The 57,671-nt window shown below is 53.3% G+C and carries 47 protein-coding genes and 2 pseudogenes (1 of these 49 running past the window's edge); 28 read left to right on the top strand and 21 right to left on the bottom strand.

The genetic code is table 11. The features are described 5' to 3' along the window. Together HA51_RS17755 and pilM are read right to left on the bottom strand one after the other, a co-directional pair. Positions 1-149, bottom strand: partial view of a PilN domain-containing protein gene (locus tag HA51_RS17755; RefSeq protein ID WP_245840238.1) — the 5' portion only. It extends 397 nt beyond the left edge of the window; 149 of the gene's 546 nt are visible here — the first part of the coding sequence; its start codon is at positions 147-149; its stop codon lies beyond the left edge, outside the window. After that, complete coding sequence (gene pilM, locus HA51_RS17750; protein ID WP_084935925.1) at positions 146-955, bottom strand: pilus assembly protein PilM; 810 nt, start codon at positions 953-955, stop codon at positions 146-148. The genes HA51_RS17755 and pilM overlap by 4 nt, the downstream gene beginning before the upstream one ends. A gap of 177 nt (positions 956-1,132) precedes the next feature. Between pilM and mrcA the strand changes: the two genes are divergently transcribed. Further along, positions 1,133-3,682, top strand: a complete 2,550-nt coding sequence (mrcA, locus tag HA51_RS17745; protein WP_084935924.1) for a peptidoglycan glycosyltransferase/peptidoglycan DD-transpeptidase MrcA — start codon at positions 1,133-1,135, stop codon at positions 3,680-3,682. 48 nt (positions 3,683-3,730) lie between these two features. On the opposite strand, the gene nudE is transcribed toward mrcA, so the two are convergent. Further along, positions 3,731-4,297, bottom strand: a complete 567-nt coding sequence (gene nudE, locus HA51_RS17740; RefSeq protein ID WP_084935923.1) for an ADP compounds hydrolase NudE — start codon at positions 4,295-4,297, stop codon at positions 3,731-3,733. 397 nt (positions 4,298-4,694) lie between these two features. On the opposite strand from nudE, the pseudogene HA51_RS17735 reads away from it, so the two are divergent. From HA51_RS17735 to hslO, 4 genes and pseudogenes are all read left to right on the top strand, one after another. Further along, positions 4,695-6,837, top strand: a pseudogene (locus tag HA51_RS17735) (intracellular growth attenuator family protein). A 52-nt stretch (positions 6,838-6,889) separates the two neighbouring features. Next, a complete protein-coding gene (yrfG, locus tag HA51_RS17730; protein ID WP_084935922.1) occupies positions 6,890-7,558 on the top strand; it encodes a GMP/IMP nucleotidase in 669 nt (222 codons plus the stop codon). 13 nt (positions 7,559-7,571) lie between these two features. After that, positions 7,572-7,973 (top strand): ribosome-associated heat shock protein Hsp15, encoded by a 402-nt coding sequence (gene hslR, locus HA51_RS17725; protein ID WP_084935921.1) that lies wholly within the window; start codon positions 7,572-7,574, stop codon positions 7,971-7,973. 25 nt (positions 7,974-7,998) lie between these two features. Next, positions 7,999-8,871, top strand: a complete 873-nt coding sequence (hslO, locus tag HA51_RS17720; protein WP_084935920.1) for an Hsp33 family molecular chaperone HslO — start codon at positions 7,999-8,001, stop codon at positions 8,869-8,871. Positions 8,872-9,094: 223 nt separating this feature from the next. On the opposite strand, the gene envZ is transcribed toward hslO, so the two are convergent. Together envZ and ompR are read right to left on the bottom strand one after the other, a co-directional pair. Beyond that, on the bottom strand, positions 9,095-10,462 hold the full coding sequence (gene envZ, locus HA51_RS17715; RefSeq protein WP_084935919.1) for a two-component system sensor histidine kinase EnvZ: 1,368 nt from the start codon (positions 10,460-10,462) through the stop codon (positions 9,095-9,097). Next, a complete protein-coding gene (gene ompR / locus HA51_RS17710) occupies positions 10,459-11,178 on the bottom strand; it encodes an osmolarity response regulator transcription factor OmpR (protein ID WP_001157751.1) in 720 nt (239 codons plus the stop codon). The genes envZ and ompR overlap by 4 nt, the downstream gene beginning before the upstream one ends. Positions 11,179-11,689: 511 nt before the next feature. On the opposite strand from ompR, the gene yjbE reads away from it, so the two are divergent. Then, complete coding sequence (gene yjbE / locus HA51_RS17705) at positions 11,690-11,932, top strand: exopolysaccharide production protein YjbE (protein WP_084935918.1); 243 nt, start codon at positions 11,690-11,692, stop codon at positions 11,930-11,932. Between the two features lie 124 nt (positions 11,933-12,056). On the opposite strand, the gene greB is transcribed toward yjbE, so the two are convergent. Beyond that, positions 12,057-12,545: a transcription elongation factor GreB gene (greB, locus tag HA51_RS17700; RefSeq protein ID WP_084935917.1), complete on the bottom strand. Its 489-nt coding sequence runs from the start codon at positions 12,543-12,545 to the stop codon at positions 12,057-12,059. 206 nt (positions 12,546-12,751) lie between these two features. On the opposite strand from greB, the gene HA51_RS17695 reads away from it, so the two are divergent. Both HA51_RS17695 and HA51_RS17690 read left to right on the top strand, forming a co-directional pair. Continuing rightward, positions 12,752-15,082, top strand: coding sequence for a Tex family protein (locus tag HA51_RS17695; RefSeq protein ID WP_084935968.1), 2,331 nt, complete (start codon positions 12,752-12,754; stop codon positions 15,080-15,082). A 136-nt stretch (positions 15,083-15,218) separates the two neighbouring features. Next, positions 15,219-16,907 (top strand): alpha-amylase family glycosyl hydrolase, encoded by a 1,689-nt coding sequence (locus HA51_RS17690; RefSeq protein WP_084935916.1) that lies wholly within the window; start codon positions 15,219-15,221, stop codon positions 16,905-16,907. Here HA51_RS17690 and HA51_RS17685 read toward each other — a convergent pair whose 3' ends face one another. Together HA51_RS17685 and bioH are read right to left on the bottom strand one after the other, a co-directional pair. Continuing rightward, entirely contained in the window at positions 16,908-17,177 is a 270-nt protein-coding gene (locus tag HA51_RS17685; protein WP_084935915.1) for a YdgH/BhsA/McbA family protein, read from the bottom strand. A gap of 163 nt (positions 17,178-17,340) precedes the next feature. Then, a complete protein-coding gene (bioH, locus tag HA51_RS17680) occupies positions 17,341-18,105 on the bottom strand; it encodes a pimeloyl-ACP methyl ester esterase BioH (RefSeq protein WP_084935914.1) in 765 nt (254 codons plus the stop codon). A 35-nt stretch (positions 18,106-18,140) separates the two neighbouring features. Between bioH and gntX the strand changes: the two genes are divergently transcribed. After that, entirely contained in the window at positions 18,141-18,818 is a 678-nt protein-coding gene (gntX, locus tag HA51_RS17675; RefSeq protein WP_084935913.1) for a DNA utilization protein GntX, read from the top strand. A 58-nt stretch (positions 18,819-18,876) separates the two neighbouring features. Beyond that, a complete protein-coding gene (gene nfuA, locus HA51_RS17670) occupies positions 18,877-19,452 on the top strand; it encodes a Fe-S biogenesis protein NfuA (protein ID WP_084935912.1) in 576 nt (191 codons plus the stop codon). Positions 19,453-19,489: 37 nt separating this feature from the next. On the opposite strand, the gene malQ is transcribed toward nfuA, so the two are convergent. The 5 genes from malQ to glpE form a co-directional block, all read right to left on the bottom strand. Next, complete coding sequence (gene malQ, locus HA51_RS17665; protein WP_084935911.1) at positions 19,490-21,535, bottom strand: 4-alpha-glucanotransferase; 2,046 nt, start codon at positions 21,533-21,535, stop codon at positions 19,490-19,492. A gap of 322 nt (positions 21,536-21,857) precedes the next feature. Beyond that, positions 21,858-24,263 carry a maltodextrin phosphorylase gene (gene malP / locus HA51_RS17660; protein WP_084935910.1) on the bottom strand — a complete coding sequence of 802 codons (2,406 nt, stop codon included), beginning with the start codon at positions 24,261-24,263 and terminating at the stop codon, positions 21,858-21,860. Positions 24,264-24,453: 190 nt separating this feature from the next. Continuing rightward, positions 24,454-25,212, bottom strand: coding sequence for a DeoR/GlpR family transcriptional regulator (locus HA51_RS17655; RefSeq protein ID WP_084935909.1), 759 nt, complete (start codon positions 25,210-25,212; stop codon positions 24,454-24,456). A 39-nt stretch (positions 25,213-25,251) separates the two neighbouring features. Then, entirely contained in the window at positions 25,252-26,076 is an 825-nt protein-coding gene (gene glpG, locus HA51_RS17650; RefSeq protein ID WP_084935908.1) for a rhomboid family intramembrane serine protease GlpG, read from the bottom strand. Positions 26,077-26,108: 32 nt separating this feature from the next. Further along, complete coding sequence (glpE, locus tag HA51_RS17645) at positions 26,109-26,435, bottom strand: thiosulfate sulfurtransferase GlpE (protein WP_084935967.1); 327 nt, start codon at positions 26,433-26,435, stop codon at positions 26,109-26,111. A gap of 227 nt (positions 26,436-26,662) precedes the next feature. Between glpE and glpD the strand changes: the two genes are divergently transcribed. Continuing rightward, a complete protein-coding gene (gene glpD, locus HA51_RS17640; RefSeq protein ID WP_084935907.1) occupies positions 26,663-28,171 on the top strand; it encodes a glycerol-3-phosphate dehydrogenase in 1,509 nt (502 codons plus the stop codon). 171 nt (positions 28,172-28,342) lie between these two features. Here the strand turns inward: glpD and iolE are convergent, their stop codons facing one another. From iolE to iolD, 3 genes are all read right to left on the bottom strand, one after another. Beyond that, complete coding sequence (gene iolE, locus HA51_RS17635; protein ID WP_084935906.1) at positions 28,343-29,239, bottom strand: myo-inosose-2 dehydratase; 897 nt, start codon at positions 29,237-29,239, stop codon at positions 28,343-28,345. Between the two features lie 44 nt (positions 29,240-29,283). Beyond that, on the bottom strand, positions 29,284-30,297 hold the full coding sequence (gene iolG, locus HA51_RS17630; protein WP_084935905.1) for a bifunctional inositol 2-dehydrogenase/D-chiro-inositol 1-dehydrogenase: 1,014 nt from the start codon (positions 30,295-30,297) through the stop codon (positions 29,284-29,286). Between the two features lie 149 nt (positions 30,298-30,446). Further along, complete coding sequence (gene iolD / locus HA51_RS17625; protein WP_084935904.1) at positions 30,447-32,381, bottom strand: 3D-(3,5/4)-trihydroxycyclohexane-1,2-dione acylhydrolase (decyclizing); 1,935 nt, start codon at positions 32,379-32,381, stop codon at positions 30,447-30,449. A 550-nt stretch (positions 32,382-32,931) separates the two neighbouring features. On the opposite strand from iolD, the gene HA51_RS17620 reads away from it, so the two are divergent. The 3 genes from HA51_RS17620 (at position 32,932) to HA51_RS17610 (ending at position 36,925) form a co-directional block, all read left to right on the top strand. Continuing rightward, positions 32,932-34,845: a bifunctional 5-dehydro-2-deoxygluconokinase/5-dehydro-2-deoxyphosphogluconate aldolase gene (locus tag HA51_RS17620; RefSeq protein WP_084935903.1), complete on the top strand. Its 1,914-nt coding sequence runs from the start codon at positions 32,932-32,934 to the stop codon at positions 34,843-34,845. Positions 34,846-35,074: 229 nt separating this feature from the next. Continuing rightward, positions 35,075-35,923, top strand: a complete 849-nt coding sequence (locus HA51_RS17615) for a MurR/RpiR family transcriptional regulator (RefSeq protein WP_084935902.1) — start codon at positions 35,075-35,077, stop codon at positions 35,921-35,923. A 90-nt stretch (positions 35,924-36,013) separates the two neighbouring features. Next, positions 36,014-36,925 (top strand): LysR substrate-binding domain-containing protein, encoded by a 912-nt coding sequence (locus HA51_RS17610; RefSeq protein ID WP_084935901.1) that lies wholly within the window; start codon positions 36,014-36,016, stop codon positions 36,923-36,925. A 133-nt stretch (positions 36,926-37,058) separates the two neighbouring features. On the opposite strand, the gene HA51_RS17605 is transcribed toward HA51_RS17610, so the two are convergent. Next, a complete protein-coding gene (locus HA51_RS17605; protein ID WP_084935900.1) occupies positions 37,059-37,340 on the bottom strand; it encodes a CBU_0592 family membrane protein in 282 nt (93 codons plus the stop codon). Between the two features lie 196 nt (positions 37,341-37,536). Between HA51_RS17605 and HA51_RS17600 the strand changes: the two genes are divergently transcribed. The 5 genes and pseudogenes from HA51_RS17600 (at position 37,537) to HA51_RS17580 (ending at position 44,543) form a co-directional block, all read left to right on the top strand. Next, on the top strand, positions 37,537-39,126 hold the full coding sequence (locus HA51_RS17600) for an ABC transporter substrate-binding protein (protein WP_084935899.1): 1,590 nt from the start codon (positions 37,537-37,539) through the stop codon (positions 39,124-39,126). Next, positions 39,126-40,072 (top strand): annotated as a pseudogene (locus tag HA51_RS17595) (ABC transporter permease). Before HA51_RS17600 ends, HA51_RS17595 begins: the two are co-directional and overlap by 1 nt. A gap of 3 nt (positions 40,073-40,075) precedes the next feature. Beyond that, positions 40,076-40,906, top strand: coding sequence for an ABC transporter permease (locus HA51_RS17590; RefSeq protein WP_084935966.1), 831 nt, complete (start codon positions 40,076-40,078; stop codon positions 40,904-40,906). Next, on the top strand, positions 40,903-42,525 hold the full coding sequence (locus HA51_RS17585; protein ID WP_084935898.1) for an ABC transporter ATP-binding protein: 1,623 nt from the start codon (positions 40,903-40,905) through the stop codon (positions 42,523-42,525). The genes HA51_RS17590 and HA51_RS17585 overlap by 4 nt, the downstream gene beginning before the upstream one ends. Next, positions 42,522-44,543 (top strand): CocE/NonD family hydrolase, encoded by a 2,022-nt coding sequence (locus HA51_RS17580; protein ID WP_084935897.1) that lies wholly within the window; start codon positions 42,522-42,524, stop codon positions 44,541-44,543. Before HA51_RS17585 ends, HA51_RS17580 begins: the two co-directional genes overlap by 4 nt. A 54-nt stretch (positions 44,544-44,597) precedes the next feature. On the opposite strand, the gene iolB is transcribed toward HA51_RS17580, so the two are convergent. After that, positions 44,598-45,416: a 5-deoxy-glucuronate isomerase gene (gene iolB / locus HA51_RS17575; protein WP_084935896.1), complete on the bottom strand. Its 819-nt coding sequence runs from the start codon at positions 45,414-45,416 to the stop codon at positions 44,598-44,600. 25 nt (positions 45,417-45,441) lie between these two features. Continuing rightward, the gene (locus HA51_RS17570) at positions 45,442-46,947 is read right to left on the bottom strand and encodes a CoA-acylating methylmalonate-semialdehyde dehydrogenase (RefSeq protein WP_084935895.1); all 1,506 of its coding nucleotides are present in this window, start codon (positions 46,945-46,947) and stop codon (positions 45,442-45,444) included. A gap of 413 nt (positions 46,948-47,360) precedes the next feature. Between HA51_RS17570 and HA51_RS17565 the strand changes: the two genes are divergently transcribed. The 3 genes from HA51_RS17565 to HA51_RS17555 all read left to right on the top strand — a co-directional run bounded on the left by HA51_RS17565 (position 47,361) and on the right by HA51_RS17555 (position 48,928). Beyond that, on the top strand, positions 47,361-48,176 hold the full coding sequence (locus HA51_RS17565; protein WP_084935894.1) for a TIM barrel protein: 816 nt from the start codon (positions 47,361-47,363) through the stop codon (positions 48,174-48,176). 177 nt (positions 48,177-48,353) lie between these two features. Then, on the top strand, positions 48,354-48,599 hold the full coding sequence (locus tag HA51_RS17560) for a hypothetical protein (RefSeq protein WP_084935893.1): 246 nt from the start codon (positions 48,354-48,356) through the stop codon (positions 48,597-48,599). Further along, a complete protein-coding gene (locus tag HA51_RS17555) occupies positions 48,596-48,928 on the top strand; it encodes a hypothetical protein (RefSeq protein WP_084935892.1) in 333 nt (110 codons plus the stop codon). Before HA51_RS17560 ends, HA51_RS17555 begins: the two co-directional genes overlap by 4 nt. Here the strand turns inward: HA51_RS17555 and HA51_RS17550 are convergent. Continuing rightward, positions 48,915-49,709, bottom strand: coding sequence for a DUF4225 domain-containing protein (locus HA51_RS17550; protein ID WP_084935891.1), 795 nt, complete (start codon positions 49,707-49,709; stop codon positions 48,915-48,917). The two genes, HA51_RS17555 and HA51_RS17550, sit on opposite strands and share 14 nt — an antisense overlap. A gap of 75 nt (positions 49,710-49,784) precedes the next feature. Between HA51_RS17550 and HA51_RS17545 the strand changes: the two genes are divergently transcribed. Continuing rightward, positions 49,785-50,267, top strand: coding sequence for an Hcp family type VI secretion system effector (locus HA51_RS17545; protein ID WP_084935890.1), 483 nt, complete (start codon positions 49,785-49,787; stop codon positions 50,265-50,267). A gap of 216 nt (positions 50,268-50,483) precedes the next feature. Here the strand turns inward: HA51_RS17545 and HA51_RS17540 are convergent, their stop codons facing one another. After that, on the bottom strand, positions 50,484-51,707 hold the full coding sequence (locus HA51_RS17540) for an MFS transporter (RefSeq protein ID WP_084935889.1): 1,224 nt from the start codon (positions 51,705-51,707) through the stop codon (positions 50,484-50,486). 355 nt (positions 51,708-52,062) lie between these two features. Between HA51_RS17540 and HA51_RS17535 the strand changes: the two genes are divergently transcribed. The 5 genes from HA51_RS17535 to HA51_RS17515 form a co-directional block, all read left to right on the top strand. Next, positions 52,063-52,773 carry an ABC transporter ATP-binding protein gene (locus HA51_RS17535; RefSeq protein ID WP_084935888.1) on the top strand — a complete coding sequence of 237 codons (711 nt, stop codon included), beginning with the start codon at positions 52,063-52,065 and terminating at the stop codon, positions 52,771-52,773. Beyond that, positions 52,751-53,722, top strand: coding sequence for an ABC transporter substrate-binding protein (locus tag HA51_RS17530; protein ID WP_211282961.1), 972 nt, complete (start codon positions 52,751-52,753; stop codon positions 53,720-53,722). Before HA51_RS17535 ends, HA51_RS17530 begins: the two co-directional genes overlap by 23 nt. Further along, entirely contained in the window at positions 53,723-55,375 is a 1,653-nt protein-coding gene (locus HA51_RS17525; protein ID WP_245840236.1) for an ABC transporter permease, read from the top strand. A gap of 255 nt (positions 55,376-55,630) precedes the next feature. Then, positions 55,631-56,677: an AI-2E family transporter gene (locus HA51_RS17520; protein ID WP_084935886.1), complete on the top strand. Its 1,047-nt coding sequence runs from the start codon at positions 55,631-55,633 to the stop codon at positions 56,675-56,677. A 305-nt stretch (positions 56,678-56,982) separates the two neighbouring features. Continuing rightward, on the top strand, positions 56,983-57,671 hold a 689-nt coding region (locus HA51_RS17515), incomplete at its 3' end, for a CSS-motif domain-containing protein (RefSeq protein ID WP_211282960.1).

The following is a 57,671-nucleotide window of genomic DNA, read 5'->3' as shown; positions in this document are numbered from 1 at the left end:
TGAAGATATTGCTCATCACCGCGCCACCACAGCACCATGATAATTAACCCAGTTGTCGCGAGGGTGCCTCCCAATAGCGAGAAACTCTGCTGACGGCGCCGCTGCCACTGTTGCGTGCGCCAGGGCAATAAATTGACGGCGAGCATCATGCATCCTCTGGGCGCAGAGCCAGACCAAGCGCGATGGAAAACTCACCTTCTTCGGCAGGGAGCGGCGGTTGTCGATACTGCAATAATGACAGAGGGAGGCAGTGCATCACGCCAGGCCCTGATAGCCTTTGCGGTGCGGTACAAAAAATAGAGGACGCCTGCGGAAAGGTTTCGCGCAGTTGTGTATGCGTCAACGGCTCGGTTCCCGCGCCCGAGGTGGTTTGCTCCCCAGTCAACGCCCAAAGCCAATGGTCACACAGCGGATGAATCAATAGGCGGTTGTGTTGCCGTGGCATACGCATAGCAATCTGCGTCAGCGCCAGGCTGCTTAATTCAAATACGTCGGGTCGAAGGCCGGACGCTTGCAGCGGTGCCAGCCACTGCGCGATGACTTCGCGCCGCGCTGCGGTAATGCAAAGCTGTGAAGCATCACCCGCTGCACGGTAGTCAATCGAGAGTGAGGCAGGTTCAACCGGAAATAAGCGCGGTGCCGATGAGGCAACATAGCGGCTCATGGCCGGTTCGCTGAGTGAAGATTCCGGTAACGGTAACGTGCGCTGCAATACCAGTTGCGGCGGCAATCCAACGCGCAGTGAATATCGTTTCGGCAGGTGACGTTGCCAGTGCGTTAACATCTCCTGTAACAGTGGCGTGGTTTGCAACACACCGTTGCGTAACGTATCGTGCGGCAGCGGTTGCTGCCACCAATGTCGTAACTGCCAACCATGACGTCGGCGTTCAATGCCCAGGGCACAGAGTTGCCCATTTTGGATATCCAATCCGATTTGCCAGCGTTGAAAAGCCATATGCGCGATCTCCTTATCTCTAAAGGGAAAAAGGACGTTTGCCCGAGATAATTCGAGGGGCTATCAGCACAGCGGCCACTTGAAGTATGACGGGTATATCAAAGCGTCAGGCTTGCCTTTATACTACCGCGCGATTGTTTATAAACTGCCCAAACGACAACAGATGGGAATTCTCAGGTGAAGTTCGTAAAGTATTTATTGATTCTTGCAGTGTGTTGCATCTTGCTGGGAACCGGCACGGTCTATGGCTTGTACAAATACATTGAGCCACAGCTGCCTGATGTGAACACATTGAAAGACGTGCGTCTGCAAACTCCAATGCAGGTTTACAGCGCTGAGGGTGAATTGATTGCCCAGTTTGGTGAGAAGCGCCGCGTGCCCCTCACTCTGCAACAGATGCCGCCTGAGCTGATTAAAGCGTTCATTGCGACCGAAGACAGCCGTTTCTACGAGCACCATGGTGTTGACCCTGTGGGGATCTTCCGTGCCGCCAGTATTGCTCTGGTGTCCGGCCATGCCTCACAGGGTGCGAGTACCATCACTCAACAACTGGCACGTAACTTCTTCCTCAGTCCTGAACGCACCCTCATGCGTAAAATTAAGGAAGCCTTCCTTGCCATTCGCATTGAACAGCTTCTGACTAAAGATGAAATTCTTGAGCTGTATCTCAACAAAATCTATCTCGGCTATCGCGCTTATGGCGTGGGAGCAGCGGCACAGGTCTACTTTGGTAAACCCATTGATCAGCTCTCGCTGAGTGAAATGGCGATGATTGCTGGCCTGCCTAAAGCGCCGTCAACGTTCAACCCGCTTTATTCTCATTCACGTGCCCTGGCGCGTCGTAATGTGGTACTGGCGCGTATGCTCGACCAGAACTACATCACGCAGCAGCAATACGATGAAGCACGCAACACACCGTTGGTGGCTGCCTATCACGGCCCAGAAATTGCTTTCTCTGCCCCGTATCTGACTGAAATGGTGCGCCAGGAGATGGTGAAACGTTACGGTGATGGCGCTTATGAAGATGGCTATAAGGTGTACACCACAGTCACGCGTCGTCTGCAAGAAGCGGCACAGCAGGCAGTGCGTAACAATGTGATGGCTTACGACATGCGCCATGGCTATCGCGGCCCAACCAACGTGTTGTGGAAAGTGGGCGAAGCCAGCTGGGACAAGAGCCGTATTCAGAATGCGTTAAAAGACTTGCCAACCTACGGTCCGCTTAATGCTGCCGTGGTAACCAGCGCCAGCGCCGATGAAGCCACTGCCATGATGAAAGATGGGAGCAGCGTATCGCTGAGCCTGGCGAGTGTACGCTGGGCACGTCCGTATAAATCTGACACCCTGCAAGGCCCAACCCCGCGCAGCGTGACGCAAGTCCTGCAAGCGGGTCAGCAGATTTGGGTACGCAAGGTGAACAATGACTGGTGGTTAGGTCAGGTACCGCTGGTGAACTCAGCGTTGGTATCACTGAATCCGGAAGACGGTGCGGTGCGTGCTTTGGTGGGAGGTTTCGACTTCAATCAGAGTATGTTTAACCGTGCGACTCAGGCGCTGCGCCAGGTCGGTTCAAACATCAAACCCTTCCTGTATACCGCTGCCATGGACCGTGGTTTGACGCTGGCTTCTATCCTCAACGATGTACCGATTTCACGCTGGGATGCGGGTGCCGGTGCTGACTGGCGTCCGAAGAACTCCCCACCGACCTACGCGGGTCCTATCCGTTTGCGTCAGGGCTTAGGTGAGTCGAAAAACGTCGTGATGGTGCGTGCCATGCGCGCGATGGGCGTGGATTACGCCGCAGAGTATCTGCAGCGCTTCGGCTTCCCAGCTCAGAACATTATCCATACCGAATCCCTCGCCTTGGGCGCGGCATCGTTCACGCCTCTGCAAATGGCTCGCGGTTATTCCGTTATGGCCAACGGCGGATTCTTGGTCGATCCTTACTTCATCTCCAAGATTGAGAACGAACAGGGTGGTGTCGTATTTGAAGAGAAGCCTAAGGTTGCCTGTCCGCAGTGTAATCTGCCAGTAATTTACGGTGAGACGAAGAAGTCCGTTGCATTGAACGAAGAGAGCGTTGAAAACGTTTCAACCTCCGATCAATCACAAAACCAGACAGTACCGCAGCCAGAGCTGGAACAAGTGCCCGCCCAACCGCAGCCCGCTGGCGATCAGCAGTACGCACCGCATGTGATCAACACACCGCTGTCGTTCCTGATCAAAAGTGCCCTGAACTCTAACGTCTTCGGTGAGCCGGGCTGGATGGGAACGGGCTGGCGTGCAGGCCGCGATTTGAAGCGTAACGATATCGGCGGCAAAACCGGTACGACTAATAGCTCGAAAGACGCGTGGTTCTCAGGATACGGTCCGGGTGTCGTTACCTCAGTGTGGATTGGTTTCGATGATTCACGTGCACTGGGCCGCTCGACCATGTCAGGTGTGATTCCGGATCAAATCTCAGGCTATGAGGGCGGAGCGAAGAGTGCGCAGCCTGCATGGGATGAGTACATGAAATCCGCGCTGGATGGCGTACCTGTTCAGCCACTGACCCCGCCTGATGGTGTGGTCACCGTGACCATTGATCGTGGTACCGGCAAACTGGCGAACGGAGGTGGCAACACCCGCCAGGAGTACTTCATCAATGGCACACAGCCTACGGAGTACTCGGTTCATGATGTCGGCACCACCCTCATGGACAATGGCCAAAGCCACGAGTTGTTCTAAACAAAAACGCCGGCAGATTTGCCGGCGTTTTTTATTGTCTTGTAAAAATCAGTAGCTTAAACGCCCTTGCTTCACTAGCCATTCGCGCACCAAAAACAACGCACTAACATTACGTGCTTCGCGGAAATCCGGCTCATCCAGCAACGCCAATAGATTGTTCAGCGGCCAACGATGCACAATCAGCGGCTCAGGCTCATCCCCCTCAAGCCTCTCCTCGTACAAGCCTTCTGCCACCACAATATTCATTTTGCTGGAAAAGTAAGACGGGGCCATAGTGAGTTTGCCTAACGCCTCCAGATGCCTTGCGCCAAAACCCGCTTCCTCTTTCAGCTCTCGGTCTGCTGCCTCAAAGGCACTTTCACCAGGGTCGATCAATCCTTTAGGGAAACCGAGTTCGTAGCTTTCTAAGCCAACAGCATATTCCTGAATCAGGATTACATCGTCACCGATAATTGGCACAATCATGACGGCTTCACGGTCGGAAGGCTTCATCCGTTCATAAACGCGGCGTGCACCGTTACTGAAAGCGAGATCAACCGCTTCAATGGTGAACAGACGGGAGCGGGCTACCGCTTCCACGTTGAGGATGTCAGGTTTTATCAGTGGATTCTTCATATCAGCCTCAAACTTTGCACAGCCTTGTGAAACGCGATGACGCCAGCATACCGAAGCATGAGGCAATGTGCGACACGCAGCAGAAGGAAAGCATGGTGACACATATTTGCTTACGGCTGCTAACAACTTCTTGTTATCTCTACACTTAAAATTTCACAATAAGTCAACGGTGGTTGGGTAAATTCAGAAAATACCGATATTTAATTGAGTACCATCGGGTTAACCTCCCATGAAGGAATAATCTAATAAATTATAATTCAATGATTTTGCGCGTTATTTTATCTGAGTTTTTTCTTGTCAGAATGACTTCTGCTCGCCAAAATTGACTTGTATTGATGGTTTTACCGGGAGTACATCGTAAACGTGAAGGCAGTTTTTTGGCTGGACTGAGCAAAGCATGAGCACTTTTATCATCATTCTGGCTGTCATGCTAACCTGCTCATTAGTAGCAGGAATAGGTTATTGGTACGCTATGCGGCATCGTCCGCCGTTGGCGAAACCACTGCCGTTCATTAGTCCACCCTGTCGAAAACTCACCGATGAAGAACGCCGCGCCGTTGAAAAATACATTGCGTCACTGGTCAAACAGCGACAGCACAGTGATACACGTTCTACAAAGAAGTCACGTGAGCCTGAAGCGCTGACACTGACTGCGCAAAGCAGCAATGTTTATCCCGTCACGCGATCCATCACGCGTTATGGTCTCTCTACCGATGATGCCCACCAATGGCGCTATTACCTCGATGAAGTGGAAGTCCACCTTCCCCCGTTGTGGGAACAATACATCGCTGAAGAGAATTATGTTGAGCTGATTCGTACCCAGACATTACCGCTGGTGATCTCACTCAACGGCCACTCGCTGGTCAACTATGCCATTGAGCAGCCAGCTCTGCCGCCACTGGTGCGGTCGATGTCAACCAACGCCTCCATCCGCAAAGAAGAAAGTGAAAATGTCGAGCTATTGCAGGTGCGCAAAGAGACGCCTGAAGAGTATCGACTCTCACGAACAGACGGCACGCGCGAAGCCGTCGCCATCTGCTTTGCCTTCCTGCTCTTTTTCTTAAGCCTGGTGTTGCCCGGTAGCTTGATGGTGTGGATAGCTCTGCCCGCCTGTTTAGTGATCGCCACCAGCCTGTGGTTCCTTTACCGTTTTCCCGGCGACAAAGGATTACGTGATGTGCACTGCCTGCGCGGTGCACCTAAACGCTGGGGCCTGTTTGGTGAATCCAACCAGGAACAGAGCAATATCTCACTCGGCATCATTGATTTAGTCTACCCAGCGCATTGGCAGCCCTATGTGGCACATGATTTAGGCCAGGTGACCGATGTCGATATTTACCTTAATCGGCAAGTGGTGCGTCAAGGCAGATTCCTCTCCTTGCATGACGAGGTACGTAACTTCCCAGTACAACGCTGGCGCAGAAATCTGGTGTTGGCGTGTGGCTCGCTGTTGGTGTTGGTGATGCTGTTTACCTGGATCCCACTCGGGATGCCGATCAAGCTCAGTCTTGCGTGGGTAAAAGGCACGGAAAGCATTGAAGTCAGCAGTGTTGATAAGCTCAGCGCACTGCCGCTGCACATTGGTGACAGCCTGAAAGTCAGTGGCACCGGCATGTGTTCCGTACCCGGCAATTATCAGAGCAACCGAAGTTATACCTATATGCCGTTCGACTGCTCAGCCATTTACTGGAACAACGCACCTCCCCTGCCGCAGCCCCAGTCGGACATTATCGATAAAGCCGCTGCGCTGCTGGATACCACCACACGTCAGCTGCATCCAGAAACCAATACCGATCCTAAACTCAACCCGCAGTTGGCCTCAGCAATTCAGAAGTCAGGCATGATTCTGCTGGATGATTTCTCGGATCTGGTACTGAAAACGCAGGATTTATGTAGTCAGCAACAGGATTGCGTGCGGTTGAAAAAACGCCCTGGTGAATCTTGGCAATGCCAAAGACTGGGATTCGCTGATCCACAGAGCCGATTCTGGCAAGCTCAACGGCATGAATGTTCTGTTACGCCCAGTGAGTGCGGAGGCGCTGGAGAATTTGGTCAACACGGCAACATCGACCTTCTTCTCACGTGAAACCCGTCGTGCAGCGGAAACCTTAAACAGCCCACCGCCAGGGGGTTTTCTGATCATCAGCGATGAAGGCCGCCAAATGGTGACGCAACCGCAACCTTCTGTGTCGCTATTCGATCTTGATGCCCCTTCCCAGTGGCGCGAGTTGCAACGCATCTCCGGCATGCTGCTGCATACTCCATTCGCTGCGAATGGCATCATCACCAGCATCACCACGGATGCGAACGGTACACGTCACATTGCGTTGCATAATGAACCGGATGCCATGGCACAGTGGCGCTATCTGGGCACGGCATTACTGATGCTGGTACTGATTCTCTGCGGCGTCATTAATGGCTTGCTGGCACTACGCCGAATCCACCGCAATCGCCTGCGGATGGTGGAGATTCAGCAGTATTACGATAAATGCTTCAACCATAATCTGAGCACTATGCAGAGCGTGCGCTCCCTGTTCTGAGCCTTTCCCTTCTGTGCTAACCTGTCGCCCTGTTTTTTAGGGTGGGGGGTTTATGCCGATTACGCTTAACTGGTCTGAGATCGATACTGTGCTGCTGGATATGGATGGCACCTTGCTCGATCTCGCCTTTGATCGCCATTTTTGGCTGGAGCACGTTCCAGAAACCCTGAGTCGCACGCGCAATATCACTCTGGCTGAAGCACACCAGTTGATACAGCAAAAATATCAAGCCGTAGCGCATACGCTAAACTGGTATTGTCTTGATTACTGGTCGCGGGAGCTGGCACTGGATATTCGCGTCATGACGTGGGAAAAGCGCCACCGCGCAGCAATGCGTGAAGATACGCTTCCTCTGTTGCAAGCGCTACGGGCTGCAGGCAAACGCACCATCTTGCTGACCAATGCACATCCGTACAATCTCGATGTGAAACTGGAGCAGACGGGATTGGCTGCCCACCTTGATTTATTACTTTCCACCCATACCTTTGGGTATCCGAAAGAGGATCCACGTCTCTGGCAGGCGGTTCAGCAGCAAACCGCATTCGATAGCGCACGCACGCTGTTCATTGATGACAGCGAACCGGTCCTCGATGCAGCCGCACGCTGGGGCATTCGCTGGTGTTTAGGCGTCAGCAATCCGGATTCCGGTCGGCCCGATCAATCTTTCCAGCGTCATGCTGCGGTGCGAGACTATCGCCAGTTGTGTGAGACGCTGCGTTAAAGCAGGAGCCGCAATGAAAGAGAAAATCAGTGAAAGCATCCGCCTCGACAAATGGCTGTGGGCCGCGCGTTTTTATAAAACCCGCGCACTGGCTCGCGAAATGATTGAAGGCGGAAAAGTGCACTACAACGGCCAACGCAGCAAACCGAGTAAAATCGTTGAACTGCAAGCCGAGCTGACCCTACGGCAAGGCAACGACGAGCGTACAGTGATTATCACTGCCATTGGTGAGCAACGTCGTCCTGCCAGTGAGGCACAGGAAATGTATGCGGAGACTGACGCCAGTATTGAGAAGCGTGAAAAAACCGCGCAGGCACGCAAGATGAATGCCCTTACGATGCCGCATCCCGATCGCCGTCCGGATAAAAAAGAGCGCCGCGATCTGATGAAATTTAAATTGTCGGGCGATAAATAATCTTCGCCCCCACGAGAGAAACACTATGTCTGTACATGATCAACTGCACCGTTATCTGTTTGAAAACGTCGCCGTACGCGGCGAGCTGGTTAACGTCTCTGAAACCTGGCGCGAGATTGTCAAAGATCACGACTATGCTGAGCCGGTTAAAATCCTGTTGGGCGAGCTGTTGGTTGCCACCAGCCTGTTGACCGCTACGCTGAAATTTGATGGCGATATCACTGTACAGCTTCAGGGCGATGGGCCGCTGACGCTGGCGGTGATTAACGGCAATAACAAGCAGGAGTTACGTGGCGTAGCGCGCGTGAAAGAGGACGCGGAAATTGCACCGGGTAGCAGTCTGAAAGAGATGGTTGGCAACGGTTATCTGGTGATCACTATCTCGCCAGAAAAAGGGGAGCGCTACCAGGGTGTCGTCGGTCTGGAGGCGGATACGCTGGCCGGTTGCCTGGAAGATTACTTTATGCGTTCTGAACAGTTGCCTACGCGCCTGTTTATCCGCACCAGCGACAAAGGTGCCGCCGGCATTCTGCTGCAAGTACTGCCTGCACAAGAACCAAGCCAAGATGATTTCAATCATCTGGCGACACTGACCGAAACCGTGAAAAGTGAAGAACTGATCGAATTACCTGCGACCGATGTGCTGTGGCGCCTCTACCACCAGGAAGAAGCTACCGTTTTTGATCCGACACCCGTTAGCTTTAAGTGCACGTGCTCTCGCGAGCGTTGTGGCGAAGTGCTGAACACCTTGCCAGTGGAAGAAGTGGACGAAATCCTCGAAGAGGACGGTAAAATCGATATGCATTGTGACTACTGCGGTTCTCACTATGTGTACGATGCAGTGGATATTGCTGCCATTCGTAGCGCACCCACCAGTAGCAGCGATCAAGTGCATTAATTCCCTTACGGGCGGCAATGTCGCCCGCATTCCTCATAAAAATGCTATGGGAGCAGCCACATGCGCGTTATCGATGCAGGCAAAGCGCTGATTCAGGCTGGCCCGCACTTGTGATGTGAATAAGCCGCCAAATGGCGGCTTATGAGTGACTTATGCAGTAGTGCGATTTATCGTGCAAACCTGAACAGCAAGGCTGCTAGCAGATGCGCAATAAATGACCCTGCTACGTTCTTTCACTATGATTGCTAATGATTAATGCCGTACCGTTATTCTCAGGGATCGGTAACCACGCGCGAATACGTAACCCGCCATGTTCACTGTCACCAATCTCAAGTGATCCTTCATGCGCATCAATAATTCGCTGCACAATCGCCAAGCCTAAACCGGTTCCGCTGGTACTGCGTGCGCTATCACCGCGGACAAAAGGCTGGAAAAGATGTTGAAGTTGGTCTGGCTTAATACCCGGACCATCATCTTCCACCTGGAACCAAGCGCGATTGAGCTCTTGGCCACTACTGACTTTGATCCAGCCATTGCCATAACGCGCCGCGTTCACCACCAGATTTGCCACCGCGCGTTTGATCGACAGCGGGTTGATGTCCAGGATTAACTCTTCTTCCATGACCGCATTTTCAATCTCGCGTTCATAGCCACTTTCCGCTGCCACTACCTCACCCAGCACGCTGTTGAGATCGGCGCGTTCGGTCTGCATCTCCTGGCCGGTTCGCAGATAATCGATAAACTGCTCGATAATCGCATTGCACTCTTCGATATCTTTGTTAATCGACTCAGCCAGATAGCCATCCTGTTCACTCATCATCTCAGTGGCAAGACGGATGCGTGTCAACGGCGTGCGCAAATCGTGGCTGACACCCGCCATCAACAGCGTACGGTCATCCGCTAGCTGTTTTACCCCCGCAGCCATCTGATTAAAAGCGCGTGTTACTGAACGCACTTCAGACGCGCCATATTCGCGCAATGGCGGAGGGATGATGCCTTTACCGACCTGTAGCGCTGCATGCTCCAGGTCGACCAGGGGTCGGTTCTGGATGCGGATAAATAGCCAAGCACCCCCTATCGCCAACAACATTATGGCCAGGGTATAGCGGAACAGCGGTGAGAAGTCGCCTTGATGAATCTCGGTCAGGGGTACGCGCACCCAGATGTCTGGCGACAACCAGGTTTTTAGCCATACCACGGGCGAATTCTTATTAACCTCGACCCGCACATCCGTCGGACCGCCAAGCTGTTGCGCCATCTGCTCGCTGAGAAATTCGTAATGCTGCGCCCAGCGTAATCCGCTCTCTTCTGCCGCGGCGTTGGTGTACAACGAAATACCCAACTCACGATAAATCTCGCGACGGAATGCCGGTGGAACTTCCAGCTGCGTTCCATCTTCCAGCTGCAGCCGATCAGTCATCAGCATACGCACTTCGTAAGCGAGAACTTTATTGAACTGCTGCAAGCTAGGAAGAATGGCGAAATTCAGCACCACCAGATAGGTCGTTACCAAGCTGACGAACAGCAAGGTAACGATCAACAACAAGGTGCGGGCAAACGAACTGCGAGGAGAGAAGCGCAATCGCCTCATGCTTTACTGCCGTCCGGAACGAACACATAGCCCAGACCCCATACGGTCTGAATGTAGCGTGGATGTGCAGGATCTTCTTCAACCATACGACGCAGACGAGAAATCTGCACGTCGATAGAACGCTCCATCGCACTGTACTCACGACCACGCGCCAGGTTCATCAGCTTATCGCGTGATAACGGCTCACGAGGATGGCTGACCAACGCTTTCAGCACCGCGAACTCACCACTGGTCAGTGGCATCGGTTCATCTTCACGGAACATCTCACGAGTACCGAGGTTCAGCTTGAACTTACCAAAAGCAATGACTGCTTCTTCCTGTGAAGGTGCACCCGGCAGTTCATTCGCCTGGCGACGCAACACAGCGCGAATACGCGCCAGCAATTCACGTGGGTTAAACGGCTTAGGAATGTAGTCATCGGCACCGATTTCCAGCCCAACGATACGATCCACTTCTTCACCCTTCGCGGTGACCATAATGATCGGCATCGGGTTGCTCTGGCTGCGTAAACGACGGCAAATGGACAAGCCATCTTCGCCCGGCAGCATTAAATCAAGCACCATTAAATGGAATGATTCACGAGTCAGCAGACGATCCATCTGCTCGGCGTTGGCGACACTGCGCACCTGAAAGCCCTGTTCGGTCAGATAGCGTTCGAGCAGTGCGCGCAGACGCATATCATCATCGACGACCAGAATTTTGTAGTTCTCTTGCATGTTCAACTCCCAAAGGCGCCATTGCCTGAGCCAATATTGTGTAAAAAAGATGCCCACATGTGACAGTCATTAATGGTTTATATTCTAGCCGAAATTGTTACAAAGCATATTAAACAGCAGCTTATATTTAATTTTAGACTTGAAATGCGCTCTGTCTCGCGCTTTTTGTCTGTGCTTTCCAGCCGCTTAGCGCTAATCCGAAAATTTCAGCGATTTTCTGTTTGGGTCTGGATCACATTGCATTGGGCCATCAAATAGTCTGTGATGCTGGGCCATTTGACTTAAGTCCGCAGCAAACTATCGCTAAATGACGCATGCGTTACAGCACAATATCTGGCTGTTTTTGCTTTCCGTTCCTGACTGCTCTCGGAACATTCCCCTGCCCGCGCCCAACAAGACCAACCTAAAATAAAGTTCTATTTATCAGCAAGTAAACATCTCTTTTCTCTTGGGACTGAATCTCAGAAACTGCACCAAATCTTGCTGTACTGACGTGTATTTGGAGAGAGAGATGAAAAAAACGATGGTCTTGCTGAGTGCGCTGGCTCTGGTCAGCTTTTCTCAAGCGCAAGCGGCCACCAGCGCGGGCGAAGCAGCAGGGGCACAAGCCTCAACGACCGCTAAAGGCAACTCAGATGCTATTGGTGTCGGTGCAGTAGGCGCACTGCTCGGAATCGCATTAGCGACCATGGGTGGCGGAGACAAAGGCACCAGCAGTACCTCTACAACCACAGCAACGACGCCCGGTAAATAAACTGTACGATTCAGGCGCGGCAAGGCTGCGGCGCTTACCCCTTTTACTGCCAGCCCATTTCGCCACCGGAGAATAAGTCGCACCCAAGGCTTTTTTACCCAAGCCATTATTCTCCGCCTCTTTTTTATTCTGCTTCTTTCACATACTCGATGCGATTTACAAACCAGGTTTTCTGCCCTTCCGGCGTATTGACGACAACCTCGTCATCCACTTCTTTTTTAATCAATGCACGCGCCATCGGTGAATCGATCGAAATGTACTCTTTTACCGCCTCGCCGTAGATTTCATCCGGCCCGACGATGCGAAAGCGTTTAGCATCGCCCTGCTCATTCTCCACTTCAACCCAAGCACCAAAGAACACTTTGCCTTCCTGTTGCGGTGCATAATCAATAATTTTGAGATCGGCAAGACACTTACGGAGATAGCGTACGCGCCGGTCAATCTGGCGCAGCAGACGCTTGTTGTAGGTGTAATCAGCGTTTTCTGAGCGGTCACCCAGGCTCGCGGCCCAGGAAACAATTTTGGTGATTTCCGGACGCTTTTCGTTCCACAAATGGTCGTGCTCTGCACGTAATTTGTTGTAGCCCTCACGGGTAATCAGTTGGGTTTTCATCGCGTCTACTCGTGCTCACAGCGTTTCAGTACGGTAAAGAAGCGCCAACAATAAGCGACTGCTCTTCCTTCAGCAAGGTGCGTCCCACAATGTGCGCGCTGCATTCAGAAAAAGACGGATTCGCCTGTCCCCGACTGGCAATTTGCCGCCCCAATCCGTATAACTGTCCCCTATTTTCCAACCCTGTGTAAGCATTGTTAATGATGATGAAAGATTCACTGAGCCAGATTATCGCAAGTGAGCTGAAGGCACGCGCCGACCAGGTTGACGCCGCCGTTCGCTTGCTAGATGAAGGGAACACCGTGCCATTTATCGCACGTTATCGTAAGGAAGTGACCGGTGGGCTGGATGATACCCAGTTACGTCAGTTGGAAAGCCGTCTTGGCTACCTGCGTGAGCTGGAAGATCGCCGCCAGTCGATTCTGAAATCCATCGACGAGCAGGGTAAACTCACTCCTGAACTCGCCACGGCCATCAATGGCACGCTGAATAAAACCGAGCTGGAAGACCTTTATCTGCCGTATAAGCAGAAACGTCGCACGCGTGGGCAAATCGCCATCGAAGCAGGCCTGGAGCCGCTGGCTGAGACGCTGTGGAGCGATCCTTCACAAGAGCCAGAGTCATTGGCCGCAGGCTATGTTGATGCGGATAAAGGCGTGGCCGATGTGCGCGCAGCGCTGGACGGCGCGCGCTATATCCTAATGGAACGCTTTGCCGAAGACGCCACGCTGCTGGCAAAAGTACGTGATTATCTCTGGAAGAATGCGCACCTGGTGGCTCGCGTGGTGGAAGGTAAAGAGGAAGAAGGCGCTAAATTCCGCGACTACTTCGACCACCACGAAGCACTCAGCACCGTTCCTTCCCACCGCGCTTTGGCGATGTTCCGTGGTCGCAATGAAGGCGTGCTGCAACTCTCTCTGAACGCCGATCCACAATTCGAAGAAGCGCCGCGCGAAAGCCACGGTGAAACACTGATCGCTGAACATCTTCAATTGCGTCTGAATAATGCTCCAGCCGATAGCTGGCGCAAAGCCGTTGTCAGTTGGACCTGGCGTATCAAGGTGTTGTTGCACCTTGAAACCGAGTTGATGGGCACCATTCGTGAACGCGCTGAAGATGAAGCTATCAATGTCTTTGCCCGCAACCTCAACGATCTGCTGATGGCAGCACCGGCGGGCATGCGTGCCACCATGGGCCTCGATCCCGGGCTGCGTACCGGCGTGAAAGTCGCGGTGGTGGATGCCACGGGGAAACTGGTTGCGTATGACACCATCTACCCTCACACCGGTCAGGCGGCAAAAGCCGCATCGGCTGTAGCGGCTCTGTGCATCAAACATCAGGTTGAGTTGGTCGCGATCGGTAACGGCACCGCTTCACGTGAAACCGAGCGTTTCTTCCTTGACGTGCAGAAGCAGTTCCCGCAAATCAACGCGCAGAAAGTGATTGTCAGTGAGGCCGGCGCATCGGTTTACTCTGCATCGGAACTGGCAGCACTGGAGTTCCCTGATCTGGATGTTTCCATTCGCGGCGCGGTCTCTATTGCACGTCGCTTGCAGGATCCGCTGGCAGAGCTGGTGAAAATTGATCCGAAATCCATTGGGGTTGGCCAGTATCAGCATGATGTTAGCCAAAGCCAGCTGGCGAAGAAGCTGGATGCGGTGGTTGAAGACTGTGTAAACGCCGTGGGTGTGGATCTGAATACTGCATCGGTGGCGTTACTGACGCGTGTAGCGGGCTTAACCCGCATGATGGCGCAGAACATTGTCTCCTGGCGTGATGAGAACGGCCGCTTCCAGAATCGTCAGCAGTTGTTGAAAGTCAGCCGACTGGGGCCAAAAGCTTACGAGCAGTGCGCCGGCTTCCTGCGCATCAATCACGGTGATAATCCACTGGATGCGTCAACCGTGCACCCAGAAGCCTATCCGCTGGTCGAACGCATTCTGGCCGCCACCGAGCAGGCACTGAGCGAGCTGATGGGCAACGCCGGTGGACTGCGTGACCTCAACGCGCGCGACTTCACCGATGAGCGTTTCGGTCTGCCTACCGTCACTGACATCATCAAAGAGCTGGAGAAACCGGGTCGAGATCCCCGCCCAGAATTCAAAACCGCGCAGTTTGCCGAAGGCGTGGAAACGCTGAACGATCTGCTGCCGGGTATGATTTTGGAAGGCGCGGTCACCAACGTCACCAATTTTGGTGCCTTTGTAGATATCGGCGTACATCAGGATGGCCTGGTCCATATCTCTTCTCTTTCCGATAAATTCGTTGAAGACCCACACCAAGTCGTGAAAGCGGGCGATATCGTCAAAGTGAAGGTGATGGAAGTGGATATGCAACGCAAACGTATTGCCCTCACTATGCGCCTCGATGAGCAGCCCGGTGAAAGCAATGCGCGCGGCGGCAACAACCGCAGCAGCGGCAAAGAGAGTGCACGTCCGGCAGCCAATAACAAAGCACGCGGCAAACCCGCCAGCGCCCCAGCAGGTAATAGCGCCATGGGCGACGCACTTGCAGCGGCGTTCGGTAAGAAACGCTAAGTGTAAGTCCTGAATGATGCGCGGAGGCCAGCCCGCCTCCGCGCATATAATCTAAATATTGGATAAATCCCCTCACCCGTCTACGCTGAAAAAATCCGTGTGAAAAAAATGACCTTCCGCGTGGCCCAGCGATCAAATGGACATTATCAACGCATTACTCGATGAAATTTACGAAGGCCTCTTTCCCGTCGCAGCACGTGAGCGCCTGCTTTCCCATATTCGCGCAGCGCGAGATACCGCCAAACTTCCACGCAAAGCACGCTGGGATGAAAAAGATGTGGTGCTTATCAGCTATGCCGACCAGTTTCGCGAGCCGGATCAACCCACCTTAGCCAGCTTCTCGCACTTTTATCAGCAGCACCTACAATCCACGTTTAACTTGGTGCATCTGCTCCCCTTCTTTCCTTACTCTTCAGACGATGGCTTCTCAGTCATTGATTATCACCAGGTCAACCCTGTCTGCGGCAACTGGCAGCACATTGCTGCACTGCACAGTGAAACCCGGCTGATGTTCGATTTTGTCTGTAATCACATGTCTGCCCACAGCCAGTGGTTTCAACACTTTCTGGCGCAGGATCCGGGCTGGGATGACTTTTTTATCAGCATGCCACCCGCCACTGATCTGAGCGCTGTAACGCGCCCGCGCACCTCGCCACTGCTGACCCCTTTCACCCTGGCAAACGGTGAGACACGTTTTATCTGGACCACGTTTAGCGCCGACCAAATTGACCTCAATTTCGCCAACCCGGAAGTGCTGATACGCATGGTGGATGTCTTGCTGGATTATCTGAATAAGGGGGCTGATTACGTCAGGCTCGACGCCGTCGGCTATATGTGGAAAACACCGGGTACAAACTGCATCCATCTGCCCAAAACGCACCAGCTTGTGAAGCTGTTCCGCGCTGTCGCTGATGAAGTCGCGCCCGGTACGGTGATCATCACGGAAACCAATGTGCCGCACAAAGACAACATCAGCTATTTCGGCAATGGTCAGGATGAAGCGCAGATGGTGTACCAATTCTCTTTGCCCCCATTGGTGCTGCACGCCATTCACTCTGGTTCAGCTCGCGCTTTACGCCAGTGGGCCAGTACACTGAACACCCGTCACGGCGGAACGACATTCTTCAACTTTCTCGCCTCGCATGATGGCATCGGCCTCAATCCTGCCCGTGGAATTTTATCGGAAGTGGAAATTGTGGCCCTGGTCCGTGAATTGGCGCTCGAGGGGGCGTTGGTTTCATACAAGAACAATCCCGACGGCACCACCAGTCCTTATGAAATCAACGTCACTTATCTCGATGCGCTTAACCAGCAGAACGACGACGATGATACGCGCCTGCGTCGCTTCCTACTGGCGCACGCTATCCTGCTCGCTTTTCCTGGCGTACCGGCCATCTATATCCAAAGCATCCTGGGTTCTCGTAATGATAACGAAGGGGTACGCGCGGCCGGACACAACCGCGCCATTAATCGAGAAAAATTCAGCCTGCATGAGATGGAAAAGTGGATCAGCGGCGATAACGCGCTACGCCAGCAGGTATTTGAACGCCTCAGTGCTTTGATTCAGCTGCGCACACGCCAGCCTGCATTTCACCCGGATAATCCGATGACGCTGCTGGAGAGTGAAAATGCACTGCTGATGCTGCGCCGATACTCACCTGACAGTGAGGCAGGGTTATTGTGCGTCTTTAATCTCAGTAGCCGCGACGTCAGTGCGCATTTACCCGAGGCTAAGTACTTTCAGGATGTCATCAGCGGGGAAAAAATAGATGGCAGCGAGCCATTGAGGCTCGCCGCCTGGCAGTTTATGTGGTTACGCAGCTAGTTACTCGTAGACATCCGCCGTGGCACTGAACTTGCCATGTTCACGGCCAGCAATCACCAGGAAGTATTTCCCACCTTTTTCATCGGCCGCTTTAGAGAGTTCGCGCTTGGCATCCATGGGCGAAGTGGTTTCCGCCGTGGTGGTTACCGTACCGATCTTCTTCAAGTTCATTTTTTGTACTTCTTCTCTGGTCACTTCCTTTGCCGCAAATGCTGAAAACGACACAGCACCCATCACCATTGAAGCCACAACCCATTTCATTACCTTCATAGCATTACCCTCATGCACATTTTCCATTGTTGAGATGTAAGCAGCCGCGAGGCACATCAGATGAGAAAAACGTTCTATTCACACCGCATTGCGGCGCAGCTCACGACAAAAGTATTGCTGGTTGTGACAGATTTGCCACTTCTTAAGGCAACTAACCCGTAACTCACTGTGCGAAATCAATAATCTGTTGGCAAAACTCATCAGGGTGCGAAATGAAGGGCGCATGCGCCGCTTTTTCAATCATTACAGAAGGGGAATCCGGCCAGCGTGCATCCAACTCTTCAGCCGCGCGACGTGGTACCAGCCCATCGAGATAGCCATAAATGCGCAGGAATGGCACCGTTAACGTATCCAGTGCATCACGCAAATCATCCTGACGTAGAATCGCCAATCCCCCCTCGAGTACCGCCACCGATGGCATCGGCTGTGACAGCACCACCTCTTTCAATTGACGTGCGTCCTGGCGCGCATTTTCGGTGCCCATGGTTTGTAGCGCCAGGAAGCGCTCAACGGTGCGCTGAAAATCATGACTCAACTGCTGCTGGAAGCTTTCCAGCGTCTCTGGCTTAATTCCCGGCCAATCACCTCGCGCGGTAAAACAGGGTGAGGATGCCACGCTGATTAGGCCACTGACGCGTTCTGGCTGCGTTAAAGCTATGTGGCTGGCCACCAAGCCACCTAATGACCATCCCAGTAGGCGTGCTCGCTCAGGCAGATGGGGAAGCAGCTGCTGGGCCATTTCGGCCAAAGTCAGCGCGCCAAAACCCTGGCTGCGCCCAAAGCCAGGCAAATCCACCAAATGCAGACGAAAATGCGGGCTGAGTCGAGGAACGATGTTTTGCCACACCTCGGCGTTTAATCCCCATCCGTGCAGCAGCACAAGATCGCAATCACCCTCGCCTGTGGTGTGCCAGTAAAGCGAACTCATCGGTTACACTCCCGAAAAGAGAAAAAGAGGCCGCTATGCTATCAATCCCTGCCCTATGTTGGCTATGCCGCTTGCCGCTACAGATTGCCGGGCATGGCTTATGCAGCCGCTGTGCCACATTGATCCCTTCTCTGCCACCTCTCTGCCCATGCTGTGCATTACCTGCGAGTGGTACTTCGCTTTGCGGGCGCTGTATCCGGCATCCGCCGCCGTGGCAGAGCATGACCTGCGTTAGCGATTACCGCCCTCCCATCAGCGACTGGGTATTGCAGCTGAAATTTTCTCGCGCAACCGCACTCAGAGTGATGCTCGCGCGGCTGCTTTTGTTAAAATTATTAACAAATCGGCGCGATAATCGCCTGCCGCGTATAGATTTAGTGTTAAGCGTCCCGTTGCATCGCCATCGAGCCTGGCGGCGCGGGTACAATCAGGCAGCGTTAATTGCAAAACCTTTGGCTCGCTGGTTGGGTTGTGAGTATCGCGAAGGCGTACGACGTCGAAGGCAGGGTGCAGTTCAGCATTTTTTAGCTGCCGCAGCGCGTAAAAAGAACCTGCGTGGTGCTTTTCACCTTGAAATGTCGGTGCATGGACGCCATATCTTACTCATCGACGATGTGGTCACCACCGGAAGTACAGTGACTGAAATCAGCCGCATTTTGCTGGCGCAAGGCGCGGCCAGCGTACATATTGGCTGCCTGTGCCGTACCTTGTAGAGCGTCGGCGTTGGGCGTATTATAACCAAGTAATTTAGTTAACTATTGAGCAATCGCCATGATCGTTATTACTGATGCAGCGCAAGAGCACTTCTCAAAATTGCTGTCAAAACAAGAAGATGGCACCCAGATTCGCGTATTCGTCATTAACCCGGGTACGCCAACTGCTGAATGTGGCGTCTCTTACTGCCCGCCGGACGCTGTAGAAGCCACAGATACCGAATTGAAGTTTGAAAAGCTCTCCGCTTACGTGGATGAACTGAGCGCACCCTATCTGGAAGATGCGGAAATTGATTTTGTCACTGATAACCTCGGATCCCAGCTGACGCTTAAAGCGCCTAACGCGAAGATGCGTAAGGTGTCTGACGAAGCGCCAATGGTTGAGCGCGTAGAGTATCTGCTGCAAGCACAGATCAACCCTCAGTTGGCAGGCCACGGTGGTCGCGTATCGCTGATGGAAATCACCGATGACGGTTACGCCATTCTGCAGTTTGGCGGCGGCTGTAACGGCTGCTCGATGATTGACGTAACGCTGAAAGATGGCATTGAGAAAGAGCTGCTGGCAGCCTTCCCTGAGCTGAAAGGTGTACGTGATCTTACCGAGCACCAGCGCGGCGAGCACTCTTACTACTGATTTATACAGCGGCAGCCTACCCGAGCTGCCGCTTGTTTTATCCCTCTTTGCGCCCCTTGCTCACCGCTTTTAGCACCTGCTTCACCGCTTTATCGGCAAACATCACTTCCAGCGTGACACCCAGTTTACGTCGCCAGTTAGGATATTCATCCACCGTGCCTGGCACATTGACGGGTGAAGTCATCCCCAGCCAATCTTCTGGCTGCAATCCAAGCAGCGCACTATCCGTTCGAGCAAGAAAATAGTGCATAGCCAAATTTAACTTCGGTGTCATCGGCTGTTTCTGCGCGGGCTTAGCCTCGCGTGCAGATATCGCCCCCGCCTGCTGCAGCGCATCCAGTAACGACTGCTTCTGGGTATCCCGCTGCTGCTGCAATGATTGCAACACGCTACCTTGGTAGATGCCGAGTTGTTCGCCCAACGCCAAATCGCCTGCCTGCCAGAATCCACTCAGCGTCGGTAAGTCATGTGTACTGGCGCTGGCTATCGACTGGCGCGGATATGCGGTAGGTTGGCGATAACGGCCATCGCGATCCTGTTCGAAAAACAGGACCTTCCACGAGAAGACACCGTGGCTGCGCATCATGCGCACAATGATCGGGGGTACAGTGCCAAGATCCTCGCCGATCACCATGCAGCGATGACGCTGACTTTCCAACGCCAGTATCGCCATCAACTCCTCCACGGGATACGAGACGTAAGCCCCCTTCTCTGCGCCTTCACCATAGGGAATCCACCACAAACGCAGCAGCGCCATCACATGGTCGATACGCAATGCGCCGCAGTCACGCATATTAGCCCGCAGCAAATCAATAAACGGCTGATAACCACGCGCGCGCATCACATGCGGATCAAGCGGTGGCAGTGCCCAGTTTTGCCCCAGAGGACCGAGTCGATCGGGCGGCGCACCCACGGAAGCCCCCAGCTTATACAACTGCGGGTCTTGCCAGGTTTCTGCGCTGTGCTGCGCGACCCCCACGGCCAGATCGCGGTAAAGGCCAACCGCCATGCCTAACTGCTGGCTGTGCTGCCAACAGGCCGCAAACTGCTGCTGAGCCAGCCACTGTAACCAGCTCCAGAACTGAATTTCGCCCTCATTTTCAGCGCACCACTGCTGCACCTCGGGTTGATGAGCACTCCGCCAGCTTTCTGGCCAGTTTTGCCAACCCCATTCATCAGGATGGTCAGCTGCACGTTCAGCGAGAATACCGTCAAAAGCCGCCTGATAACGCAGATGTTCGCCACCCTCGACCACAAATTGTTGGAAATCAGCATCGGGCTGACAGGCTTGCCATGCCAAGCGCAGCGCCGTGATTTTGAGGGTCGCCACCGCGTTATAATCTACCCATTCACTGTCGCGCGCCTTCTGTAACGCCTTACGCGTTTTGGCGAGTTGCCACCAGCGCTGTGCTTCCTGACTATGCTCGAAGGCCGCGACCTGATTGACGTCGATATACAGCACATTGATCCAGCGCCTAGAGGTGGGGCTGTATGGACTGGCGTATTGGGGCTGTGCGGGATAAAGCGCATGCAATGGATTGAGGCCAACAAAATCGCCACCGTTGGCCGCAATGTGCGCCACCATCTGCTGCAAATCGCCAAAGTCACCAATACCCCAATTGCGGTCGGAGCGCAGCGTGTAAAGCTGCACCAGTGCCCCCCATCGCTTCTCACCTTGTTTGAGCGGTTCCGGTAGATAACAGCGGCGTGGTGCAATGATAATGCGCGTTTGCCACTGCTTACGCCCCTGATGCAGGGTGAACAGGTGATAACCCTGCGGCAAGCGTGCCGGAAGGGCTAACGATTCTCCGCCCTGCACAATACCGCTGAATGCTTTGCCTTGTTCTGTCTGAAGCTGCCAGCGAAACTCGCCTTTGCCTTGGGGTATAAGATGGCGCTGGCTGCCCGGCGTAAACACCTGCACCGGTGGTAGCGGCGGAGCCTTGCCTTGCGGCGTCTCCATCACCGCCAGCAGTGCGCGCTTGGTATCATCGCTGATACTTTCCGGCTCACCTTTAGCATTGATGAATTCCACGGCGATACCTGCGGCAAGCGCCGCCTGATCGAGTTTGCTCAGCGTCATCGCGTCTCCTTGAATGCGGTGCGCATCAATGCGCACCCTACGAAAATCGTATCGAACAAAAGAGGGAGGCCATTTATGGCGTAATGCCGCTCACTTAAGCCAATGAGTGCGTATTTGAACCGGTACGCATGAATGCTAACCCTACGAAAACCGTATCAAACAATGCAGGGGCGCCTTTAATGGCACACCGAACAATGCAGGGGCGCCGTTAATGGCAGACCGAACAATGCAGAGGCGCCATTAATGGCACACCGAACCATGTAGGGTCGCCATTAATGGCGACCGAAACGCAAGCACTACGCCATTTATAGCGACCTGAAAATTACCGCGCAGCCTGCCAAATACGCTGCTGATAATCGCGAATGGATCGATCCGAACTAAATCGCCCGGTGCGTGCGGTGTTGAGAATCGCTGCCTTGGTCCAGGCTTCAGGGTTCTTCCACAATGCCTCGACCTGCTGCTGTGCGGTGATATAGGCATCGAAATCTGCCAGTACTAGCCAGGGATCGCCGTTTTTCGTCAGACTGTCGAGCAACAAATCAAACGCATGCTTGTCACCATCGCTAAACTTGCCCTTCTCCAAATCTTTCAACAGGCTATCCAGATATTTGTTCTGTTTGCGCAGCTTTTTCGGGCTGTAACCCTCCGCTTTGAGCGCCTTCACTTCATCCACGGTATTGCCGAAGATAAAGATATTCTTTTCACCCACGGCATCGGCGATCTCGACGTTGGCCCCATCCAGCGTACCGATGGTCAGCGCGCCGTTAAGCGCCAGCTTCATATTACCGGTGCCAGACGCCTCATACCCGGCGGTGGAGATCTGTTCCGAGAGATCGGCGGCGGGAATCATCAACTCTGCCGCTGTAATGCGGTAATCCGGGATAAACACCACCTTTAATCGATCGCCAACTTTCGGATCGTTATTGATCACCTCCGCCACTTTATTGATGGCGTAGATGATGTTTTTGGCGAGGTAATAGCCCGGAGCCGCTTTCGCGCCAAACAGGAACACGCGTGGAACGAAGTCAGGATTTTTCGGGTCGTCTCGCAGCTGGCGATAACAGTGCAGCATATGCAGCAAGCTAAGATGCTGACGCTTGTACTCGTGCAGTCGCTTAATCTGCACGTCAAACAACGCATCAGGGTTCACATCAATCCCGGTGACGCGTTTGATGTACACCGTCAAACGCAGCTTGTTCTGCTGTTTAATGGTCCGGAATTGCTGGCGGAACGCCTTCTTGCGCGCATAAGGCGCCAGCCACTCCAGCGCGTCAAGATCGTTGGCCCATTCAACTTGAAGCGTCTCATCAATCAGGTTCGACAGCAGCGGATTACACTGCTTGAGCCAACGACGAGGCGTGATGCCGTTAGTGACATTATGGAATTTGTTAGGCCAGAGCAGGTGATACTCCGGAAACAGATCTTTCACTACCAGTTCGGAGTGCAGCGCCGCCACACCGTTAACGGCAAAACAGCTCACCACACACAAATTCGCCATACGCACTTGTCCGTCGGCGACCACAGCCAGCTTTTGCCAGACTACGCGATCGCCTGGCCACTGCTTTTTCACCACTTTTTTCAGGCGCTGATTAATTTCACGAATGATGAGCATATGGCGCGGCAGCAGGCTGCGTACTAATGATTCATCCCAGCGCTCCAGCGCTTCCGGCATCAAGGTGTGGTTGGTGTAAGCAAAGACGCGGCTGGTGATCTGCCAGGCCTCATCCCAACTTGATAGATGCTCATCCAGCAAGATACGCAGCATTTCTGGAATGGCGATGGTGGGATGGGTGTCATTGAGTTGAATCACTTCGAAATCAGGCAGGCTGTGAATAGAGCGTCCTGCAAGATGATGGCGACGCAGAATATCGCCCACCGCACAGGCACACTGAAAATATTGCTGCATTAAGCGCAGCCGCTTACCTTCCGCGTGATTGTCATTGGGATAGAGCACTTTGGTCAATTTATCGGCATCGATGCCCGGCTGCTCGGCCTGAAGGAATTGGCCATTATTGAACAGCGTAAGATCAAACGGATGCGTGCTGCTAGCCTTCCACAAGCGCAGCGGTAGCGTGACGCCATTACGATAGCCCACCACGGGCAGATCCCAGGCTTCACCCTTTAACTGGAATTTGGGCCGCCAGAGTAGCGTGCCATCGTCATTTTTCTTCACCTTGCCGCCGATGCCGACCTGCACATCCTGCGCTGCGTTGTGACGAAACCACGGGTAACTGTCGCGCTGCCAGTCATCGGGCGCTTCTTTTTGCTGGCCGTCCTCAAAGGTTTGGCGGAACAAACCGTATTGATAATTGAGGCCATGGCCCATACCTGCCTGACCCACTGTCGCCATCGAATCCAGATAGCAAGCGGCTAAACGCCCTAGCCCGCCATTGCCCAGCGCGGGGTCGGTCTCTTCTTCCAGCAGCTCGCTGAGTTCCACCTGATGCTCCGCCAGTGCTGCCTGCACGTCGTTGTACCAACCAAGATTGAGTAAATTGTTGCCGGTGAGCCGGCCAATCAGAAACTCCATCGAAAGATAGTTTACGTGGCGCTGTCCCATGCGTGGCGCTGCAGGGGGTTGAGTGGCGAGCATTTCAGCCATTACGCTGCTTAACGCCTGCCACCATTGGTGTGGCGTCATTTGTTGAGCGGAAGTCAGTCCAAGGTGCTGCCATTGGCGGGTGAGTGCGGCGTCGAAACGTGTTTTATTAAATTTTTGCTGCGACATATCAATCCCTTCGAGTCCGTTAGCGGTAAAGACGGGCGAGCGCATAACCAGAAAGGATAAGTAAAGCCGGGGGCGGAGAAAAAAGCGACAGAGAAATGCGGATGCAGTGAAAAAAATCGATGCCAGTGCATACAAGATGTTTTAGCGGCGCGATTTATCGCGCGACGAACAGCGCCGCTACGGTTGACGATCAGCAGAGTTCGAGATGAACCTCATGCTGCTCAATCACCTTCAACACACTCGCGGGCGGATTTTGGTCGGTGTACATGTAGTCAATCAGGCTCATGTTGCCAAGATTAACCATCGCGTTGCGGCCAAACTTCGAATGATCCACCACTAACATGACACAACGTGAGTTTTCAATAATTGCGCGTTTAGTGCGTACTTCGTGGTAATCGAACTCCAGCAGCGACCCATCCATGTCGATGCCGCTGATACCGAGAATGCCGTAATCGAGGCGGAACTGAGAGATAAAGTCGAGCGTGGCTTCTCCCATAATACCGCCATCACGCGTGCGCACTTCCCCACCTGCGATGATCACACGGAAATCGGGCTTCGCCATCAGTAGAATCGCAACGTTGAGGTTGTTGGTGACCACGCGCAGATTATTGTGATTGAGCAGCGCATGTGCCACTGCTTCGGGTGTCGTACCAATATCGATAAACAGCGTGGCACCATCTGGGATTTGGCTCGCCACACGTTCAGCAATACGCGCTTTCTCAGCCGACCACATCATTTTACGATCTTGCCATGCGGTATTTTCGGAGCTGGAAGGCAGCGCCGCTCCGCCATGATGACGCTGAATCTTGTTTTGATCGGCCAGATCGTTGAGATCGCGCCGGATAGTTTGCGGGCTCACTTCAAAGTGGTCCACTAACTCTTCTGTGCTGACATATCCCTGACGCCGGACCAGATCGATAATCGCGTCATGACGTTGCGTCTGCTTCACATCACTCTCCTCGGCTCAAAGCCGTTTTCTTTTTTCTGTCTAGCGACGCGCGATGTTGCGCGTATCAACAAATGCCATGGCAAGACCCACCAGCAACCCCGTCACGTGGGCTGCGTTGGCAATCGACAGGCCAAATGCGCCGTACCAGCCAATAATGAGCCATACAATAGCGAAGCCCATCAATCCGCGCTCCAGATAAATACCACTTTCGGGATCGCGCTCGCCTCGCAGCCAGCAATAACCCATTAATGCGTAGACGACACCCGACAATCCACCGAATAGCACCCCGCTGAACTTCGCCTGCATCCAGCCACTCAGCAGCGCGGAAATGAGCATAATCACAAACAGCTTACCGCTGCCGATACGCTTCTCCACCGCACCGCCGAGATACCACCACCACATCAGATTGAAGAGAATATGCAGCAGTGAGAAATGCAGTAACGCATGGCTAAACCAGCGCCAGATCTGAAGATATTGTGAAGAATCTGCGGGCCACGCCAGCCAATCGAGTGCCACATCATCACCGACAATCTGCATCATGATGAACACCGCCACGCAGGCGATCATGATGGTCATGGTGAGCGGACCTGCGCGTTCACGAATATTCGCCCAGATATTGCTGCGCTCATAGCGCAAGCCACTCTCGGTACTGCCGGTGTGCCAACTGGCCGCCTGATAACGCGCATGGTTGGGATCGCGAATGAACTGTGCGAGTTCGTTTTCAACCATTGAAAGCTGCGTTTCATCATCCAACATAATGACATAGTGGCTTTCGCGCTCAATGCGCAGCGTGACGCCGCGCGTGGCCATGTAGTCCACAAACGCCTGTGCCATACGGGGATGGTTAAACTGGGTAATGCGCATCGTGCGTGCTCTCCTTCCTTTTAGGAATCGGCTCAGACGCTGCCAGTCGCGACCTGCGCTGGAAACGCACCACGCCAGGCGTCGAAACCGCCATCAATGCTATAGGCAGCGCTAAAACCCTGCCCCAATAGGAACTGGGCCGCACCTTTGCTGCTGTTGCCGTGGTAGCACATCACCAGCACCGGCAGATCCTGATTAGCCTGCGCAATAAAGTCTGCGAGGTTGTCGTTAGACAAGTTCAACGAGCCCGCAGCATGGCCCATGGCAAAGCTTTGCGGATCGCGAATGTCCACCAGCTGTGCGCCTTGTGCCAGGTGCTCGTTAGCTTGCTGAACCGTAATACATTCGAAGGTTTCCATGGTGTCTCTCATCACGTCGTCACAATTAGCGCCTAGTTTAACCTGAGAATCCGTTGCCATAACCTGACAAAAGTTATGGCTATGGATTTTTTTCCTGCAGGAATGTTAGCTGTATCACGCAAAAATGTTTTTATTGAGTTAAGCGCTGGCGTCAATGTTGGTTTCCGATTATTATTACGCTCGAAAACGAACATTTTAGAACTATTCCGAACATCGGAGGAGATGACGTGGAAACCAAAGACCTGATCGTGATCGGCGGCGGCATTAACGGAGCCGGCATTGCAGTGGACGCTGCAGGACGCGGACTGTCAGTGCTAATGCTGGAGGCGCGGGATTTGGCCTGTGCAACCTCCTCCAATAGCTCGAAGCTGATCCATGGTGGCCTGCGCTATCTGGAGCATTACGAATTCCGTCTGGTTGGCGAAGCGCTGGCTGAACGTGAAGTGCTGTTGAAAATGGCGCCACATATTGCCTTCCCTATGCGCTTCCGCTTGCCGCACCGTCCGCATTTGCGCCCAGCGTGGATGATTCGTCTTGGCCTGTTTATGTACGACCGCTTGGGTAAACGCACCACATTGCCAGGCAGTAAAGGCCTGCGTTTTGGCGCGGAATCGGCCTTGAAACCTGAAATTACGCGCGGATTCGAATATTCCGACTGCTGGGTGGACGATGCGCGCATGGTTGTGCTGAATGCACAAGAAGTGGTGAAACAGGGCGGCGAAGTCCGTACCCGCACCCGCGTCAATCGCGCATGGCGTGAAGGCGGCTTGTGGATGGTAGAAGCCGAAGATATCGATACCGGCAAGATCTTCACCTGGCGCGCCAAGGGCCTGGTCAACGCCGCAGGTCCATGGGTGAAGCAGTTGTTCGACGATGGTCTGAAACTGAAATCACCTTACGGTATTCGCTTGATCAAAGGCAGCCACATTGTGGTGCCGCGTGTACACCGCGAAAAACAAGCCTATATCCTGCAGAACGAAGATAACCGTATCGTGTTTGTCATTCCGTGGATGGATGAGTTCTCCATCATCGGCACCACCGATGTGGAGTACAAAGGCGATCCGAAAGACGTGAAGATTGATGACAACGAAATCGGCTACTTGCTGAAAGTGTTCAACGGACACTTTAAACAGCAGTTGAGCAAAGAAGATATCGTCTGGACTTACTCTGGTGTGCGTCCGCTCTGTGATGATGAATCTGATTCACCACAAGCGATCACCCGTGATTACACGCTGGATGTGCATGATGACAACGGTCAGGCACCGCTGCTGTCGGTATTCGGTGGCAAGTTGACGACCTACCGTAAGCTGGCAGAACATGCGCTGGAAAAACTGGCTAAGTACTATCCGAACGCCGGTCCAGCCTGGACGAAATCAGCGGTGCTGCCAGGTGGTGATTTCTCTGGCTCGCGTGAAGATTACGCAGCGGGCTTACGTCGTCGCTATCCGTTTATCAGCGAAGGCATGGCGCGTCACTTTGCCCGTACCTACGGCAGTCGTACTGAAGTGCTGCTGGAAGGCGCGCAGAGCATCGAAGATTTGGGCGAGAACTTCGGTCACGAGTTCTATGAAGCCGAATTGCGCTACCTGGTGAAAAACGAGTGGGTGCGCGAATTGGATGATGCAATTTGGCGTCGTACTAAACAGGGCATGTGGTTGACGGAAGCCGAGCAGGCACGCATTCGCGAGTGGCTGGCGGTTAACGGTCAGAAACCGGCTCTGTCACTGGCTTCGTAATTTATCGCCAATAAAAAGGCCGTTATCCTGTATGGGATGACGGCCTTTTTTGTTGCATCAAACATTAAAAGAGCGCGATGAATCGCGCCGCTACCGAATCGTGCATGCTGTTTGCGTAGCGCTAAACATCACAAAATCCGTAGCGGCGCAATTCATTGCGCGCAGTTGACCTTACAAACCCGTATTCTCACGAATATATTTACGTGCTTTCACCGCATATTCGAATGGATTAGCCAGCGCCGGGTCCTGCTCCGCTTCCACCACCATCCAGCCTTTGTAGCCATAATCGTCGAGGATTTTGAACACCGGTTTGAAATCGATCACACCATCACCCGGAACGGTGAAGGTGCCTTTCTTCACGCCGTCCAGGAAAGAGAGTGATTTCTGACGCACTTCTGCCACCACGCTGTCACGCACATCTTTTAAATGCACATGGAAGATACGTGGCAGGTATTGGGTCAGCACATCCAGCATCACCTGCTGTGAACCTTCGGAGTAGTAGATGTGGCCGGTGTCATACAACAGGCCGACGTTCTCATTAGTCGATTCCATAAAGCGATCGATTTCTGCAGGGGTCTGGATGCCGGTGCCCATATGGTGGTGCAGCGTCACACGCATACCTTTCTTCGCGGCGATCTCCGCCAGCTCGTTATAGCCTTCGGCCGTCAGACGCCACTCTTCATCAGTGAAGATTGGCTTCTGCTCCAGCACCGCCAGCGTGGTGCCCTGAATGCTTTTACTCTGCTCAGAGCAACCAATCACGCGCGCGCCCATGGCGTGCAGGAAGTTCATGTGATTGGTGAACTCGTCGATGGTTTTCGCCTTGTCACCGTTGGCAAAGAAGGTGCTGAACCAGGCATTGCAGATTTGGATACCACGAATATCCAACATCGGTTTCAACACTGCGGGATCTTTCGGGTATTTACTGCCGACTTCACTGCCGGTGAAACCTGCCAGCGCCATTTCGCTCACCGTCTGCTGGAAGGTGTTTTCGCTGCCCAGCTCTGGCATGTCATCGTTGGTCCAGCCGATTGGCGCAATCGCCAGTTTTACATTGTCTTTGTTCATTTCAATTCCCTGATTCTGAGAGAAGTGTTAGCCCACGGGCTCAGTTATTTGGCGTAAAAATCCGGACGCGCTGGCATGACTACCGGTTCAATGGCACCGCTATTCTGGGCTTTATGGCAGGCATCCGCGGCAACGGATGCGGCAAAGCCATCCCATGCAGAAGGACCGCTCAACTTGCCCGCCGTGGCGTCATTGATGAAGGCCTGCAGCTCGACGTCATAGGCTTCGATGAAACGGTCTTTCCAGTCGGTGAGCAGCGCATTGCCAAGACGCGCGTTTTTGCGCATTTGAATGGATGAAGGTTCAGGCAGTTTGGCAATGCCCTCTTCACCCACCACTTCACACTGAATGTCATAGCCATAAGCACAGTTCACGAAGATCTCGACATCGATACGAATGCCCTTCTGCGTTTCGAACAGCACGATTTGCGGATCTTTCAATTTGGCGTGGGTCTTCGAGGTTGAACGCGGGAACACCACCTGCACCGATTTATAATCGTCTTCGGTCAGCCAGCGCAGAACGTCAAGCTCGTGAATCAGGGTGTTGGTGATCGCCATATCCGTGGTGTAATTCTCACCGACGCTCTGGTTACGGTGCGCACAGTGCAGCATCAGCGGCTCGCCGATCTCACCGTCAGTGATCACTTTCTTCAGCGCGCGATAGCCCGAGTCGTAAGGGCGCATAAAGCCCACCTGCACCAAACGTTTACCATGTTTGATTTCAGCATCGACGATGCGACGGCAGCCGTCGGCGCTCATCGCCAGTGGCTTCTCGCAAAATACCGGCTTACCGGCAGCAATGGCGGCCAGCGTGAACTCTTCGTGGGTCGGATCCCATGATGTCACCAGAATGGCATCCACGTTCGGGGAGTTAATCACCTGATGGCCATCCTGATACACCTCAGCTTCGATATTTAAACGCTGCAGCGCCGCACGGGCTCCTTCCACGTTGATATCTGAAACCGCCACCACCTTCGCGCCCTGCAACACATTGTTGCAGCGACGAATGTGGTCCTGACCAATTGCACCGGTACCAATTACACCGAGTTTGAGCGTCATAATTACACCTGTAGAGTCGGATAAGTATGCCCTTCATATTTCAAGGTGCAGGTGCGTTGGCTGCTCTCGTTGGCCGCCTTCCTGCCTCTCGAATTATTTTAGGTACATAGGGTTAAACAAGGCCGGCGAACGCCGGCCTAAAAAGGGTGTTAGTACTTACGTGCTTGTTCGATATGCACGTTAAGATTGTCTGCTACTTCCTGCGTGCGCTCTGATGTTGAGGTCTGAGCCACACCGACGTGCCACCAGCTGAAGTATTTGTGGATCATGGTTTTTGGCAGCACTTTAATATCGAACAGCACCGAAACAGTCTGCTTCTGCGCATCAATCAGCGCGGCTTCTAACTGCTCCAGCGTGGTGATGCGATAGGTTTTGCAGCCGTAGCCGCCTGCAATCGCAGCGAAATCCACCGGAACAAAACCGCCATCCAACTTGCCACCTTCCGGGTTACGGAAGCGGAACTCGGTGGTGAAGCTGTCCATACCGTGTTCCATCTGCAGGTTGTTGATACAGCCGTTGGTCATGTTATCCAGCAGTACCACGTTGATTTTTGCCCCTTCCTGAATCGAGGTCACCAGCTCGGAGTGCAGCATCATGAACGAGCCATCCCCAACCATCACATAGACTTCACGCTGCGGCTGCGCCAGCTTCACGCCTAGTGCGGCGTTCACTTCATAGCCCATGCAGGAATAGCCGTACTCAACGTGGTACGAGTTGTAATCTTTGGTGCGCCACATGCGCTGCAGGTCGCCCGGTAGACTGCCCGCTGCCGCGACAATCACTGCATCCTTTGGGAGTTGCTCGTTTAAGGTGCCCAGCACGCTGCTCTGCGTCAGCACCGAATTGGTCAGGCGCTCGAACTCAGCAAACAGCGCTTCACGGTCGATGTGATCGGCGATTTCTGGAATGAAATCGTCAGTGTTATAGGTGGCGGCATAAACGCGCTGCGTCTCTTTCAACAGCTTGCTTTGTGCCTGATCAATCTGGCCACCCCAATGGTTTTCAAAGCCCTTCAGCCCGCTTTCCAGCGCCGTCAGACCTTCACGCGCATCCGCTAACAGCTGCACCGCATCCAGCTTGTAGCTGTCAAAGTTGCTGACATTGAGGTTCAGGTAGCTCACCTCTGGATTCTGGAAAATCCATTTCGACGCGGTAGTGAAGTCGGTGTAGCGCGTGCCGATCCCGATCACCAGGTCGGCTTCTTTCGCCAGCAGGTTTGCCGCCAGACAGCCGGTTTCACCCACACCACCGACATTCAATGGATGATCAGAAACGATAGTGCCTTTGCCCGCCTGGGTTTCCGCAAAGGGAATGTTAAAACGCTCAGCAAACTTCAGCAGCGCGGCGCCCGCGTCTGAATACTTCAGGCCACCGCCGACAATGATTAACGGCTTATGTTTGCGCGCAATCAGCGCCAGCGCATCTTCCAGCTGTGCCGCCGTCGGCAAACGACGATCCAGACGGTGTACACGCTTCTGGAAGAAGTATTCCGGGAAATCCCAAGCCTCACCTTGCACATCCTGCGGCAGCGCAATGGTCACCGCACCGGTTTCAGCCGGATCGGTCAGTACACGTAAGGCGTTAATGCAGGCCGTCATCAGCTGCTCAGGACGGCTCACGCGGTCCCAATATTTGCTCACTGCACGGAAGGCGTCGTTAGTACTGATGCTGAGATCGTGGCTCTGCTCGATCTGCTGCAATACGGGATCGGGCTGACGCGTCGCGAACACATCACCAGGCAGCAACAACAAAGGAATACGGTTAGCGGTCGCCGTGGCAGCAGCAGTAATCATGTTTGCCGCGCCCGGTCCCACAGAAGAAGTACAGGCAATGATCTGACGACGCAGAGATTGTTTGGCAAAACCAATCGCCGCATGCGCCATGCCCTGTTCGTTACGCCCTTGATGCACGACCAGATCGCCGCTGTCTTGTTCCAGCGCCTGTCCCAGTCCCAGCACGTTGCCGTGACCGAAAATGGCGAAAATGCCTTTCACAAATTTGGTTTCAACGCCGTCAACGTTCAGGTACTGGTTATCAAGAAATTTCACCAGCGCCTGTGCCGTGGTAAGTCTGATTGTGCCCATATGCTTCTTCCTTTACATGCTGGTACTCAGGTAATGAGTACAACGCGGTTCGGGTTTTTGCTGCCTTAAGTGGCACCCGCGGATAAGTGAAACGTGTGGCGATTATAAACAAATATTTTTTTCATTAAACACGATTACAGAAGAAACATTTCATTTTGCGATGGAGATCAAATTCGGAGATGAAACGTGGGTCAGCGCCATGATAAGAAGGGGGGAAGTGGAACAGCAAATTGTCATTTAAGGATGATAACGAAATTTCATTTCACTTCAGTAGCTTCCTTTATTTCTGCGGATTTTCCTGCGACCTGGCTCACAAGCCAGAGCATCCGCGAAACTCATGCTTAAAGGCATACCGTAATCCCGCCTAAGTCAGAGTTTTACCTGGCTCACAAAATCGCGATGGATGTTTCATTTCATATTGTATTTGGAATTTTTATTCCTCATACTGCCTCCAAAGCCAATCAGGCACCTTGAGAACCCGGAAGCATAGCGCTCGATGTAGGGCGGCGTCGCCCGCAGTGTCTGCTTATCACAGAAGGAAACAATAGGTATGAGTACACAACAGAAGCGGCTTGATGTGATTTGTATTGGACGCATCGCCGTCGACCTCTACGGTCAGCAAATCGGATCACGCCTGGAAGATATGACCAGCTTTAACAAGTATCTGGGCGGTTCGTCTGGCAACGTGGCATACGGTACGGCCATTCAGGGTCTGAAATCGGCCATGCTGGCGCGCGTAGGGGATGAACACAACGGCCGTTTTCTGCGTGAAGAACTGCAACGCGTGGGTTGTAACACCGATGGCCTGATCACCGATAAAAACCGTCTGACCGGTTTAGTGATCCTTGGCATTAAAGATGAAGACACCTTCCCGTTGATTTTCTACCGCGACAACTGTGCCGATATGGGCTTGGTGCCGGAAGACATTAAAGAAGAGTTCATTACTTCTTCTCGCGCTGTCGCGGTGACCGGCACGCATCTTTCGCATCCGCAAACCCGAGCAGCGGTGCTGAAAGCGCTGGATATCGCCAAACGTAATGGTCTGCGCACCGCACTGGATATCGATTATCGTCCCGTGCTGTGGGGTCTGACTTCGCTCGGCGACGGTGAAACCCGTTTTGTTGAGTCCGGTGAAGTCACTAAACAGCTGCAGGAAGTGCTGCACTATTTCGATTTAGTGGTAGGAACGGAAGAAGAGTTCCATATTGCCGGTGGCAGCACCGATACGCTGACCGCACTGAAGAATGTCCGTCAGGCGAGCAAAGCCACGCTGGTCTGCAAACGCGGTCCAATGGGCTGTGTGGTGTTTGAAGGGGATATCCCGGATAGCTGGGAGCAAACCAAGCTGCAAACCGGCGTGCGCGTCGAAGTCTTGAACGTGCTGGGCGCAGGTGATGCCTTTATGTCTGGCCTGCTGCGTGGCTGGTTGAATGATGAGAGCTGGGAGCAGGCTTGCCGTTACGCCAATGCCTGTGGCGCTTTGGTGGTGTCACGCCACGGTTGCGCCCCCGCGATGCCAACCAAAGAAGAGTTGGACGATTTCCTCAGCCGTGACAAAGACGTGAAACGTCCGGATCTGGATGCACGACTGAACCACCTGCATCGCGTCACCACACGTAAGCAGCAGTGGCCAGAGCTGAACGTCTTCGCCTTTGACCATCGTAAACAGTTGGCCGATATGGCGCGCGAAGCTGGTGTGAGCGAAGACCTGATCCCACAGCTGAAAGTACTGTTGTTGCAGGCCGCACAAGAAGCCGCTAACGAGGCCGGCTTGAATGAGAAGAGCGGCATTCTGGCGGATACCACTTACGGTCAGAAAGCGCTAAACGCGATTACCGGCAAAAACTGGTGGATTGGCCGCCCGATCGAGCTACCAAGTTCGCGTCCTCTACGCTTGGAGCACGGTAACATCGGTTCGCAACTGATCGACTGGCCGGCTGAGCACGTGGTGAAGTGCCTGGTATTCTACCATCCGCACGACAGCGCCGAACTGCGTAAAGAGCAGGATGAGTTGGTACTCGACGTGTGGAACGGCTGTAACAAGAGCGGGCATGAACTGCTGCTGGAGCTGATTCTGCCTGAAAGCAATCCAGACCGTAACGAATCGTACTATTACGACATGCTGAGCCACTTCTACAGCCTGGGCATTCAGCCGGACTGGTGGAAGCTGCCACCGCTGTCACCAGAGAGCTGGCAGTCCATCAGCGGGTTGATCGAACAGAACGATCCCCACTGCCGCGGCATTCTGTTGCTCGGCCTCGATGCACCGGAAGAGAAACTGAAAGCCGGTTTCGCCGACGCAGCACAGGCACCTTGGGTGAAAGGTTTTGCTGTTGGCCGTACCATATTTGGTCAGCCTTCGCGTCAGTGGCTCAACGGTGAGCTGGATGACAAAGCGCTGATTGAGACGGTAAAAGGCAACTATCTGCGACTGATCGGCTACTGGCGCGCAGCGCGCGGCTAACAGGTTATTTTCTTCATCCGGGCGCGATGTGATGCGCCCGTTCAGAGGCGGCCCACAAAGCCGCCTCTGTTCTCTTTCCCTTCCGCTGTTAACCACCTTATTTTGTGAGGCATTTCATAAACCGATGAAATAAGCGTCACGATAGCGTCAAACAAATGAAATTTTCCATCCATCTGGTACTATAGCGCTCATTATCCAGCCATATTTTCTTTTTTGACGGGCCGAAGTCATGACCAATAATCCAACCCAATTAACCTTGTTACAGGACGATATCCGTCGTCGCTATGAGACGCTGAGTAAACGCCTGAAGCAGGTGGCTCGTTATATTCTTGATAACAGTAACAGCATTGCGTTCGATACCGTGGCTTCCATCGCGCAGCAGGCCGATGTGCCGCCTTCGACGCTGATCCGCTTCGCCAACGCGTTTGGCTTCAGCGGTTTCAACGAAATGAAACAGGTTTTCCGTCAGCACCTGATGGAAGAAACGGTGAACTACACCGAGCGCGCCCGTCTGTTCCGCCAAACCGCCACAGATGACAGTGCCAGCTCACCGGAAAGCCCGGTGGAAATCCTTAACGTCTTCACCATGGTCAACAGCCAGGCACTGCAACAACTGGCGATGCAGACGAACCCGGATCAGCTGAATAAAGCGGTAAAAATGCTTGATGAAGCCGAGAACATTTACATCATAGGTCTGCGTCGTTCATTTAGCGTCGCCTCCTATCTGGTGTACGCATTGCGCCATCTGGAGCGCCGTGCCTTCCTGATCGACGGCCTGGGTGGCATGTTCACTGAGCAGTTAAGCATGGTGAACCCAAAAGATGTGGTGATTGCCATCAGTTACTCACCGTACGCCCGTGAAGCGGTAGAACTGGTTGAGCTGGGTGCCAAGCGCGGTGCACATCTGATCGCCATCACCGATAGCCAGGTCAGCCCACTGGCCGCCTTCAGTGATGTGTGTTTTGTGGTGCGTGAAGCGCAGGTTGATGGTTTCCGTTCACAAGTAGCGTCTCTGTGTTTAGCACAGACGCTGGCGGTCTCTTTGGCGCTGAATACCACTTCTGAACAAGCGGTTTAAGTTGCCGCTTGCCAGCCCTAAGCAGTCTCGTTAGTGTGTGGAGATGGCAACCGCTGATGCGGTGCTCTCTCCTGTTTTGAGGCTGGATTGATGCAGATTGAACCCCTACCACCGCTCAATACGCTAATCGCTTTCGAATGTGTTGCCCGCTATGGCAACATCTCGCGCGCTGCTGAGGAGCTCAATCTGACGCAAAGCGCAACCAGCAGACAAATTCTTCAGCTGGAGGAGATGCTCGGTTGTAAGCTTTTTACCCGCACGCAGCGGCGCGTATTGCTCACCCCGAGAGGGGAAATTTATGCCACCCTGGTGAGGCAGCAACTCGCAGCCTTGTCGCATGCGACGGCAGAAGTGATGGGCTGGAATGGATTGCCCCAAGTGACGATAGCCTGTACCAGCGCGATGGGGTCGCTTTGGCTCTCCTCTCGTCTTTCGGATCTCCATCGAGAGCTTCCCGACCTGCAGGTTCGCATGAAAATTTCCGACAGCTTTGCGGATCTGCGTTCTTCAGAATTTGATTTGGCGATCTTTTACCTCCGCGAATCCCCACCCGGTTTTCACGCCGTCCCGCTGTTTGACGAAATTTGCTACCCCATGTGCACACCCGACTATCTGACCCGGCTTGATTTCACTGCACCTGCAGAGGCATTACAACAACATACCTTGCTAATTCAGGATGATCCGCAGCGTGAATGGACAGGCTGGAGTGACTGGTTTGCTTCGCAAGAGGTGTCGAATTTTCTCCCCCGACAAACCTGGCGGGCGAATAACTACCCTTTTTTAGTTCAGGCCGCGTTGCGTGGTGACGGGATATTGCTCGGCTGGGAAGGGTTGGTACAGGATCATCTCAATAACGGGGAATTAGTGCCCGCGCACCCAGGAAAGCTGGCGGCCAATGGAAAATGTTTTTTGCTTACCCCACAAGACCGCTATATCAAGCCGATTATCCGACATGTCATGAGCTGGCTACAGCAGCAACAAACTATAGCCACGCACTTTTAACGTCGCATGCTGAAAGCAGAATATCGCCTAATTGAAATACATTGCAGGTTATTATTCTCACCACCGCGTCATAACATTTTCTTATATTTAACATCGAAAAAGAAAATATTTTAAACCCGATCAAACCCGCACGTTATTGCTGGGTATCTAACGGCGGTAATTTATTTTTCAGTGCACCACGCCTGCGATATGAAGCATGCATCCCCACCAGCGTAAAAATTAACCACATCGTCTGTGAAATAGCCGCTGCTAAATTAAAATCATGACTGAGAGAATACAAACCGAAAATGCCTCCCGCAATATTAAGGCAAGCATAACTATATGAATCAATTGCCAACTTCCTCATCTGCATGAGTGCATAAGCGAGCAAGTAGCAGACAACGCCTATCAGACCTACGACCGTGTGCAGTTCCACATCTTTTTTCCCAACATGACTTAATGATCGGCACGTTATCGCTTTTGTGGGTGTTCTGCTGCGCGTTTTTCGCATAGTCTAATACGCAAAATTCATACATCAGAATTTATCGGTTTTGATATAAAACATAAATCACTGTGCGACTTTTAGATTGTGAATAGTGAGACAGGGTGAATTTCAACGGAGAATAAAATAAATGAAAGACGAGCATTCAAATTCTAATAAATATCTGCAAGCCATGAACGTAAGCCGCCGTTCATTTATCAATACCGCGGCACTGATCGGTGCAGGCACGGCGTTATCGCTCTCCTCATTCTCTGGTTTTGCCGCAGAAGCAACGCCCAAAAAAGGGGGCGTATTAAAGCTCGGTATGTCTGGTGGTAACACCAGCGATTCATTAGATCCGACCCTGTTCAGCGACTGGGTGCCACTCAATCAGGCATACATGCTGATGAACGGTTTGGTGGAGATTGATGAAAATAACCAAGCCACACCTGAATTACTGGAGAGCTGGCAGGCCAAACCCGGCGCGCAGGAATGGACCTTCAACGTACGCCAGGGCGTAACGTTCCATAACGGTAAAACACTCACCGTTGAAGATATTCTCTACTCCATTAATCTGCATCGTGGTGACCAGTCTCGCAGCGCGATTAAGACCCAGTTAGCCAGCATCAAAGAATTGAAAAAGAGTGGCGATAATCAGATTAGTATTGTGCTGGATAGCGGCAATGCCGACCTGCCTTTCCTGCTGGCGGATTATCATCTGGTCGTTGTGCCTGATGGCTTTACCGACTGGAAGCACCCGATTGGCACCGGTGGCTTTGTTTTCGATCAGTACCAACCGGGCGTGCGCTCCTATTTCAAACGCAATCCTAACTACTGGAAACCGAATCGTGCGTTTGTCGATGCTGTCGAAGTGCTGGTGATCAATGATGCCACTGCACGTACTAACGCCTTAATTTCCGGCCAGGTGCATGCCATCAACCGCGTGGATTTTAAAACCGTCGATTTCCTGAAGCGTAGCCCTGCCCTCAACATCGTTCGTTCGTCTGGCGGGCAGCACTTTACTTTCCTGATGGATTGTCGCGTTGCACCGTTCAATAACAACGATGTGCGCATGGCGATCAAATACGGAATAGATCGCGAAAAACTGCTGACAACCGTGTTACGTGGATACGGCACCTTAGGTAACGACCATCCGATTCCTAAAACCGATCGCTTCTTCAACAAAGCGCTGCCGCAACGTGCCTACGATCCCGATAAAGCCAAATTTTATCTCAACAAAGCCGGGATCAGCACCCTGCCCGTTGAGCTTTCCTCATCTGATGCAGCCTTTGCGGGCGCACTGGACGCCGCCGCTCTGTTCCAGGGACAGGCCGCTCCAGCAGGCATTCAGGTCAGTATTAAACGCCAACCTGCGGACAGCTACTGGGATGATGTGTGGATGAAAGCCCCCTTCAGTATGGGTTACTGGGGTGGCCGCCCCACGGCAGATCAGATGTTTTCCACGGCGTGGCAGTCCACCGCCAAATGGAACGACACACACTGGAAGAACGAAAAATTCGATGCCCTTTTACTGCAGGCGCGTTCACTGCTGGATGAGCAAAAACGTGCTGAGATCTATGGCGAACTGCAGAGCATTGCCAGTGATGATGGCGGCGCAATGATTCCGTTGTTTGGCGACTACTTAGATGCAACCAGTAAAAAAGTGGGCGGCGTTAAACCGCATCCGCTGTTCAACTTTATGGGTGGTCGCTTAGCTGAACGTGTGTGGCTGGAGTCGTAATGAAAAAGCAGATTGTTCATCGCCTGTTGTTGGGGCTCTTAACACTCTGGCTGGTTTCAGTGCTGATTTTTATCGGCACTGAATTGCTGCCCGGCGATGTTGCCAGTGCCATTCTTGGACAGAATGGCACGCCTGAAACCATTGCGGCATTACGCAGCCAGCTTGGACTCGACCAGCCCGCTATCTATCGCTACCTGCATTGGCTGGCTGGCGTATTACAGGGTGATTTAGGCACCTCACTGGCGAATAACCAGCCCATTAGTGCCGAGCTGTTGCCGCGCTTAGCCAATACGCTGTTTCTGGCGGGGTATGCTGCCATCATTGCTATCCCCCTTGCGGTGATGCTGGGCATTGCTTCTGCCGTGTGGCGCGGTTCATGGTTTGATCGTTTAGCGAACTCTCTCACCTTGATGAGTATCTCCGTACCCGAGTTCTTTGTTGGCTATGTATTGGTGATCTTCTTCGCCATCCGCCTGGCGTGGTTCCCCAGCCTGGCGCTGGTTGATCCGGATGCGGGCATTCTGGGACGCCTCTACGCGTGTACCTTACCGATGCTGACGTTAGTTCTGGTGGTGCTGGCCCATATGCTGCGCATGACTCGCGCATCCGTGGGGGCAGTGATGTCCAGCAGCTATATTGAGACAGCCCTGTTAAAAGGACTGTCACGCTGGCAAATCGTACTGGGTCATGCTTTACCCAATGCGCTGGCACCCATCATCAATGTTATCGCCTTCAACCTCGCCTATCTGGTTGTGGGGGTCATTCTGGTCGAAGTGGTCTTCGTCTATCCCGGTATTGGACAACTGATGGTCGATGCCGTCACCAAGCGCGATATTCCTGTGGTTCAGCCTGCGGCTTGTTATTTGGTGGTACCTATATCCTGCTCAATACCCTCGCAGACTTGCTGGCCATCTGGTGCAATCCGCGACTGCGACATGCGAGATAAATGATGAAGAAAGTCAACATACGTGCGGTTCCGTTATCTGCGATGCTGGGCCTTGCCATCATTACGGTCAATTTGATCGCCGCCGTTTTTGCCCCTTGGTTAGCCCCACACAGTGAGACTGCCCAAGTCGGCGATATCTGGATGCTCCCCTCGTTCTCAATGCCAATGGGCACTGACAGCCTGGGGCGTGACATGCTGTCGCGCATTCTGTTTGGTGCGCGGACCACCATTGCAATCGCACTGGCAATCACCGCGATTTCGTTTGTCATCGGCATCATCACCGGTTTCACTGCGGCGATTTACGGCCGTTGGGTCGATGTGGTGTTGACGCGCATCGTCGATACGCTGATGTCTATTCCGGTACTGATTCTGGCATTAATCGTGTTGTCGGTTCTGGGCACCTCCGTTCCCGTCTTAGTCGGCACGATTGCGCTGCTGGATGCCACGCGGGTTTACCGCCTGGCGCGTTTGGTCGCCCAAGGTATTGTCTGCCAGGAGTATGTGGAAGCCGCTCGCTTACGGGGTGAAGGCTTAGCCTGGATCGTCCGCAAAGAGATTTTGCCCAACGCCATACCGCCTTTACTGGCGGAGTTCGGCATGCGTTTCTGCTTTACCTTCTTGTTTATTGCCGGATTAAGTTTCCTGGGGCTGGGCATTCAGCCACCGTGGGCCGATTGGGGCAGCATGGTGCGTGACAACGCTCAAGCCATTAACTTTGGCCAATTCGCTCCTCTCTATCCTGCTGCGGCCATTGCGTTGCTCACCATTGGCGTCAACCTGGTAGTGGATTGGTTACTGGTGCGAAATAACCTTTCCCTGGGAGATGAAGGATGACACAGCCTATTTTAGAGATGCGCAATTTGCGTATTGAGACTGAGCAAGGACTGCCGCTGGTGAAGGATATTTCCCTCAGCCTGCAGCCCGGTGAAGTACTGGGTTTAATTGGCGAGTCAGGTGCGGGAAAATCCACCATTGGTCTGGCAGCCCTGGGCTATGCGCGTCCAGGATGTCGTATTGCTGGCGGAGAAGTACGTATTGCAGGCCAGGATATCGTTCCCCTCTCCAGTAAAGAGAAACGCGAAATCCGTGGTAGACGCGTCGCCTATGTGGCGCAGAGTGCAGCCGCCGCGTTTAATCCCGCACTCACCATCGGTAAACAGGTGTGTGAAGGCCCAATTCGCCACGGATTGATGACCGCCACAGAAGCCAAAGAGTGGGCCATCGCATTGTTTCGCGCCCTTGATCTGCCAGAACCCGAAACCATTGGTGAGCGTTATCCACACCAACTCTCTGGTGGTCAACTGCAGCGTGCGATGGCGGCTATGGCGATGTCATGCAAGCCTAACCTGCTGGTGATGGATGAACCCACCACGGCGCTGGATGTGACCACGCAAATCGAAGTGCTGGTGATGCTGCGTAAGCTGGTGAGGGAATTCAATACTGCGGCGCTGTATATCACCCATGATTTAGCCGTGGTCGCACAGATCGCCGATCGTATTATGGTTTTACGCCAAGGTAGTGAAGTTGAGTGCGCCCGAACCGCGGATATTCTGCAAAATCCCCTGCAAAGTTACACCCAGCAACTGGTGTCTGAACGCGCGCACGCTCTCACCGCTGTTCATGCTGAGACGTCCCCACAGGGCCAGCTCCTGACGCTGCGTAATCTTTCGACCGGTTACAACGGTAAAACGGTCGTGCACGGTGTCTCAATGAGTCTGGCCAAAGGGGAAACGCTGGCCATCATTGGTGAATCTGGCAGCGGAAAAAGTACGCTCGCGCGCGCGTTATGCGGTCTGCTGAATGATACCCAAGGACAAGTGACCTTTGGTGCGCAAACGCTGGCAAATCGCTACCAAAAGCGTGACAAAGAAACACTGCGCCGCATTCAAATGATCTATCAGTTACCCGATGTCGCCCTCAACCCACGCCAGACCATTCTTGAAGCTATTGGTCGGCCCATCGCCTTCTATTTTGGGCTGGATAAACGCCAGGTGCGGGCACGTGTTGAGGAGTTGCTACGTCTGACCGAATTGCCGCTTAGCCTGATTGATCGCTATCCAGGTGCATTGTCCGGAGGGCAAAAACAGCGTGTGTGCATCGCACGGGCACTGGCTGCACAACCCGACCTCATTATCTGTGATGAAGCCACGTCTGCGCTCGATCCACTGGTCGCGGAAGAGGTGCTGAACCTGTTACGCCGCCTGCAGGAGCAACTGAAACTCTCTTACCTGTTCATCACTCATGATCTCAGCACAGTGAAACGGATCGCTCAGCAAGTGGCGGTGATGTACCAAGGTAATGTGGTGGCACAAGGCCCGACCGCCCAAGTCTTTAGCGCCCCAATGCACAGTTACACCGAAAAATTGCTGACCTCCGTTCCGGAGATGCGCCCATCCTGGTTGGATGAGGTACTGGGTCAGCGCCAGTCAAACGCGATGGCAGGAGCCTCATGAAAACCTTGGTAACGCAATTTCCGCACAACGTCAGTGTGACAGAGCATTTGTGGATCACCCTGAAAGATGGCACCCGATTAGCCGCCCGCATGTGGCTGCCATTATCCGCCTCACAGCACGCGGTTCCCGCGATCCTTGAATACATTCCCTATCGTAAACGCGATGGTACCCGCACGCGTGATGAACCCATGCATGGCTACTTTGCTGGCCAGGGATATGCCGTACTGCGTGTTGATATGCGCGGCAGTGGAGAGTCTGACGGCTTGCTAGCGGATGAGTATCTGCTGCAAGAGCAGGAAGATGCATTAGAAGTCATCGACTGGATCAGCCAGCAGACGTGGTGTAGCGGTGCGGTTGGTATGATGGGTAAATCCTGGGGCGGTTTCAACTGCCTGCAATTGGCTGCTCGGCGCCCGCCTGCCTTGAAAGCGATCATCACCGTTTGTTCCACCGATGACCGCTACAACGACGATATTCATTACAAAGGCGGCTGCTTGCTGAATGACAACCTCTGGTGGGGAGGCATCATGCTGGCCTATCAGAGCCGCCCACAAGATCCCGCACTCGTCGGTGATGGATGGTATCAGGATTGGCTGCACCGCCTGGAGAACATGCCCTTCTTCCCCGCCCTGTGGATGGAACATCCACTGAAAGATGCTTACTGGAAACACGGTTCTGTGGGAGAAGATTGGGCCGCAATTCAGTGCCCCGTGATGGCGGTAGGCGGCTGGGCTGACTCTTACAGTAATGCGATTTTCCGCCTGATGGACCATCTTGATGTGCCGCGCAAAGCGATCATCGGTCCGTGGGCACACATCTATCCGCAAGATGGCACGCCTGAACCTGCGATAGGTTTCTTGCAAGAAGCGGTGCAATGGTGGGACCGTTGGTTAAAACAAGATGATAACGATGTGTTGGCAGGACCACGCATTCAGGCCTGGCTGAACGACAGTCAACGCCCCAACTCACAACGTCCTCAGGCCGTAGGTGAATGGATCGCCATTGACGGCGATACCGATGAGGTGACAGAGGCTCAGCACTGGCATCTGCAACCCGCCGTCATGACACAGACTCCGCTGGCGCAAGATCATTGGCAGTCGATCTCTACGCTGCAAAATCACGGCTTGTTTGCAGGCGAGTGGATGGGAGCGGGCGTGTTGGGGGAGAGTCCAAGCGATCAGCGTATGGATGAAGGCTTAACCGAAAACTTCGACAGCCCGGCACTCAGCGAGAGTCTGAGCATCTATGGCTTCCCGCAATTCAACGTGACGTTGTCCAGCGATAAACCCGCCGCGATGCTGTACGTTCGCCTATCCGATGTGGCGCCCGATGGCGCGTCAACGCGCGTGACACATGGCTGGATCAATCTCAGCCATTTGCAAGGACAGGAACAATGCGTACCGCTCACGCCAGGTGAGAGCGTGCAGGTTACCGTACAGCTTGATGGCATCGCGTGGCGCTTTGCTGCGGGACATCGGCTGCGCATTTCCTTGGGCACCACCTTCTGGCCAATGATTTGGCCGATGGCCGAACACGCCACGCTGAGTGTGAACCTGGCAAGCGCAACGTTGCAGCTTCCCGTTTGCAAACAGGTTGAGCCGATTGCCGGGCCGAATCCGCATCCGGCCACCGCGGCGAATACACCACTGACAATACTTTCTCCTGGCCGAGTCGACAGAGAATTGCATTACGATGTGGTTAACGACAGCTGGCAGAGCATCACCAACGGCGTGGGCGGCGTATTCGGTGAGGGCGTGTATCGCTTTGATGATATCGATACCACCGTTGACCATAGCCTGCGACGTCAGTTGACGCTGCAAAACCACGACCCACTGTCAGCTCACTATGTATTGACCCAGTCGATGAAAATCGGTCGCGAAGATTGGTGGACGGAGACGGATATTACGCTGGAGATGAGGAGCGATCTCACTCATTTCATTGTGAGTGGTGAAATGCATGTTCAGCACAACGGTGAATCCGTGTTCAAACGTCGCTGGGATCAACGTATCGCGCGTTAAACCTTGTTGATAAAAAAGGGCAGCCATTTGGCTGCCCTTCTACTTTTTTACCGGTTATTTACTGCGCGGATATTTATCGCTGTTCACCCAGGCGTGATCTTTTTCCCAGGTAAACTTCCACAAACGCACTGGACCTGCCATCACGTTCAGGTAGTAGTTATCGTAACCTGCGATGGTCGCCACCGGATGGTAGCCACGCGGTACAGTCACCACATCGCGGTTATACGGCGCCATGCACTCGTCGAGTGAACGGTCGTCGGTATAAACGCGCTGCATGGCGAAACCCGGTTCTGGATCGAAACGGTGATAATAAGTCTCTTCCAGATAGGTTTCGTCCGGGCTAGTTTTCTGGTCATGCTTATGACTCGGGTACGAACTGGTCGCGCCCTCGTCGGTATACACTTCCACCACCAGCAGGCTGTCCGCTTCTTTGTTGTCTGGCAGAATGTTATGCACCAGACGCTGGTTGCGTCCTTTACCACGCTGCTCAACACCCACATCTTCCGGCGCAATCAGGCGCGCAGGCAGATTACCTTTGCTCGGCGCATTACAGACTGCCAGCTCCAGATCGCTGTCCGCATACACTTCCACTTCATCGTTGTGCGGCACATATACCGAGTAAGGCGGAATGCGTTCAAATGGCGACAGACGTTTGCCCAGGTTCGGGAACTCCGCATGGCGTGTTTTCACCGAGGCAAAACCTGCCACCAGCACCAGGCACAGCTCTTTGTCGCCGCTGCTGAGCTTCAGGCTCTGACCTTTCTTCAGCAGATAGGCATCAAAACCCACGTACTCCCAGCCCGCGCTTTCTGGCGTAACGTGCTGGATACGGCCATTGCTGTCTGGCTGTTGCGCTTTCGAAATCAAAGACATCATCGATCTCCTTGTTTGAGCGAGATTAGCCCAGTGTTGGCATGCTGAACTCAGACACCGTCTGCTGACCGCTCGGCCAACGCACTGTGGCAGTTTTCATACGGGTGTAGAAACGTACGCCATCTGGACCGTGAACATTCAGCGCACCAAACACCGAACGTTTCCAGCCACCGAAGCTGTGGAACGCCATAGGGACTGGCACCGGTACGTTAACGCCTACCATGCCCGCTTCGACGTTCTGCACAAACTCACGTGCGGTGTGGCCGTTGCTGGTAAAGATGGCGCTGCCGTTGCCGAATTCATGGCTGTTCACCAGCTTCAGCGCACTGTCGAAATCGGTTGAACGCATGATGCTCAGCACCGGTCCAAAGATCTCTTCACGCCAAATCACCATGTCTGGAGTGACGTTATCAAACAGCGTGCCACCGACGTAGTAACCTTCTTCATGACCCGCAACTTTCACGCCACGGCCATCCACCACCAGTTTCGCGCCCTCGGCTTCACCTTGGTCGATGTAGCCCAGTACTTTTTTCTGATGCGCGGCAGAAACCACCGGCCCCATTTCGTTCTCTTCAGCACCTTTCTGGATGCCAGGGCCAACGCGTAGCGCTTTGATCAGCGGCGTCAGACGCGCAATCAGTTTATCTGCGGTGTCGTTCCCCACAGCGACCACCACTGGCAGCGCCATGCAACGCTCACCGGCAGAACCAAACGCGCCGCCCATGATGGCATTCACGGTGGCATCCAGATCGGCATCCGGCATTACGATGGCGTGGTTTTTCGCCGCACCAAATGCCTGAACACGTTTGCCATGGGCGCTGGCGGTTTTGTAGATATGTTCTGCCACGCCGGAAGAACCGACGAAGCTCACCGCTGCAATGCGCGGATCTTTGTACAGCTGCTCGGCATCTTCGTTAGACGAGTGCACCACGTTGAATACGCCATCTGGCAGGCCCGCTTCTTTCAGCAGCTCAGCCATACGTACTGAGGCTGATGGGTCCAGCGCCGGTGGCTTGAGGATAAAGGTGTTACCGCACGCCAGCGCGATTGGGAACATCCACAATGGCACCATCGCTGGGAAGTTGAATGGGGTAATACCGGCGACCACGCCCACTGGCTGCATCAGCGAGTAGCTGTCAACGCCTGTTCCGACGGTTGGGGAGTTTTCACCTTTAATCAGGTGCGGAATACCGCAGGCATACTCGATCACTTCAATACCGCGCGTCAGTTCACCTAAGGCATCTGACCACACTTTGCCGTGCTCAGACACGATCAGCGCAGCCAGCTCTTCGCGGTGCTTTTCCATCAGTGCTTTGAAGTTGAACATCACGCGGGCACGACGCAGCGGTGCTGTTTTTGACCACTCTGGGAATGCGGCATGGGCGATTTCAATCGCTTTTTCGACTTCAGCTGAGGTGCTCTGAGTCAGTTCGCGCGCTACTTTGCCGGTGGCCGGATCGTATACCGGAATGGTTTCATTGCTGGCGCTGTGGGTAATCTTGCCGCCGATAAAGTTTCCTACGATAGTCATGTCGTTGCCTCTTTGATGTGAAGTTCCCTGCAGGCAGTCGGTTGACACTGCAACACCACCTGATCAGGCAATACGAAAAGCGTGCTATGAAGCTATTACAATGAAATAAATTTTTCAAATACTTCTTTTTGGAAAATTTACTTTTAGCGGCATGGATCGCATTTTTCTTCTTTTCGACCTAATACGGGTGTAACCCTCGCTCTACGGGCGTTCAAGCTCGATTATTCACACTGCATCTTAACCTTATGTGACCCCCCTACACTCACTGAGAGCACGCTTACATGATGTTACGCGAAACGAAATATGAAATTTTTGCGAGTGAGATCCAATATCCTGCATTTCATAATTCACTATCAATGAAATAAATGTTCTCTTTGCAGCATCTTACCCGCATACTATTACAGGAGCCGCACATGGCCATCGATCCAACCCGTTTCTGTATCAACCGTAAAATTGCGCCTGCGCTCTCTATTGAAGCGTTCTTCCAGCTGGTACAACGCTTGGGATTGAGCAAAGTTGAGCTGCGCAACGATATGTCGAGTGGCAAGGTAACCGATGATCTGAGCGTGACGCAGCTCCGGGCATTAACCGATAAGTACCACATTGAAATAGAGACCATTAACGCGCTCTACCCGTTTAACCGTGCGGATGATGCATTGCTGGCGAAAGCCGAGGCGCTGCTGAAAGAAGCCAAAGCGATCGGCGCGAAGGCGCTGGTGATGTGCCCACTCAATGAAGGCATTGCGATTGCGCCAGAACAGACGTTGGCAGCGATGCAAAAGCTGGCACCGTTGTTTGCTGAGTATGGTATTCAGGGTTATGTGGAACCGCTCGGCTTCCCGGTGAGCTCACTGCGTTCAGCGGTGCAAACGCAGAAACTGATCAAGCAGGCGGGCGTGCCATTTAAGCTGCTGTTGGATACTTTCCATCATCATTTATATGAGAACGCTGAACAGGAGTTCCCGCAGGAGATTGACGTTAACCAGATTGGTTTAGTGCATCTTTCTGGCGTGGAGGATACCCGCCCAACCGAGCAGCTGACCGATGAAGAACGCATTATGTTGAGCGACAGCGATGTGCTGAACAGCGTAGCGCAGGTGAAGCGCCTCGAAATGCTCGGCTATAAAGGCATCTATGCATTTGAGCCCTTCTCCTCCGAATTGGAGAAATGGGGCGCAAAAGAGATTGAACGCGAAATTCGCCGCAGCATTGAGTTGCTGCAGGCCTGAAACGAACCCTTATCTGTGTCTAAAACAAGACACTTTTGTTAGTGTTGGCCTCGGTCGGAGGCCTTTTTTTATTTCTTTTGTGGGCCAGACACCGGTTAATTTCCCCACAAAGCATTGCCAGCCAATTATCCCGCCTCTAGAATCACTCGTTATCGTTTATTCAAACAAAGGATTGTCATGAAAAAGGATAAGCAGAAGCCTGCAGACAAGGATAAGGTTTTGCACAATATGATAAAAATGCGCCGGTGGAGCATCATTGGCGGCTTTGCTGTTGGAGCACAAGTATTACTAAATATCGTCACTGATCCAAACTCGACTATTTCTGTTTTTCAGTCGCTTCTCGCATTAGGGTGTATGGGTTACGGGCTTTCAATGACGCCGAAAATTCGCAAACTTTCCCAGTCTGGAGATAATGAAAAATGAACAGCGTCAAGATTGAGGAAGAACTCGTCAAGAGTGGATTTACCGGGAAGGATCTGGCTGCAATGAGAAAGAGGCTTAGCGAGTATGGGATAACTTACCCGGCTCTCATAAAAGCCCTACACTCTCAGTTCATCGTTATGGTGGGAATCATCGTTTTCTTAATGGGAGTATGGCTATACATCATCATTTCGGGAGACGATAAATCAATTTTATCCTTCTCGATAACGATGATATTCGTACTCCCACTGATCTATTTATTTGGTGCTGTAAAACTAAGCTTTAAATCTTTCAGGTATAGAAGGAAAAATCAAAAAATCAGTCATCCGTAGTATTGAAAAATGATTTTATAGCCATCGAATCGTTATAGATTTCGACACCCAGGTCAAACCGGCTCATTTCTTTGACTCCTCGAACATAGTCGGTTGGTAGGTACCTGAAAAGGCGCCAGATTTCTGGTTTAATGATGAGTCGCCCCATGCCATAAGCTGATAATCCTAAGTCCATTACACTATATGCCAGCTCACCTGCTCTCTGATCAAAACCAAAGAATTCAGCACCAGCTATATAGGTTTTTTTCATAAACCCCTTACTGTCATCAACACCTTCATATAAATTCAATATTGATTCCTGAATACTATTTGCCCCATGGGCTACCAGCAACGCACCAAAACCCACACCGAATACCATGCCCGTTGCTAAAGAAACCTCAATAACACCAATACCCGCGATGACCTGCAGGCTCCCAAGCACAACCCCTACACCGTTAATAATCCAGTGCCAAACTCCATCACTGTTAATAAATTGCACCAATGCATGAAGTGCAGCCTGACCAGAACGCAGCATCTGATCCTGAATGGAAATATTTTTATGCTCTTTCTGTAAGTTTGTCAGACATTCCTGACAAATAACTTCCGAATTAGCTGAACGAATAGTTTTTAACTGATGATCGATAAATTTCTTCACATCATCCATAAAATTCATTTGCGTGAATCCATTTCTCAGATGAATTAATGACACTTCATTCGCTTTGTTGTATAACTGCTGCGCTTCCAGATTTGCCATCGTGAGGAAATAACCGGATAATTTTTTATTATCCCAGTAGTTATCCATAACATTACCTCTATAGGTGAACAGGAAATTAAAGGAATTAAATCAGATATCTTATAAAACGGAAAGGATTACTCTATGAGCACAGATATTTTTTTAAGGATTGAAGGAATTACCGGTGAATCACAAGATGCGAACCATCAAGGTTGGATAAATGTGGATTCCTTCACTTGGGGTGCCATGCAACCGGGTAACATGGGCGTTGGTGGCGGTGGGGGGGCCGGTAAAGTTCAGTATCGAGATCTCACCGTGCAGGCCAGTATTGATAAAGCAACACCGGCAATTATGCGTTATCTCTCTAACGGTAAACACGTGAGCAAACTTGAGGTCTCCGTTTGCAAAGCGGGCGGGAGCCAGATCGAATACTGTCGCATCACCCTTGAAGACGTGTTAATCACCAATGTCATTTTTCACGGAGCGACACAGCGCGACCTTATTGGCATCAGCTATCAATTCCAGGCTGCAAAAGTTAAAAACCAGTATTGGGAGCAGTCGGCCAATGGTGGGAAAGGGGCAGAATCGCAGTCTGGATGGAATATCAAAGAAAACAAAGAGGCCTGATACCTCTAGGCTTAGCGCCTACCGGTTGCCATAAATAGCCCCCCTACGACGATTGTGCGTGGTTTTCGTAGGGGCACATTCATATGCATCAGCATAAAGACTTAATGTTGTGCTTCAGTGAGCGGTATCGATCCAACAGACCACCTAGCAACATAACCCATGTTCTTTCAGAGATACGCAGCCAGGCCGAGAACATCGCCCCTTCAATCCATACGGCTACGCATTCTCTTTAATTTCAACACCCGCCTCTTCGGGCATACGCTTGATCATTCTCAGGGTGCAGAACAGCGCTAAGCACACCAGCAACGCGGTCAGCAGATACACCAACGACACGCCAGCGTAACTCATAATAAAGCCCGCAATCGGTCCGGTAATGCCGAGAGACAGATCCATAAAGGCGGTATAGGTTGCCAGCGCGCTTCCCTGATTCTGCTGCGGCACCACTTTTACTGCCACCACACCAATCGCCGGGAACACCAGTGAGAACCCAGCACCGGTAAGAAATGCGCCCATTTTTGCCATCCACGGGTCGAACGATCCCGCCACCAGAAACAGCCCCACTGCTTCCACGGCAAAACAGATGCTGGCGACCTGCAGCCCGCCGAGCTTATTGATGGCATTGGGGAACAGCAGCCGCGTGCCCACAAACGCCGCACTGAACATCGTCAGGGCAAAGGCCGCACCATCCCATCCTTTATCCTGATAGAACAGGGTGATAAAGGTTGCGATCACCCCAAAGCCCGCGGAACCCATCGCCAGAATCAACCCAAAACCGTAGATTTTGCCCAGCACATCGCGGAACGGTAGCGGTTTGGCTTTGCTGCCTTTCACCGGCGCACGCGGCAGCGCCAACGCAATCGCCAACACACAGATGGCGATAATGATGCCAGAAAGCAGCAGCAAGCCGCCGCTGCGGAAAATTACCACGCCGAGCGGTGCACCAATGGCCATCGCTCCGTAGGTGACGATGCCATTCCATGAAATCACACGGCCAATATGGAGCGATCCCACACGCGCCACTCCCCACAGCGAGGTGCCGGTGCCTGAGAAGCTTTGCCCCACGCCCAATATCATGCGACCCAAACAAAGTAAGATCAGGCTCAGCACCCCCTGCCCTTCGGTAAGCGCCGACAACAAAATGCAGATGCCACTGATCAAACAGCCCACCAACCCGAGCACCACCACTTTTTTCGGCCCCCACAAATCTGCATAGCGACCTGCGTGCGGGCGGCTCAACAGCGTGGCGATGTACTGCAGGCTGATCACCACGCCGGCCCAGAAGGCGCTATAGCCCAGCCCATCATGGACAAAGCCAGGCAGCACCGCCAACGGCAGGCCAATCGTCAGATAACTGGCGAAGTTGAACTTAACGATAGAAAGGATCAGGAGATTAAGGCGAAGTCGGCCGTGTTCAGGTGCGGCGGCAGGCTGGTCAGGCATGAGTAATTGCGCTCGTGGGTGACTGAATTTTTAGTTAGAAGACTAACTATACGCCTTTTCATACACCGTGCATCTGCAGATCGCCCTAATTTATGGTCATCATTTCGTCATATCGCCCACTTACACTCGCGCCCATTAAATCCCAAAGAGGATATACCCGGCATACTTCGTGCCGTAGCAGCGTTGGCTGCGCGTGCTCCCACCAGTCACTGACTTCAGTCAGCTCCGGGGGATTCACACGCTTGCCGCCTTGCTACAACCCGAATTATTTTGGGTATTAAGGAAAATTTATGATGCTCCTGATTTGCTGTCAGGCGCGCGTGCCACAGCGCCACTCCTTGTTGGGAGGTGGCCAATGACGCATGCCGTGCCTATCGAACTAAAAAATCTCAGATGGTCAGTAAACAATCTGACGATTCTGCACAATCTTTCCCTGACCATCCCCGCAGGTGAAATCCTTGCCCTGCTCGGCCCAAGCGGCTGCGGCAAAAGCACGCTATTGAAATTGTTAGCGGGCCTGCTGCAACCCTCCGAGGGCGAGTTGTGGATCGGTGACCGCTGCGTTGCCTCCGCGCGCCACTGCGATGCGCCTGAAATGCGCAACCTCGGTATGGTGTTCCAAGATTACGCCCTGTGGCCGCACATGACCGTAGCGCAGAACGTGGCGTTTCCACTGCGCATGCGTGGCATGAAAAAAACCGCTGCCCGTGAACAAGCCGATGCCGCGCTGGCGCAGGTTGGCCTTGCTGATTTTGGCGATCGCAAACCCGCGCTGTTATCCGGCGGACAGCAGCAACGTGTTGCCCTTGCCCGTGCGCTGGTCGCCAAGCCCGCGATTTTGTTGTTCGACGAACCGCTCTCCAACCTTGACCGCGATCTGCGTGAAACCCTGGTGCACACCATGGCCGATCTGCTGCGCGGCGCGGGCATCACCGCTGTTTATGTCACGCATGACCGCGAGGAAGCCAACACGCTCGCCGACCGCATTATTCACCTGGCACAGGGCCAGATTGTTTCCGTTACTCACCTCTCAGGGGACCGCAATGCCATCTCTCAAGTCAGTTAAAACAGGAGCCATCAGCGCGATGATTTTGACTTCCGCCATGATGATGAACGATGCCCAGGCGCTGACGGTGTATACCGCCGGTCCGGGATCGCTGTCGAAAAGTCTTGCCGCCGGATTTGAAAAACAAACCGGGATTAAAGTGAATATCTTCCAGGCCACAACCGGCAAAGTGATGGCACGTCTGGAGGCGGAACAGGCCAATCCACAAGCCGATGTGTTGATCTCCGCCTCATGGGATACCGCCGAAGATTTACAACATCGTGGCTGGCTGTTGCCGTATGAAAGCGTCAACGCAGCGAAAGTACCGGATCAATTCAAAACCGCGAACTATGTCGCACAGGGCATTTCCGCACTCGGCATTGTGTGGAACACCAAAAGCGGCACGCCGGAACCCAAAACCTGGCAGGATCTGACCGCGCCCGCGTTTAAAGACAAAGTGACAACGCCTGATCCCGCATTGTCGGGCGCTTCACTCGACCTGCTGATTGGCCTGCAAAACAGCGAAGGCGAAAAAGCCTGGCAGCTGTTTGACCAGTTGAAAGCCAACGGCATGGTGATGAGTGGACCGAATGCCCAAGCGGTCACCCCTGTCCTGCAGGGGGCTAAAGCCGCCGTGTTTGGTGCGGTGGATTACGTCACCTATAACAACATTGCCCAGGGCGAGAGCGTGAAAGTGATCTTCCCTGAGAACGGCACCGTGGTCGCACCGCGTCCGATGATGATTCTGAAAAGCAGCCAGCATGCCGATGATGCGAAGAAGTTCGTCGATTACGTGCTGTCGGATGAAGGCCAAGAGCAGGTTGCTAAGGCTTGGTTGATGCCTGCCCGTAGTGATATCAAAGCGCAGCGTCCGCTGTTCACTGAGATCAAACTGCTGCCCGCCAATAGCGATGGCAGCAGCGAGCGTTCGGCGGTGCTTAAGCGTTTTGGCACCTTGTTCGGACAGTAAATGATGTCGCGTGCCCTGAATGGATTAATTCTACTGGCGCTGACGCTGTTGGTGGCGCTGCCGCTGCTGTTTATTGTGCTGCAGGCGCTGTTTCCGCAGTTCAGCGAGGGTAACCTGAGTGGAGCCTTTAGCGCGCTACCGGCGCTGTTTGAAGACCCACAACTGGTGCCCATGTGGCTGGGCACGCTTAAAATCGGGGGCGGTGTGGCGTTATGCAGTTTGTTGCTGGGCTTACCGCTCGGCGCACTGCGCGGCCTGTTTCGTCTGCCGGGTGCGGCGCTATGGGATCTGCTGTTCCTGATCCCCTTCCTGACGCCCCCCTATATCGTGGCGCTCTCCTGGACGCTGGCGCTGCAACGCAACGGCTATGTTGAACAACTCACGGGGATCAACTTTGACAGCCTGCTGTTCAGCAGTACCGGCATGACGCTGGTGATGACGTTGAATATCTTCCCGGTGGTCTACTTTGCGGTATCGCGATCGCTAATGGCCAGCGGTCAACGCCTCGCTTGGGTGGCCAGGGTGCATGGTGCCTCAGCATGGCGTGCCTTTGCCCAGGTGACCTTTCCGCTCACGCTACCCGCATTGGCGGGGGGTGTATTGCTGGCCTTTACGCTGGCTATCGAAGAGTACGGCGTGCCAGCCGCACTTGGCGCCCAGGCACATCTAACCCTGATGACCGTCGGTATCGAAACCAAACTGGCAGACTGGCCCATCGACTTACCGGGTGCAGCCTCGCTTTCCTTAATGTTAAGCCTGGTGGCGCTGACGGCCTGGTTCCTGCAACGAAAACTGACCGGCAGCAGCGACGTGACGGCGGTGAACGGAAAACCGGTGGTGCAGGAACTCGCCACTGCTGGTCGCTGGTTGCCGCTGATGCTATTACCCTTCGCTTTGACGGTACTGTTGGCGGTAATTCTGCCACTGGGAGCCATGACGCTGAGTGGGCTGCTCAATACCCTTTCCGGCGGCGTGCATTTGGATAACCTGACGTTGCGCCACTTCGGCGCACTGTTTAGTCAACAGGGTGACGCGCTGGCCGCTTTTTCCACCAGCATCGGGCTGGCGCTCGGGGCGGCATTGTTAACGGGCCTGCTAGGATTCCTGATTGCCTGGCGCGTGTCAGAGGGCAAAACCCGTTTGCTGGCAATGATGGATGGATTGGCTTTGCTGCCTGCAGCGATGCCGGGTGTGGTGGTGGGTGTCGGTTTAATTCTGCTATGGAATCGCGGCTTCTGGCCGGCTTCCCCCTATAACACGATGTTTATCCTACTGCTTTCCTATAGCTGTCTGCTGCTTCCCTGGCCGGTGCGCTATGTCAGTAGCGCATTGCGTCAGTTGGCTCCTACCCTTGAACCCGCCGCGCGCGTCCATGGCGCTTCACGCTTGCAGGCTCTGCGTTTAATCGTGCTGCCTTTAGTGGCACCAAGCCTGATAGCCGCGATGATGATGGTATTTGCTGTGGCCTCGCGCGAACTGGTGACCTCACTGCTGCTGGCACCCGCAGGCACGCAGACGGTGGCGATCTTTATCTGGCGTCAGTTCGAACAAGGTTCAGTGGGACAAGGCATGGCGATGGCAACTGTCACGCTCTTCGCCAGCCTGACCTTGATGCTGGGTGCTACGGTGCTGGTACGGCGTCAAGGTCAGTAACGCCATGGGTCGCCATCAATGGCGACCACCCAACACCATTGTAGGGTACGCATTTATGCGTACCTGGCTATAAACCGCACGTAATTCAATGACGCATTTTTGCGTACGTGGTGACAAACCGCACCGGGTTCAATGACGCATTGATGAATCCCTTACCGACGCACGCCACGCGACGTTTCGCTTAATCCTAAACAAACAATCACTTACTTTCATTCAGCTACACTCTTCTGAGCCATTAATGACTCAGGAGAGGGAATGAACAATCTGCCACAGGAAAAAATTGGCCAGAATATGCTGGTCAAAATGGCGATGCTGGTGATTATTCTGGCGGGCATCCGCGCCGCGTCGGAAATTCTGGTGCCCTTTCTGCTCGCCAGTTTCCTGGCGATTGTACTCAACCCGCTAGTGACTCTGCTGATGCGACGTGGCGTTCGGCGCACCCTGGCCATTACCTTGGTGATCAGCGTCATTTTCATCGTCATTCTGCTGTTGATTGGCGTAATGGCGAGTTCGGCCAGTGACTTCAGCGATACCTATCCGCAAATTCGTACCATGCTGGAACAAAAACTCTCTGTTGTTCAGCATTTTGCCGCCCGCTTTCATATCAATATTTCCACCGAAGCGCTGGCAGCACGGCTCGATCCTAATGTGATGATGGATATGGCAACCACCTTGCTGAAGCAATTTTCCGGTGCCATGACCAACGTGCTGCTGCTGATCCTCACCGTGGTATTTATGCTGTTTGAAGTGCGCCATCTGCCCTACAAAATGCGCAATGCGATGGTCAATCCGCAAATTCGAATTGCGGGGCTGCACCGGGCATTCAAAGGTGTTACCCGCTACCTGGCACTTAAAACCTTGGTCAGTCTGATCACCGGTTTGGCCGTCTGGCTAGTACTGGCGTTGATCGGCGTGAAATTTGCACTTTTCTGGGGTGTGGTCGCCTTTATCCTCAACTTTGTCCCTAACATCGGACCGATTATTGCAGGCATCCCGCCGTTTATTCAGGCGTTGGTGTTAAACGGCACTTACGATGCGCTGTTTGTCGTCGCGCTGTTTAGCGTCATTCATATGGTATTTGGCAATATGCTGGAGCCAAAACTGATGGGGCGCGGACTGGGACTTTCTACGCTGGTGGTGTTTCTCTCACTGATTTTCTGGGGCTGGCTGCTGGGTCCAATTGGCATGTTACTGTCCGTCCCACTCACCAGCGTGACAAAGATTTTGATGGAGACCACGCCGGGTGGCAGTCGATTAGCCATCTTACTCGGCACTGGACGACCAGGATCGCGGCCGCGATAAAACTACCCCCTTCCTCCTTCCCTGATGTGCTGCAGCAGCGAGGCAGCCTCAGGGGTTTTCGTGCTCATTTTCACGCCTCATTTCAGGTCAATATGCTTGCCTAACATCGTGGCACAGCGCTTTTCCCGCCGGGAAGTGCCAATAACGGCAAATCATTGTCAATAAACGCAAAGCGAGGACGTTAATTGACCTGTATCAGTTCGGAGGAAAATCAAAACGCTAACATGCACGGCCCCTGGAAGTGGTATGCTGCTGACGCCGCAGGCTGCCCATCATCTGCTGCTTAACCGACCGAGGAAAGTCAGGTGCCACCGCAAAAACGAAATCGCGATTTTGGCTGGCTGTTAATTGTCTGTGCCGGGTTATTACCGCTGGTACTGGGCATCCTTTGTACGGCAATTGAAGCGCGCCACACGGTGAGCCAGCAGCAGATTTCCACCGCCAATACCCTGCTGACGCAGGCAGAAAAGATGAGTGATAACGCCTGGGATATGATCACCCAGCTGCGTCAGTACCACTATCAACCCTGTTCACAAATTGAAAACCAGTTGCAACGCGCTGGCACCCTTAATGCCTACTTTCGCTCGATAGGCACGCTGCGCGGCGACAATATCGATTGCTCCTCTGCGTATGGTCTGAACCACGGCTCGCTGGCCGAAATGATGATGCAACCGCCTCCTATCACCGGCAAAGCTTGGTGGAGTATTTCTGTGCGTGGCACCTCTGGTGTGCCCAATCGTCCTGCCGTCGTGTTTGTGCGGCAACTCCCCGACAGCACCGGTTTTTGGGCAGTGATCGACGGTCAGTACTTAATGGACTTCATGCACGCGATTGGCGAGTCACGCGGTTACCAGATGAGTCTGCAATTTAGCGACGGTGCAGTCATTGCCAGTGGGCCGACTGACGTCGAGCCTGAACTGTACTTGAAGAGCGAATCTTACCAAGCGGAATCGAGCCGCTATCCGATCACCGTCAATGTCACCGTGCCGGCCGG

The sequence above is a fragment of the Pantoea rwandensis genome, assembly GCF_002095475.1.
GTDB classification, from domain to species: Bacteria; Pseudomonadota; Gammaproteobacteria; order Enterobacterales; family Enterobacteriaceae; genus Pantoea; species Pantoea rwandensis.
The sequence above is the reverse complement of the archived record's forward strand: the minus strand, read 5'-3'. Positions and strand labels throughout refer to the sequence as shown.

Coding starts and splice junctions, on each gene's coding strand:
- pilM (WP_084935925.1), bottom strand. CDS start 955: ATGGCTTTTCAACGCTGGCAAATCGGATTGGATATCCAAAATGGGCAA.
- nudE (WP_084935923.1), bottom strand. CDS start 4,297: ATGAAGAATCCACTGATAAAACCTGACATCCTCAACGTGGAAGCGGTA.
- yrfG (WP_084935922.1), top strand. CDS start 6,890: ATGCCGATTACGCTTAACTGGTCTGAGATCGATACTGTGCTGCTGGAT.
- hslR (WP_084935921.1), top strand. CDS start 7,572: ATGAAAGAGAAAATCAGTGAAAGCATCCGCCTCGACAAATGGCTGTGG.
- hslO (WP_084935920.1), top strand. CDS start 7,999: ATGTCTGTACATGATCAACTGCACCGTTATCTGTTTGAAAACGTCGCC.
- envZ (WP_084935919.1), bottom strand. CDS start 10,462: ATGAGGCGATTGCGCTTCTCTCCTCGCAGTTCGTTTGCCCGCACCTTG.
- ompR (WP_001157751.1), bottom strand. CDS start 11,178: ATGCAAGAGAACTACAAAATTCTGGTCGTCGATGATGATATGCGTCTG.
- yjbE (WP_084935918.1), top strand. CDS start 11,690: ATGAAAAAAACGATGGTCTTGCTGAGTGCGCTGGCTCTGGTCAGCTTT.
- greB (WP_084935917.1), bottom strand. CDS start 12,545: ATGAAAACCCAACTGATTACCCGTGAGGGCTACAACAAATTACGTGCA.
- HA51_RS17695 (WP_084935968.1), top strand. CDS start 12,752: ATGAAAGATTCACTGAGCCAGATTATCGCAAGTGAGCTGAAGGCACGC.
- HA51_RS17690 (WP_084935916.1), top strand. CDS start 15,219: ATGGACATTATCAACGCATTACTCGATGAAATTTACGAAGGCCTCTTT.
- HA51_RS17685 (WP_084935915.1), bottom strand. CDS start 17,177: ATGAAGGTAATGAAATGGGTTGTGGCTTCAATGGTGATGGGTGCTGTG.
- bioH (WP_084935914.1), bottom strand. CDS start 18,105: ATGAGTTCGCTTTACTGGCACACCACAGGCGAGGGTGATTGCGATCTT.
- gntX (WP_084935913.1), top strand. CDS start 18,141: ATGCTATCAATCCCTGCCCTATGTTGGCTATGCCGCTTGCCGCTACAG.
- nfuA (WP_084935912.1), top strand. CDS start 18,877: ATGATCGTTATTACTGATGCAGCGCAAGAGCACTTCTCAAAATTGCTG.
- malQ (WP_084935911.1), bottom strand. CDS start 21,535: ATGACGCTGAGCAAACTCGATCAGGCGGCGCTTGCCGCAGGTATCGCC.
- malP (WP_084935910.1), bottom strand. CDS start 24,263: ATGTCGCAGCAAAAATTTAATAAAACACGTTTCGACGCCGCACTCACC.
- glpG (WP_084935908.1), bottom strand. CDS start 26,076: ATGCGCATTACCCAGTTTAACCATCCCCGTATGGCACAGGCGTTTGTG.
- glpE (WP_084935967.1), bottom strand. CDS start 26,435: ATGGAAACCTTCGAATGTATTACGGTTCAGCAAGCTAACGAGCACCTG.
- iolE (WP_084935906.1), bottom strand. CDS start 29,239: ATGAACAAAGACAATGTAAAACTGGCGATTGCGCCAATCGGCTGGACC.
- iolG (WP_084935905.1), bottom strand. CDS start 30,297: ATGACGCTCAAACTCGGTGTAATTGGTACCGGTGCAATTGGTCAGGAC.
- iolD (WP_084935904.1), bottom strand. CDS start 32,381: ATGGGCACAATCAGACTTACCACGGCACAGGCGCTGGTGAAATTTCTT.
- HA51_RS17620 (WP_084935903.1), top strand. CDS start 32,932: ATGAGTACACAACAGAAGCGGCTTGATGTGATTTGTATTGGACGCATC.
- HA51_RS17615 (WP_084935902.1), top strand. CDS start 35,075: ATGACCAATAATCCAACCCAATTAACCTTGTTACAGGACGATATCCGT.
- HA51_RS17610 (WP_084935901.1), top strand. CDS start 36,014: ATGCAGATTGAACCCCTACCACCGCTCAATACGCTAATCGCTTTCGAA.
- HA51_RS17600 (WP_084935899.1), top strand. CDS start 37,537: ATGAAAGACGAGCATTCAAATTCTAATAAATATCTGCAAGCCATGAAC.
- HA51_RS17590 (WP_084935966.1), top strand. CDS start 40,076: ATGAAGAAAGTCAACATACGTGCGGTTCCGTTATCTGCGATGCTGGGC.
- HA51_RS17585 (WP_084935898.1), top strand. CDS start 40,903: ATGACACAGCCTATTTTAGAGATGCGCAATTTGCGTATTGAGACTGAG.
- HA51_RS17580 (WP_084935897.1), top strand. CDS start 42,522: ATGAAAACCTTGGTAACGCAATTTCCGCACAACGTCAGTGTGACAGAG.
- iolB (WP_084935896.1), bottom strand. CDS start 45,416: ATGTCTTTGATTTCGAAAGCGCAACAGCCAGACAGCAATGGCCGTATC.
- HA51_RS17570 (WP_084935895.1), bottom strand. CDS start 46,947: ATGACTATCGTAGGAAACTTTATCGGCGGCAAGATTACCCACAGCGCC.
- HA51_RS17565 (WP_084935894.1), top strand. CDS start 47,361: ATGGCCATCGATCCAACCCGTTTCTGTATCAACCGTAAAATTGCGCCT.
- HA51_RS17560 (WP_084935893.1), top strand. CDS start 48,354: ATGAAAAAGGATAAGCAGAAGCCTGCAGACAAGGATAAGGTTTTGCAC.
- HA51_RS17555 (WP_084935892.1), top strand. CDS start 48,596: ATGAACAGCGTCAAGATTGAGGAAGAACTCGTCAAGAGTGGATTTACC.
- HA51_RS17550 (WP_084935891.1), bottom strand. CDS start 49,709: ATGGATAACTACTGGGATAATAAAAAATTATCCGGTTATTTCCTCACG.
- HA51_RS17545 (WP_084935890.1), top strand. CDS start 49,785: ATGAGCACAGATATTTTTTTAAGGATTGAAGGAATTACCGGTGAATCA.
- HA51_RS17540 (WP_084935889.1), bottom strand. CDS start 51,707: ATGCCTGACCAGCCTGCCGCCGCACCTGAACACGGCCGACTTCGCCTT.
- HA51_RS17535 (WP_084935888.1), top strand. CDS start 52,063: ATGACGCATGCCGTGCCTATCGAACTAAAAAATCTCAGATGGTCAGTA.
- HA51_RS17530 (WP_211282961.1), top strand. CDS start 52,751: ATGCCATCTCTCAAGTCAGTTAAAACAGGAGCCATCAGCGCGATGATT.
- HA51_RS17525 (WP_245840236.1), top strand. CDS start 53,723: ATGATGTCGCGTGCCCTGAATGGATTAATTCTACTGGCGCTGACGCTG.
- HA51_RS17520 (WP_084935886.1), top strand. CDS start 55,631: ATGAACAATCTGCCACAGGAAAAAATTGGCCAGAATATGCTGGTCAAA.